This window comes from Streptomyces sp. R818, from assembly GCF_056172735.1.
Window position 1 is genome coordinate 1 of the sequence record NZ_JAOCNE010000012.1, and the last position, 57,671, is coordinate 57,671.

The following is a 57,671-nucleotide window of genomic DNA, read 5'->3' on the forward strand; positions in this document are numbered from 1 at the left end:
GCCCCCTCCTCCTGGGCTCGCCCACCGACCGCCACCCCACGCCATACAGGCCATCCGTGACGCCGAGGGCCCGGTCCTCGTCATCACCTCGGCCGCGAAGGTCTGGGAGGAGACCAAGGACGCCCGGGCCAAACTGGGCCCGGTCCTCCTGTACGACCCGACGCACCGGTGCGACACCCCGGCCCGCATGCACTGGAACCCCGCAGCGGGCTGCACGGACCGAGCCACGGCCACCACCCGCGCGGCAGCGCTGCTCGCCCCGACGAGGCCCCAGGCCCGGCTGGACTCCGCGCTCGCCGAAACCGCAGAAACGCTGCTGCGCAGCTACTTGCACGCGGCGGCCGTCGACGGCAAACCGTTCCGCCACGTCCACCGCTGGGCGCAGGGCAACCAGGTCCAAGACGCCGTACGCATCCTGCGGACGAACCCGAAGGCGGCAGGCGGCTCCGCCGGCGAACTGGAGGCCGCCCTCACCTCGCACCCGGAACGCCGCGACATGGCCCAGGAACTGACGGCCCGCGCCCTCTCCGCACTCTTCACGATCCACATCCGCGAGTCCTGCACCCCGAACCGAACTGATGCGCTGACCCTGGATTCTTTCGTGGACGAAGGGGGCACGCTTTATGTGGTGGGTGAACCCATCGAGGACCCCAAGGCGAACCCGGGCGCGATGCCCCTGCTGACGGCGCTCGCCTCAAGCGTGGTCGAGCACGGCCGCCGGATGGCCGACAGGTCACCCGCCGGTCGGCTCGACCCACCAATGACGCTCGTCCTGGACGACGTAGCGGCGGTGGCCCCCCTCCCCCAGCTGCCCGAGCTGCTCACCACCGGCCCGTCCCGCGGCCTGCCGACACTGGCCCTGCTCCGCTCCAGGAACAGGCCCGCAGCCGCTGGCCGAACGCGGAACTCCCAGCGCCCTAACTCCAGCACGCACGAACCCAAACCGCTCATAGAACCGCGCGGCCCGCCCGTTGTCCTCATGCACGTGCAACCGCACCCGGGCCACATCGTCCATCCCCAGCGCCCAAATTGCGCCTGAACGCAGAAAAGCCCCGTGCCGATGGCACGGGGCTTTCCCTTAACAAATAGTTCGGCGGCGTCCTACTCTCCCACAGGGTCCCCCCTGCAGTACCATCGGCGCTGTGAGGCTTAGCTTCCGGGTTCGGAATGTAACCGGGCGTTTCCCTCACGCTATGACCACCGAAACACTATGAAACTGTCAACCGGAGCCGTGACCATGGCTACGACGGTTGTTCGTGGTTTCAGAACCAACACAGTGGACGCGAGCAACTGAGGACAAGCCCTCGGCCTATTAGTACCAGTCACCTCCACCCGTTACCGGGCTTCCAGATCTGGCCTATCAACCCAGTCGTCTACTGGGAGCCTTAACCCCTCAAAGGGGGTGGGAGTCCTCATCTCGAAGCAGGCTTCCCGCTTAGATGCTTTCAGCGGTTATCCTTTCCGAACGTAGCCAACCAGCCATGCCCTTGGCAGGACAACTGGCACACCAGAGGTTCGTCCGTCCCGGTCCTCTCGTACTAGGGACAGCCCTTCTCAAGACTCCTACGCGCACAGCGGATAGGGACCGAACTGTCTCACGACGTTCTAAACCCAGCTCGCGTACCGCTTTAATGGGCGAACAGCCCAACCCTTGGGACCGACTCCAGCCCCAGGATGCGACGAGCCGACATCGAGGTGCCAAACCATCCCGTCGATATGGACTCTTGGGGAAGATCAGCCTGTTATCCCCGGGGTACCTTTTATCCGTTGAGCGACGGCGCTTCCACAAGCCACCGCCGGATCACTAGTCCCGACTTTCGTCCCTGCTCGACCCGTCGGTCTCACAGTCAAGCTCCCTTGTGCACTTACACTCAACACCTGATTACCAACCAGGCTGAGGGAACCTTTGGGCGCCTCCGTTACTCTTTAGGAGGCAACCGCCCCAGTTAAACTACCCATCAGACACTGTCCCTGATCCGGATCACGGACCCAGGTTAGACATCCAGCACGACCAGAGTGGTATTTCAACGACGACTCCCCCTGAACTGGCGTCCAGAGTTCACAGTCTCCCACCTATCCTACACAAGCCGAACCGAACACCAATATCAAACTGTAGTAAAGGTCCCGGGGTCTTTCCGTCCTGCTGCGCGAAACGAGCATCTTTACTCGTAGTGCAATTTCACCGGGCCTATGGTTGAGACAGTCGAGAAGTCGTTACGCCATTCGTGCAGGTCGGAACTTACCCGACAAGGAATTTCGCTACCTTAGGATGGTTATAGTTACCACCGCCGTTTACTGGCGCTTAAGTTCTCAGCTTCGCACACCCGAAAGTGCACTAACCGGTCCCCTTAACGTTCCAGCACCGGGCAGGCGTCAGTCCGTATACATCGCCTTACGGCTTCGCACGGACCTGTGTTTTTAGTAAACAGTCGCTTCTCGCTGGTCTCTGCGGCCACCCCCAGCTCAGAGTGCAAGACTCATCACCGGTGATGGCCCCCCTTCTCCCGAAGTTACGGGGGCATTTTGCCGAGTTCCTTAACCATAGTTCACCCGAACGCCTCGGTATTCTCTACCTGACCACCTGAGTCGGTTTAGGGTACGGGCCGCCATGAAACTCGCTAGAGGCTTTTCTCGACAGCATAGGATCATCCACTTCACCACAATCGGCTCGGCATCAGGTCTCAGCCTTGATGTGCGACGGATTTACCTACCGCACGGCCTACACCCTTACCCCGGGACAACCACCGCCCGGGCTGGACTACCTTCCTGCGTCACCCCATCACTCACCTACTACCAGATCGGGCCGGCGGCTCCACCACTTTCCTTTCCCCGAAGGGTCCGGAACGGCTTCACGGCCTTAGCATCACTGGATTCGATGTTTGACGCTTCACAGCGGGTACCGGAATATCAACCGGTTATCCATCGACTACGCCTGTCGGCCTCGCCTTAGGTCCCGACTTACCCTGGGCAGATCAGCTTGACCCAGGAACCCTTAGTCAATCGGCGCACACGTTTCTCACGTGTGTATCGCTACTCATGCCTGCATTCTCACTCGTGAACCGTCCACCACTAGCTTCCGCTGCGGCTTCACCCGGCACACGACGCTCCCCTACCCATCCATACACCCGTTGGGGCTGTTGCATGAATGACACGACTTCGGCGGTACGCTTGAGCCCCGCTACATTGTCGGCGCGGAATCACTAGACCAGTGAGCTATTACGCACTCTTTCAAGGGTGGCTGCTTCTAAGCCAACCTCCTGGTTGTCTGTGCGACTCCACATCCTTTCCCACTTAGCGTACGCTTAGGGGCCTTAGTCGATGCTCTGGGCTGTTTCCCTCTCGACCATGGAGCTTATCCCCCACAGTCTCACTGCCGCGCTCTCACTTACCGGCATTCGGAGTTTGGCTAAGGTCAGTAACCCGGTAGGGCCCATCGCCTATCCAGTGCTCTACCTCCGGCAAGAAACACACGACGCTGCACCTAAATGCATTTCGGGGAGAACCAGCTATCACGGAGTTTGATTGGCCTTTCACCCCTAACCACAGGTCATCCCCCAGGTTTTCAACCCTGGTGGGTTCGGTCCTCCACGAAGTCTTACCTCCGCTTCAACCTGCCCATGGCTAGATCACTCCGCTTCGGGTCTTGAGCGCGCTACTATGTCGCCCTATTCGGACTCGCTTTCGCTACGGCTTCCCCACACGGGTTAACCTCGCAACACACCGCAAACTCGCAGGCTCATTCTTCAAAAGGCACGCAGTCACGACGCAAGGAACAAGTTCCTTGCGCGACGCTCCCACGGCTTGTAGGCACACGGTTTCAGGTACTATTTCACTCCGCTCCCGCGGTACTTTTCACCATTCCCTCACGGTACTATCCGCTATCGGTCACCAGGGAATATTTAGGCTTAACGGGTGGTCCCGCCAGATTCACACGGGATTTCTCGGGCCCCGTGCTACTTGGGTGTCTCTCAAACGAGCCGCTGACGTTTCGACTACGGGGGTCTTACCCTCTACGCCGGACCTTTCGCATGTCCTTCGCCTACATCAACGGTTTCTGACTCGTCCTGTCGCCGGCAGACGACAGAAGAGAGATCCCACAACCCCCACGACGCAACCCCTGCCGGGTCTCACACGTCGTAGGTTTGGCCTCATCCAGTTTCGCTCGCCACTACTCCCGGAATCACGGTTGTTTTCTCTTCCTGCGGGTACTGAGATGTTTCACTTCCCCGCGTTCCCTCCACACTGCCTATGTGTTCAGCAGCGGGTGACAGCCCATGACGACTGCCGGGTTTCCCCATTCGGAAACCCCCGGATCAAAGCCTGGTTGACGACTCCCCGGGGACTATCGTGGCCTCCCACGTCCTTCATCGGTTCCTGGTGCCAAGGCATCCACCGTGCGCCCTTAAAAACTTGGCCACAGATGCTCGCGTCCACTGTGCAGTTCTCAAACAACGACCAACCACCCATCACCCCGAACCAGTAGATTCGAGTGCACTGGGGCCGGCACTGAAGGCAGCCGTACTCGGCCGTACCTTCAGATACCCAACAGCGTGCCCGACCCGGTCCCGTCCGGAGATCATGCTTTCCACGCCCCGAGGGGCAGTACTCACAGCCTCCGACCCGACAACCAGATCGAATAGTCAACGTTCCACCCATGAGCAACCAGCATCGAACGTGCGCCGATGTACTGGCCTCTGACCCGGACAAGTCCGAGTAAGAAGTGCTCCTTAGAAAGGAGGTGATCCAGCCGCACCTTCCGGTACGGCTACCTTGTTACGACTTCGTCCCAATCGCCAGTCCCACCTTCGACAGCTCCCTCCCACAAAGGGTTGGGCCACCGGCTTCGGGTGTTACCGACTTTCGTGACGTGACGGGCGGTGTGTACAAGGCCCGGGAACGTATTCACCGCAGCAATGCTGATCTGCGATTACTAGCAACTCCAACTTCATGGGGTCGAGTTGCAGACCCCAATCCGAACTGAGACCGACTTTTTGAGATTCGCTCCACCTTGCGGTATCGCAGCTCATTGTATCGGCCATTGTAGCACGTGTGCAGCCCAAGACATAAGGGGCATGATGACTTGACGTCGTCCCCACCTTCCTCCGAGTTGACCCCGGCGGTCTCCTGTGAGTCCCCATCACCCCGAAGGGCATGCTGGCAACACAGAACAAGGGTTGCGCTCGTTGCGGGACTTAACCCAACATCTCACGACACGAGCTGACGACAGCCATGCACCACCTGTACACCGACCACAAGGGGGACCCTGTCTCCAGGGTTTTCCGGTGTATGTCAAGCCTTGGTAAGGTTCTTCGCGTTGCGTCGAATTAAGCCACATGCTCCGCTGCTTGTGCGGGCCCCCGTCAATTCCTTTGAGTTTTAGCCTTGCGGCCGTACTCCCCAGGCGGGGAACTTAATGCGTTAGCTGCGGCACCGACGACGTGGAATGTCGCCAACACCTAGTTCCCACCGTTTACGGCGTGGACTACCAGGGTATCTAATCCTGTTCGCTCCCCACGCTTTCGCTCCTCAGCGTCAGTAATGGCCCAGAGATCCGCCTTCGCCACCGGTGTTCCTCCTGATATCTGCGCATTTCACCGCTACACCAGGAATTCCGATCTCCCCTACCACACTCTAGCCTGCCCGTATCGACTGCAGACCCGGGGTTAAGCCCCGGGCTTTCACAACCGACGTGACAAGCCGCCTACGAGCTCTTTACGCCCAATAATTCCGGACAACGCTTGCGCCCTACGTATTACCGCGGCTGCTGGCACGTAGTTAGCCGGCGCTTCTTCTGCAGGTACCGTCACTTTCGCTTCTTCCCTGCTGAAAGAGGTTTACAACCCGAAGGCCGTCATCCCTCACGCGGCGTCGCTGCATCAGGCTTTCGCCCATTGTGCAATATTCCCCACTGCTGCCTCCCGTAGGAGTCTGGGCCGTGTCTCAGTCCCAGTGTGGCCGGTCGCCCTCTCAGGCCGGCTACCCGTCGTCGCCTTGGTGAGCCATTACCTCACCAACAAGCTGATAGGCCGCGGGCTCATCCTTCACCGCCGGAGCTTTTAACCACCGTCCAGGAGGACGGAAGTGTTATCCGGTATTAGACCCCGTTTCCAGGGCTTGTCCCAGAGTGAAGGGCAGATTGCCCACGTGTTACTCACCCGTTCGCCACTAATCCCCACCGAAGTGGTTCATCGTTCGACTTGCATGTGTTAAGCACGCCGCCAGCGTTCGTCCTGAGCCAGGATCAAACTCTCCGTGAATGTTTCCGGGATATCCCGGTGACACCACGAGAGCGGACCGGGCGGGAGGAATAGTCCCGTCCGGTCACAGCGTCCTCGCTGTGTTTTGTTTCAAAGGAACCTCGCCCCAACCATCAGATGACGGCCGGAGACGGGGTAATCAACATATCTGGCGTTGACTTTTGGCACGCTGTTGAGTTCTCAAGGAACGGACGCTTCCTTTGTACTCACCCTCTCGGGCTTTCCTCCGGGCGCTTCCCTTCGGTCTTGCTGTTTTGCTATCTTGCGTTTCCGACTCTATCAGATCTTTCCGATCCGATTTCCTCGGGGTCTTGTTCGGTACTTCTTTCGCTTTCCGGCCTTTCGGCCTTCCTGCGGTGTCGACTCTATCAGATCCTTTCGGGCCTGATTCCCTGTCAACCGGGTTTGCCTTCCGGGCTGTTGGGCCGTTCCGACGTCCCAGACATTAGCTGATTCCCGCTCTCGTTCCTAATCGGGCCGAGGCGAATTGAATTCGGGCACGCCGAAAACAATCCCAGGGGGAGATCGTGCTGATGTGTGGGTGCCGCTTCGAGCGGCGGGAGGTGCTGTCGCAGAACCGTTACGGCTCCGTGGCAACCCGAAGAACCTTACGGATCCACCGGGGCAGTGTCAACCCCCGCACGCCGCAAAGGCGCTGAGTTCTCAGTCGAGGTCCGTGAGACGGCCGCCCGCGTCCGGCTGGGCCTCCTCGACGCGGCGCAGGAGGCGGATGAGGACCTCTCCCAGCAGGCCCCGCTCGACCGGCGTCAGGTCCTGGAGGAGGTCCTCCTCGAAGACGGAGGCGAGACGCATCGCCGCCAGCCACTTCTCCCGGCCCTGCGGGGTGAGCTCCACGATGACGCGGACCCGGTTGTTCTCGTCGCGGTCGCGGGTGACCAGGCCCTCCTGGACCATGCGGTCGATGCGGTGGGTCATCGCGGCGGGCGTCAGGCCGAGCCGTCTCGCGAGCTCCCCCGGGCCGAGGCGATAGGGCGAGCCGGAGAGGACGAGGGCCTTGAGGACCTCCCACTCCGTGTTGCTGATGCCGATCTCGGCGGTCTGGCGGCCGTACGCCACGTTCATCCGGCGGTTGAGTCTGCCGAGCGCCGAGACGATCGCCTCGACCTGCGGGTCGAGGTCCTGGAACTCGCGCTGGTAGGCGGCGATCTGCTCGTCGAGCGTCGGCTCGGCTGGCGGCCCGCCGGGGGTGTCGGCCATGCCCGGCAGTCTGGCACAGAAGTGGTTGGCGTTGAAGTCCTTCTCTGTGTATTGTTTAGCTTCTAACTTTAGCTTCGAAGTCTTGACTGCGAAAGGGCAGGTGAAAGTGACCAGGGCGATGGGCGCTGCGATGCGCCGGGTTCAGGTGGGAAGCGCGCTGAGCGCGTTCGGCATCGGCTTCACGGTTCCGTTCCTCTATGTCTACGTGGCGGAGGTCCGGGATCTTGGTGCTGGTGCGGCCGGCATCGTGCTGGCCGCCTTCGCCATGGCCGCTCTCGTCGTCCTGCCCTTCACCGGCCGCGCGATCGACCGGCGCGGCCCGCTCCCCGTCCTCCTCGTGGCGTCGGTCGTGGCGGCCGTGGGCGCGATCGGCCTCGGGCTCGCGAGCAGTGAGCCGGCCGCCATCGGCGCCGCCGCCGTGCTCGGTGCCGGCACCGCCGTCCTGCAGCCCGCGCTCGCGACGATGATCGTGTGGTGCTCCGCGCCGGAGACGCGGACGCGCTCGTTCGCCATGCAGTTCTTCCTGCAGAACCTGGGGCTCGGCATAGGCGGCCTCATCGGCGGCCAGATCGTGGACGAGAGCCGGCCGGACAGCTTCCTGCTGCTCTTCTCCATCGAGGCCGTGATGTTCCTGGTGCTCGCCGCGATCGTGCTGAGCGTGCGGATGCCGCACTCCCCGGCGTTCGGTGAGTCCATACCGAAGGACGGGGCCAAGGGCGGCCTGCGGGCGCTGCTCGGGCACCGGGCGATGGTGCAGCTGTGCGGTCTCGGGTTCGTGGTGTTCTTCGCCTGCTACGGACAGTTCGAGTCCGGCCTGAGCGCCTACGGCGTCGAGGCCGCCGGTATCTCGGCGTCGACGCTCGGGATCGCGCTGGCCGCCAACACGGCGATGATCGTCGTCGCGCAGTTCGCCGTACTGAAGTTCGTGGAGCGTCGCAAGCGCACGCGGGTGATCGCCGCCGTCGGGCTCATCTGGGCCGTCGCGTGGATCGCCGCCGGGTACGCGGGCCTCGGGCACGGCAGCCAGGCCATGGCGACCGCCGCGTTCATCTCCACGTACGCGCTGTTCGGGCTCGGTGAGGCGATGCTGTCGCCGACCGTGGCGCCGCTGGTCGCCGATCTCGCCCCGGCCGGGTCGGTCGGCTCGTACAACTCGGCGTTCGCGCTGGTCAAGCAGCTCGCGCTGGCCGTCGGTCCCGCGGTGGGCGGGCCCATGGGGGCCTCGCTGCACGGACCGTACATCGTGACGTTCCTGCTGTTCTCGCTCGGCATCACCGCCCTGGCCCTGCGGCTGGGGAAGCGGCTCACGCCGCTACAGGACCAGCCGTCGCTGGCCGGGAGCCGTGTGGTGGCGCAGGGTTCACCGGCGCACGCCACCGCGGAGGCCTGAGCGCCGGGCGGGCCCGCGTTCACTCCTGGGCCGAGTCCTTCGGCAGGACGAACTCGCACCACACCGCCTTGCCGCCGCCCGGCGTGCGGCGCGCGCCCCAGTTCGAGGCGATCGTGGCGACGATGGCGATGCCGCGGCCCGTCTCGTCGGCGGGTTCGGCGCGGCGGCGGCGCGGGAGGTGGTCGTCGCCGTCGGTCACCTCGATGATCAGGCGGCGGTCGGTGCGGCGCAGACGCAGGCGCATGGGCGGGGTGCCGTGCTGGAGCGAGTTCGCGACGAGTTCGCTGGCCGCCAGGACGCCCAGGTCGTGCAGGTCGGTGGGGAAGCGCCAGCTGGTCAGGACGCCGGAGGCGAAGGCGCGGGCGCGGGGCGCGGCCTCGACCCCACCGAGCAGTTCCAGGGCCGCGTTGCGGAAACGCTCGCCGTCGGCGCCCTTGCGGGCCGGGTGCTGGAGGACCAGGACCGCCACGTCGTCGTCGTGGTCGGCGGTGACGCCCGCCGCGCGGATCAGGCGGTCGCAGATCACCTGGGGCGTGCCGGTCGCGCCAGACAGGGCGCGTTCGAGTGCGGCGATCCCCTCGTCGATGTCCTCGTCCCTGCGCTCGACCAGGCCGTCGGTGTACAGGACCGCGGTCGATCCCGGACCGAGCGGCACGGAGCCCGAGGTGTGCAGCCAGCCGCCCGTGCCGAGCGGCGGCCCCGTCGGTTCCTCGGCGCGGTGGATCGTGCCGTTCTCGTCGCGTACGAGGATGGGGAGGTGGCCCGCGGACGCGTAGACGAGGCGGCCCTCGTTCGGGTCGTGGACGGCGTAGACGCAGGTGGCGATCTGTTGCGGGTCGATTTCGATGGCCAGACCGTCGAGCAGTTGCAGTACCTCGTGCGGAGGCAGGTCCAGGCGGGCGTAGGCGCGTACGGCCGTGCGGAGCTGGCCCATGACGGCGGCGGCGCGCACGCCCCGGCCCATCACGTCGCCGATGACCAGGGCCGTGCGGCCGCCGCCGAGGGTGATGACGTCGTACCAGTCGCCGCCGACCGCGGCCTCGGTGCCGCCGGGCTGGTAGGTGGCGGCGATGCGCAGGTCGTCGGGTTCCTCCAGCTCCTGCGGGAGCAGGGAGCGTTGCAGGGTGACGGCCGTGCGGCGCTGCTCGCGCTCGCTCGTGCGCAGCCGCTCGGCCGCCTCCGCGTGGTCGGTGACGTCGGCGGCGAAGACCAGGACGCCGGGTCCTTCGGCGGTCTCCAGCGGGGTGCAGGTGACGGTGTAGGAGCGGCCCGCGGCGGTTCTGCGGGACTTGACCGTGCGGGGTTTCGCGCTGCGCAGCACCTGGTCGAGCAGGGGCAGCAGGCTCAGCTCGTCGAGTTCGGGCAGGGCGTCGCGGGCGGGCTCGCCGGCGGGGCGGTCGCCGAAGGCGGCCACGTACGCGTCGTTGACGTACGCGATGCGGTGGTCGGGGCCGTGCACCAGGGCGACCAGGCCGGGGATGCGGTCGAGGACGTCGCGGACGGGCAGCTCGTCCACGCCGCCGCCGGTGCCGTCCTGTCCGGGGTCGTCGGGCAGGTGCTCGGCGCGGGCCGCGGGCACGGCGCTCTCGCCTCGCGGGGACAGGCCGTGTTCGGCCCGCGCTGCGGCGCGGCGCTGCGTTCCGGGGAGCCGGGCGCTCCAGCGCGTGAAGTTCACTGTGGGGCAAGCCTCGTGGGGTCGAGGGCGGGCGGCGGTGCCCGCCCGGGTACGTGGACCAGTCTGGCCGACCGTACTGACAAACGTCAGATGCCGGTCCGATGGCGGGAGTTGTGGTGTCGGCCGTCGGTCGTCGGTGCCGGTGGGCGTCGTGGGGGGAGGGGAGCTGACGACCGGGCAGGTCAAGAAGTGTTCTTCGGGCCTTCGTTCGACGGGGGAGGAGGGTCCTCAGGGGGGACGGTTCCGGCCGCGAGTTCGAACTCGGCGCGCGGCCGCTCCAGCGAGCCCAGCGAGACGATCTCCCGTTTGAACAGGCCGGAGAGGGTCCATTCGGTCAGGACGCGGGCCTTCCGGTTGACGGTGGGCACCCTGCTGAGGTGGTAGACGCGGTGCATGAACCAGGCAGGGTAGCCCTTCAGCTTGCGTCCGTAGACGTGTGCGACACCCTTGTGCAGCCCCAGTGAGGCGACGGATCCCGCGTACGCGTGTTCGTAGTCGGTCAGCGGCCGGCCGGCCAGGGACGCCGCGACGTTGTCGGCGAGCACCCTGGCCTGGCGCACCGCGTGCTGGGCGTTGGGCGCGCACACGGCGCCGGGTTCGGCCGAGGTGAGGTCGGGGACGGCCGCCGCGTCGCCCGCGCCCCAGGCGTGCGGCGCGCCGTCGACGGCCAGGGCGGCGGTGCACTTCAGCCGGCCCCGGTCGGTCAGCGGCAGGTCCGTGGCGGCGAGCAGCGGACTCGGTTTGACGCCGGCCGTCCACACGACCGTACGGGTGGGGAAGCGGGAGCCGTCGCTGAGGACCGCGGTGCGGTGCTCGCAGGATTCCAGGCGGGTGCCGAGGCGTACGTCGACGTTGCGGCCGCGCAGTTCGCGGATCGTGTACTGGCCCATCTCCGGGCCGACCTCCGGCAGGATCCGGTCGGACGCCTCCACGAGGATCCATTTCAGGTCCTCGGCCTTGACGTTGTGGTAGTACTTCGCCGCGTACCGGGCCATGTCCTCCAGTTCGCCGAGCGCCTCCACGCCCGCGTAGCCGCCGCCGACGAAGACGAAGGTGAGGGCGGCGTCGCGGACCGCCGGGTCGCGCGTGGAGGAGGCGATGTCGAGCTGCTCGATGACGTGGTTGCGCAGGCCGATGGCCTCCTCGACCGTCTTGAACCCGATGCCGTGCTCGGCGAGGCCGGGGACCGGGAGCGTACGGGAGACGGAGCCGGGGGCCAGGACCAGTTCGTCGTAGGTGAGCGTGGCCGCGCCCGTGCCCTCGTCCTTGCTGGCCAGCGTGGTGTAGGCGGCCGTGCGCTTGGTGTGGTCGACGGAGAGGACCTCGCCGACGATCACGTGGCAGTGCGCCAGGACACTGCGCAGCGACACGACGACGTGGCGCGGGGAGATGGAACCGGCGGCGGCCTCGGGCAGGAACGGCTGGTAGGTCATGTACGGGTCGGGCGTGACGACGACGATCTCCACGGCGCCGCTTCTGAGCTCCGCCTTGAGCTTCTTCTGGAGGCGAAGGGCGGTGTACATCCCGACGTAACCGCCGCCGACAACGAGAATGCGCGCAGGTTCCCTCACCCTCCCATGACGCACCGCCCTCAGGCGTTTGTCCACAGCCCCGGCAATTTGTGTGACAGGGCGGCTGCGCGCACACTCCGGGCGTGTCGCCGGGGTGCCGGACAGGTGCGCAGGTCAGCGCGTGGGGCGGGCGCGCACGCGCGGGGGACGATAGGGGCGGATTCGCCGCGTACCCCGTTCGAGGGACACTCCGTGCGGAACCTAACCCTTCTGAATTGACCCCCGCTCAACTATGTTCGTGTGCTGTCGGGGTGTCGGGGGGATGCGCTGTCCGGCCGCAGGGGCGGCCCGGAAGTCGCTGTTCTGTTCCCCACGTTCCGGCTGACAATGACGGGGAGTGTCTCCGGGGGGAGACGTCATTACCGGGGGAACACATATGCACATTCAGGAACAGCAATGGTCCTCAGCGTCCGCCGTCGCGCCCACGGGCGTCACCGGGGGCGCGGGCGGGCGAGGGGCGGGCGACGGTCCGCGCTCCACGCCGCTGCGGGTGGACGCCCAGCGCAACCTTGAGCACGTGCTGCGCGCTGCCCGCGAGGTCTTCGGCGAGCTGGGGTACGGGGCGCCCATGGAGGACGTGGCGCGCCGCGCCCGCGTCGGTGTGGGCACGGTCTACCGGCGCTTCCCCAGCAAGGACGTACTGGTGCGACGGATAGCCGAGGAGGAGACGTCCCGGCTGACGGACCAGGCGCGTACCGCGCTCGGTCAGGAGGACGAACCGTGGTCGGCGCTCTCGCGCTTCCTGCGGACCTCGGTCGCCTCGGGCGCGGGCCGGCTGCTCCCTCCGCAGGTGCTGCGGGTGGGCGTCGCCGACGAGCGGTCCGAGGGCGTACGGGACGAGACGCGCGTCCCCGAGCAGCGCAGCGGGGCGCCCGAACTGCGCCTCGTCGAGCAGCGGTCCAGTGTGCTCGACGCGGAGGTGAGCGCGGACGACACCGGGGCCGCGGCGCTGCTGGAGGTCGTCGGGCGGCTCGTGGACCGGGCCCGCGCGGCCGGTGAGCTGCGTCCCGACGTGACGGTGTCCGACGTTCTGCTGGTCATCGCCACGGCGGCGCCCTCGCTGCCGGACGCGGCGCAGCAGGCGGCGGCGTCGGCGCGGTTGCTCGACATCCTGCTCGAGGGGCTGCGGTCTCGGCCGTAGGGCATTTTCGGCCTTCCGGCCTTGTGTGCGGGTGGTGGCCGCGGGTGCGGGCGGGGAGTTCTCCCGTCGTTTCCGCGGCCAACTTCCGCTCGGGGTGCGTCGGTTCCGACCGATGCATGTACCCCGAATGAGTGAACGGTAGTGCTCAGGTACGGCGGATCTCCACGGATGAGTGGTTGCTGTGCAGGGGCCGGGCCCGTGAGCCCCCGGCGTGTCACTCTTTCCCGGTGTTCGGGTCGGAGTGTGCGGGCGGGGGCTTTGCGCGATGAGCGGTGACGGGCGGGGCGAAGAGGGCCCGGGGCAGCGGACGGGTCAGCGCGCGGGCCAGCGAGCGGGGCAGCGAGCAGGTCAGCGAGTGGGTGTGGCCGACGAGGCCGACGCCTCCGTGCCCGCTCAGCGCGGCGGTGGAGCGCCGGCCGACGCCTACCTCATCGAGCGAATGCGCGCCGGGGACGACAGCGCCTACGAGGAGCTGTACCGCCGTCACGCGGGCGCCGTGCGCCGGTACGCCCGTACGTGCTGCCGCGACGCCCACACCGCCGACGACCTCACCGCCGAGGTGTTCGCACGCATGCTCGGTGCCGTGCGCGGGGGCGGTGGGCCCGAGCACGCGGTGCGCGCCTATCTGCTCACCACCGTGCGCCGTGTCGCCGCGAACTGGACCAAGACCGCCCGGCGGGAGCAGCTCGTCGACGACTTCGCCGTGTTCGCCACACAGGCCGCCCGGTCCAGCGAGGTCTCCGACGACGACACCCTCGACCTCGGCGCCGACGTCCTCGCCATGCACGAGGCCGAGCAGTCCATGGCCATGCGGGCCTTCCGCTCGCTGCCCGAACGCTGGCAGGCCGTGCTCTGGCACACCGAGGTCGAGGACGAGTCGCCCAGCGAGGTCGCCCCCCTCTTCGGCCTCGACGCCAACGGCACGCGCGTCCTCGCCAAACGCGCCCGCGAAGGGCTCAAGGAGGCCTACCTCCAGGCGCACGTCTCCGCGACCCTCACCGAGTCCGAGGAGTGCGCCCGCTACGCCGACCGGCTCGGCGCCTACGCGCGCGGCAGCCTCCGTACGCGCGCCGAGCGCGGGCTGCGCAAGCACATGGAGGAGTGCGCCAAGTGCCGCCTCGCGGCCGGCCAGATCAAGGAGGTCGCCAGCGGTATCCCGGGCGTCGTGCCGGTCGCCGTCATCGGCTGGTTCGGCGCCGCCGGGTACGCGAAGGTGGCCGCGCTCATCGGTGGCGGCGGCGCGAGCGCGGCCGGCGCGGGTGCCGGGGCCGCCGCGGCGGCCGGTGGGTCGTCGTCCGGTGGTGGTGCGGCCGGCGGGGCCGCGGCCGAAGGGCTCGGCGGGCCCGCCAAGGCCGGGATCGCGGCGGGTGTCGTGGCCGCCGGGGTCGCGGTCGCCGTGGCCATCGCGCTCGCCGGTGATCCGCGGCCGAAGGAGGAGGCGAAGGCCGTGAAGCCGCCGGTTTCTCAGCCGGTGCCTCCGGCGGAGCCGTCCGTGGCTGATCCCGCGCCCACTCCTCCGCCGGCTCCGGCACCCTCTCCGCCGACTCCGGCTTCGGCTCCGCCGTCCCGTTCGGCACCGCCGTCGCCGTCAACGTCGCCGTCCTCCGAGCCGTCGGTCCCGTCCTCGCCCGACGCGCCGGTGCCGCCTGCGCCCACGTCGGCGCCCGCGTCCAAGGCTCCGGCCCCTGCGCCGACCACGCCCCGTCCCGCGCCCACCCCGCCCGCGCCGCCCGCCGTCTACCAGTGGAACGAGCTGAAGTACGGCCTCACCGGCGACGGCACCGCACCCGAGATGCGGCTCGGCGAGAGCAGCTGGGTGTGGCAGCGGTACGGCATGTCGATCGGCGGCAAGCGGTACGCGAACGGGGTCTCCGTGCACGCCCGGTCCTCCGTCACCATCGACCTCAACCGCGCGTGCACCGCGTACGACGCCTCCGCCGGTGTCGACGACATGACGCTCGGGCTCGGCGCCGTCCGGTTCTCCGTCTACGTGGACGGGGTGCGGGCCTGGGGTTCACCGGTCGTCCGGGGTCGTGCCGCGGCCGTGCCCGTGCATATCGGTCTCGCCGGGCACAAGACGATCCGGCTGGTCGCCGAGCCGCATACGGCGTTCGGGGCGGTGGGGCTCGCGAACTGGGCGGAGTCCCGGTTCACGTGCGGGTGAGCTCCGCCAGGATCTGGTCCTGGGTCAGCGTCGCGCCCGCCCTCTCCTCCGCCTCGTAGCGCTCCGCGCCCAGCTCCGCCCGGGCCCTGGACGCCAGTGCCTCGCGCTCGCCCCGCTCCGGCATCGGGCGGGGCGTGCCGCTGCGCAGCACGTCCGACGCCGCGAACAGGCGGACCGCGCCCGGCACGTCGCCGCTGCGGGACAGCAGTTCCGCGCCGATGTCGATCAGGCCCGCGATGACCGTCTCCGCGCAACGCTCCAGGGCCGCGTCCGTCAACACGTCGACGAGCAGCTCCAGCGCTGCCCCTGGGCCCTTCTCCGCCGCCGTGATACGCGTGTCGGCCAGGCCGAGCGCCGCCGTGAACTGGGGCGGCGGCGTGCCCGCCCGCGCCGCCGCGCGGGCCCGCTCGCACAGCTCACGCGCGCGGGGCAGCTCCCCGTCCGCCAGCGCCAGCAGCGCCCGCAGCAGAGCGACGAACGCCGTCGTGTCCATCGTCCCGTGCTGTTCCGCCTCCTCGCTCGCCACGTCGAGCGCCTTCACCGCCACGTCCCGGTCGCCCTCGCGGTACGCGATCTCCGCCAGCCGCGCCCGCAGGAACGGCGTCTCCGCGTACGCCCCCACCTCGTAGGCGAGGCGCAGCGCCTCCTCGTACTCGCCCTTCGCCTCCGCCAGGCGGCCGCGGCCGATCGCGGCCTCCCCCGCCGCGCTGCACACCTGCGCCCGCATCCAGCGGTCGCCCACCCGGCGGCTGATCTCGCGCAGCTCAAGCAGGTCGCCGTCGACCCCCTCCATGTTGCCCGGCATGTCCACGGCCGCGTGCGTACGGAACATCAGCGTCACGCCCAGCTCCCAGTCGCCCCCGTGGCGGCGGCAGTTCTCGACCGCCGCGTCCAGCGCGCCGCGCACGTCCGCCCATTTGGCGCTGCCCAGCAAGTACAGGGAGAACGGCCAGATCAGGCCCGGGAAGCGGGCGCCCTGCGGGTTCGGCGGCTCGAACGCCGACCGCACCCGTTCCACGTACTCCGCGTCCTCCTCGCTGGTCAGCGCCTCCTGGGGGCGGGAGTCCGCGATCAGGAACAGGGAGAGCAGGCGGAGGTTCAGCCTCGGCCAGTACAGCGCGTCGTCCGGGTCGTCCGGGGCCATGCGGTCCGGCATGATCCGCTCGATGGCCTCGACCCACGCGCTGCCCTCCGTGCGGTAGTTGCGCAGCCACCAGAACCAGCCCATGTCCAGCGCCACGGCGATCGCGCTTTCCTCGTCGAGCAGCGCGGAGTCGCTCGTGGCGCGCGCCAGTGCGACCCGGATGTTGTCCAGCTCCGTCTCCAACCGGTCGATCCACGGGAGTTGGTCGGCCGAGCGCAGCTTTGGTGCGGCCCGGGCTGCCAGGTCTCGTACGTGGGCCATGTGGCGGCGTTGGGCTGCCAGGCGGCGGGCTGGGGTTTCCGCTGCGCGTTCTGATGCGTATTCGTGGATCGTTTCCAGCATGCGGTAGCGCATGGTGGGAGGTGGGGTTGGGGTGAGCGTTGTGGGGGGTGGGGTTTCGGGGGTTGCCACTACGAGGCTTTTGTCCACCAGCGCGCCCATGGTGTCCGCGGCCGTGTTCCCCTCTGCGCACACCGCCTCCGCCGCCTCCAGGTCCCAGCTGCCCGCGAACACCGACAGCTCGCGCAGCGCCGTGCGCTCCCTCTCCTCCAGCAAGTCCCACGACCAGTCCACCACCGCCCGCAAGGTCTGCTGGCGCGGCAACACCGTGCGGCTTCCGCTCGTCAGAAGGCGGAACCTGTCGTCCAGGCGGTCCGCGATCTGGCGCGGCGTGAGCAGCCTCAACCGCGCCGCCGCCAGCTCGATGGCCAGCGGCAGTCCGTCCAGGCGGCGGCAGATCTCGGCCACCGCCTCCCGGTCGCCCGCCAGGTCGAAGGCCGGGCTCACCGCCCTCGCCCGCTCCGTGAACAGGCGGTGCGCCGGGTCCGGGGGCAGCGGTTCCACCGGGCGCACCGACTCGCCCGGTACGCCCAGGGGTTCGCGGCTCGTCGCCAGGATCGTCACGTTCGGGCAGTGCGTGAGGAGGGTCTCCGCCAGGCGCGCCGCCGCGTCGATCACGTGCTCGCAGTTGTCGAGCAGCAGGAGCAGGGTGCGGGTCGCGCAGTGCTCGATCAGGAGCGCCGTCGGGTCGTCCTGCGGGGGCGCCGACATCTCGCTCGTCATCAGGACCGTTTCGCGCAGGCGCAGCGCGCTGACCACCGCGCCCGGGACGGCCCTCGGGTCGTCGAGCGGGGCCAGCTCCACCAGCCAGGCGTTTTCCAGCGGGGCCGCGGTTTCCTCTGCCAAGCGGGTTTTGCCTGAGCCGCCCGGGCCCGTGAGGGTGACCAGGCGGGCGGCCTGTAGGTCTGCGCGGAGGGCGGTCAGTTCGGGTTCCCGGCCTACGAAGGAGGTCAGGCGGGGGCGGAGGTTGCCCGTCTGGGAGGTGGAGGTGGGGGTTGGTTTTGTGTTGGGTGGGGGTGGTGTCTCTGTCTCCGTCTCTGTCAGCAGCTCTGCGTGCTGTGCTTTCAGTTCTGGGGTGGGGTCCGCGCTCAGGCTTTCCGCCAGCGTGGTGCGGATCTGTTCGTAGGTTTGCAGGGCGTCCGCTGTTCGGCCCGCTGCGTGCAACGCCTTGATCAGGAGTACGTGCAAGGGCTCGTCGTACGGGTGTGCCGTCGTCAGTTCCCTCAGCTCCGGTACGAGGTCCGCTGCGCGGCCCAGGCGGAGGTCCGCCGTTACCCGCGCGCGGGTCGCTTCCAGGCGCTGGGCCTCCGGGCGGGTGGCCGCCGTGTGGTCGGGGAGGTCGGCTAGGGCGGGGCCGCGCCACAGGGCGAGTGCTTCGCGCAGGATGCGGGCGGCTGACGCCGGGTCGTCTCTCGTCAGGGCGTCCGTGCCCTCGCGGACCAGTCCCTCGAAGACGTACAGGTCGATGTCGGCGCGGGTCGCTGTGAGGCGGTAGCCGCCCGTTTCCGAGGTGATCGCGTCTCTGCCGAGGGCTCTGCGCAGGCGGCCTACGAGGGCCTGGAGGGCGGCCGGGGCGTCGGCGGGTGGGGTGTCGGCCCAGACGTCGTCGATGAGGGCGTTGGTGGGGGCCGGGTGGGGGGTGTGCAGGGCCAGGGAGGCGAGCAGGGCGCGGAGACGGGGGCCGCCCACGGGTATGGGTGCCCCTGCGTCGTCGTGGGCCTGGGTCGTGCCCAGGATCGAGAACTGCACGCAGGCATTGTCACTGGTTTGGGCGGGTGGGGCGGGGCGTTGCGGTGGGCGTTCCGTCGCGTGGTGGGGCGGGGCCGCGCCGGGGCGCCTCCTCGGCCGGATAGGCCTCATCCCCCTCGGTCCGCCATAGGCGAGTCATCCTGGACTGCATTCCAGCGGAGTCCTGCGGGGGCACCCCGACGCGTCCCCTCCGGCCGAATCGCGGGTGCGGACCGGTGCCCCGTCCTGAGGCGGCACCCCGGGCGCCATGCACCCCGCCTCGGACAACCTGCCACCCCGAGTGCCACGCACCCCGCCTCGGGCAACCTGCCGCTCCCCGCACCTCCCCGCCCCGCCCCGCCTTGGGCAACCTGCCGCTCCCCGCACCTTCCCACCCCGGGCGCCCGCGCCCGCCTTGGGCAATCTGCCGCCTGGGGCGGCAGGGTGGGCAAGGCGGCAGCCCAGCGCCGGGGCAGCGTGTGAAGAGGCTCTCGCGAGAATTCCGTGGGCTGTCGGGGTGCCGGGGCAGTGTTCGGGCCGGGCCGTGCGAGGGCTCGGCCGGGTTGATCGAGCGCCGGGGCAGCGTTCGGAACCGTCCGTGCGAGGGCTCGGCCGGGTGGCCCAGGCGCCGGGGCAGCGTTCGAACAGGCCCGCATCCGGACCCGGTGCCTAGCGGAGCGGGCCCGCTCCCAGAGCTCTGTCCGGGACGACACTGCCGGTAGGCACCGCACGGGCCCGCGCAGGCGTCCCCGTCCAGCACGTGCCCCGGCGCGACAGCAGGCGGCGCAGCCAGAGTTCCAGGGCGACGAGGTCCGCGAGGCCGTCCAGGGGCAACGGTTCGCCGTCCGCCGCCGCGCGGAGCGCCTTGCGGACCGTGCGGGCCTCGATCAATCCCGTTTGGGCCAGGAGCGGCGTGTCGAAGAGAGCTATCAGGCGGTCCGCCGATGCCCTCAGGCCCGTGCGCGCCGCCGCCGCCGAGGACGCGTGCGACGGCGCCCCCCAGCCCGGCGGCAGGTCCGCGACCCCGGCCCCCTCCAGAACCGTACGGAGGATGGACGCCCGGGCCCCGGGCTGGACACGCAGCGCCTCCGGAAGGAGCCTGCTCGCGCGTACCACCTGGTTGTCCAGGAACGGCGCGTGCAGGCGCTGGAAGCGGATCTCCGCGGCCTGTTCGAGGATGCGGAGGTCCGCGGCATGGCGGGCCAGGGCCGCCCGGGCCCGGAACTCGCCGGGGCGCTGGGCGTGGCCGGTGCCGGGTCGCGTCGTCCCCACTTGGAGGCGAACCGATACTTCAGCGAGCGCCTCACCGGTCAGCCAGCGCGCGGCGGGGCCCGGCCTGGCCCAGTTCAGCGCGGCCAGGGATGCCCCCACCGGGCCGCCCGGCTCGTCGAAGCTGCGGTGGAGGAGGCGGTCCGCTAGATGGGCGAGGCCGACTTTGTACGGCGTTCGGGCCAGCTTGCGCGCCGCGCCGTACACGCGCGCGGGCACCGCGAGAGAGCCGCCGTCCGCCTTGGTGAGCGCCGCCATGGGGCGGACCATGTGGCGGCGGCGACGGTCCATCAGGAGGTCGGTGAGGCGGGCCGGGTGCGCGTCCAGGACCTGGCGGGCTCCGTAGCCCGTGAAGTGGTCGGCGCTGCCGGAGGCCAGGCGTGCGCGGTGCCGGGCGGCCGTGACCAGGACCGCGCTCGGTTCGTCCGTCAGCGGGCCTTCCAGGTCCGCGTAGGGCAGCGCTTCCTCGCCCGCCGCCACTACGACGTGGTGCAGGCGCGGGTTCGCCGCGATCGCTCCCGCTCGTTCCAGTTCCGCCTCGCGCGTGGCCGTCGCCGTTGTCGAGGAGATGTCGTTGAAGGTGACCGCGAGGAGGCGTTCGCCCGCTCCTGTGCCGTGGCCCAGGACCGTGCCGGGCATGCCGGGCAGGCCCGCCGCCAGGAGCGCCAGCGTGCCGGACGCCGGGCCGCCCGAGAGGTCCGCCCCGATGCCGGGTACGGGCATCCCGCGCGCGGCACGGCGTTCGGCCGGGCCCATGCCCGGTACCGGGCCGGGGTCCAGGTCGGTGCCGGGTACGTGGCGGGGCGCCGACAGCCGGGCCCGTACCGCGTCCACCAGGGCGTCACGGACGCCTGCCACCGCCGTGTCCGGGTCCACGGGGGCCGCGCCCACCGCCAGGGACGCCACGGCCTCGTAGCCGGCGATCTCGCGGGCGCCGGCGCGCAGGATCAGCGCGTGGCCCGGCGGGATGCGGCGTACGCCCTCGTACGGTGTCGAGTCCTGCAGCGCCTCGGGGACGTCCGGGGTGGCCAGGAGCGCGGCAAGGTGGCCTACGTCCAGGTGCGCCTCGATGAGGTCGGCCAGGGGCAGCGCCGCGGTCGCGTAGGCCGTGCCGCCCGCCCAGGGCGTGTAGAAGACGGGCCGCGCGCCCGCCACGTCGCCGATGACCATGACGCGGCGGCCTACCTGGACGACGGCCGTGTAACTGCCGGGCCAGTTGGTGAGATGGCGCAGTGCGCCCCCGCGCGCCGTGAGCAGGCCGATGCGGAGTTGCTCGTCGGTCGCTCCGCAGACGCCGAGGACGGCGATGCGCGTCTGGTCGTCGACCTTCAGCGTGCGGACCTCGTCGGGGCGCCAGTCACCCACCGCCCAGAGCGGATCCGGGTCACCCCACAGGAGGTGCGAGCCGACCGGATGTACCGTTTCGCCGTCCGCTCCGTAGGCTCCCGCGGACTCGAAGGCAAGGGGCCCCGCGGTGGTACTGCTCCACCCCACCAACCACCGCATCGCCGCCTCCACACGCTGTGGACAACCCAAGGGCTCTACATGCTGCCACGAAGGAGGCGGGACAGAGGGGGCAAGTAGGGAGCGAGCCATGGTTCGCGCTCCCCCCAATGCGCCCCTTTCGAGCCGTGGTTGAACCGCCGCACCACCAAGGAGGGCAAGGAATACGGGGTCGAGTTTCGGCCAAATCGGCTGCCGGTGGCCGGAGGCAAACACCCCGCTTCGGCCACAGCGCGCAACGCACGGTCCGGGAGGCATCCATCGCCTCCCGGACCGGTCCGCCGCCCGCGGGGATGTAGGCGGCGGTGTCCCCCAGCCCACTGGATCCAGTACAGCGGGCCGACCCACGCAGTTCTCATCGAAGCGCTCCGCATGTGCACAAGTAAGAGCGCACACGCAGGCGCACGGCGCCACAGCCGGAGCACACGGTCACAGGGCGTGGCGTGCGCCGTCCTCCGGCCCGAACAAGAATCCCGCCATCCGGATCTGCGCCACTTAACGCTTGGGATTCGGCGAACTACGCTGGGTGTACGAATGCCGCGCGGTTATGCCAGTCCACAGGGCCGGCGAGGTGTTGCGGCGGCAGCCGTCTGTGTCGAGGGGTGGCGCATGTCCAGGGAGCTACGCGGACCGAACGAGAAGCTCGGCGCCGTCCTCGCCCTCGCGGGAATCAGCAACGCGGGACTGGCGCGACGCGTCAACGACCTAGGTGCGCAGCGCGGGTTGACCCTTCGCTACGACAAGACCTCCGTGGCGCGATGGGTGTCGAAGGGCATGGTGCCGCAGGGCGCCGCCCCGCACCTCATCGCCGCCGCCATAGGGCAGAAGCTCGGCCGGCCCGTGCCGCTGCACGAGATCGGCCTCGCCGACGCCGACCCCGCGCCCGAGGTCGGCCTCGCCTTCCCGCGCGACGTCCGCGCGGCGGTGAAGGCCGCCACCGAGCTGTACCGGCTCGACCTCGCCGGGCGCAGAGCGGGCAGCGGCGGCATCTGGCAGTCCCTGGCCGGATCCTTCGCGGTGAGCGCTTACGCGACGCCCGCCTCCCGATGGCTGATAACCCCGGCCGACTCGTCGGTCGCGCGCGAGGCGCATCTCAGTGAGGAGGGCTCACCGCAGAAGGTGGGCCACAGTGACGTGGTGAAGCTGCGGGAGGCCGCGCAGGACGCGCGGCGCTGGGACTCCAAGTACGGCGGCGGGGACTGGCGTTCGTCGATGGTTCCCGAGTGCCTGCGGGTCGAGGCGGCACCGCTGCTGCTCGGTTCCTACTCCGATGACGTGGGGCGCTCCCTGTTCGGCGCCTCGGCCGAACTGACGCGGCTCGCCGGGTGGATGGCCTTCGACACCGGGCAACAGGAGGCGGCGCAGCGGTACTACATCCAGGCGCTGCGGCTCGCGCGGGCCGCGGCGGACGTGCCGCTCGGCGGTTACGTGCTCGCCTCCATGTCGCTTCAAGCCACGTATCGCGGGTTCGGGGACGAGGGCGTCGACCTCGCGCAGGCCGCCGTCGAGCGCAACCGGGGGCTGGCCACCGCCCGCACCATGAGCTTCTTCCGGCTCGTCGAGGCACGCGCGCACGCACGCGCAGGGGACGCGCAGGCGGCAGGCGCCGCCTTACGGGCCGCCGAAGGGTGGCTCGAGCGCTCGCGCGAGGGCGACAGCGACCCCTCCTGGCTGGGCTTCTACTCCTACGACCGGTTCGCCGCCGACGCCGCCGAGTGCTACCGGGACCTGAAGGCGCCGCGCCAGGTGCGCAGGTTCACCGAGCAGGCGCTGTCGCGGCCCACCGAGGAGTTCGTGCGCTCGCACGGACTGCGCCTCGTGGTCTCCGCCGTCGCCGAGCTGGAGTCGGGGAACCTGGACGCCGCCTGCGAGCAGGGCACCCGCGCCCTGGAGGTCGCGGGCCGGATCTCCTCCGCGCGGACCACCGAGTACGTGAAGGACCTGCTGCACCGCCTCGAACCGTACGGCGACGAGCCCCGGGTGGTCGAGCTGCGGGAGCGGGCCCGTCCGCTGCTCATGGCACCGGCGTGATCCGGACGCTCGCAGGGCTCCGGGCCCCAGGTCCCGCATGGATTGTCAGTGCTGTCGGGCAAGATGCAGGACATGGAGGTGAGGCCCGGTGAGCGCGGTCGCGTATGACGGGGATGTGCTGGTGGTCGGTGGCGGCATCGTCGGGCTCGCCACGGCCTATGCCGTCTCCCGCGCCGCTCCGGGCACGCGCGTCGTCGTCCTGGAGAAGGAGGCGGGCCCGGCCCGGCACCAGACGGGGCGCAACAGCGGTGTGATCCACAGCGGGATCTACTACCGACCGGACTCGCTGAAGGCCCGCTTCGCGGTGCGCGGAGCCGCCGAGATGGTCAAGTTCTGCGCGGAGTACGGGATCGCGCACGCGGTCACCGGAAAGCTCATCGTCGCCACCGGGCGGGACGAGCTGCCGCGCCTGCACGCCCTGGCCCAGCGCGGCCGGGAGAACGGGATCGCGGTACGGGAGCTGGGCCCCGCCCAGATCCAGGAGTACGAGCCGGAGGTGCGCGGCCTCGCCGCCATCCACGTCGCCAGCACCGGGATCGCCGACTACCGCGCGGTCGCGCGCCACCTCGCCGAGGCGTCCGGCGCCGAGATCCGGTACGGGGCGGACATCGTCCGGATCGACCGGCGGCCCTCGCTGGGCGTCGCCGTGCGGACCGCCGCCGGGGACGTCGTGCGCGGCCAGGTCCTGGTGAACTGCGCGGGGCTCCAGTGCGACCAGGTCGCCCGGCTGACCGGGGACGATCCCGGGATGCGCATCGTGCCCTTCCGCGGGGAGTACTTCGACCTGGCCAGACCCGAGCTGGTGCGCGGCCTCGTCTACCCGGTGCCCGACCCGGCGTTCCCCTTCCTCGGGGTCCATCTGACGCGCGGCATCGAGGGCTCCGTCCACGTCGGGCCGAACGCGGTACCGGCGCTGGCCCGCGAGGGCTACGACTGGACCACCGTCCGCCCCCGCGAGCTGGCGGGGACGCTCGCCTGGCCCGGCTCGTGGCGGATCGCGCGGCGCCACTGGCGGTACGGGGCGGGCGAGCTGCGGCGCTCGGCGTCCAAGCGGGCCTTCACCGACGCGGTGCGGCGCCTCGTGCCCGCCGTCACCCCTGAGGACCTGGTGGCCTCGCCCGCCGGGGTGCGCGCGCAGGCGGTCCTGCGGGACGGCACGCTCGTCGACGACTTCCTGATACGCGAAGGCGCCCGCACGGTCCATGTGCTGAACGCACCGTCGCCCGCCGCGACCGCGTCCCTGCCCATCGGCAGAGAGGTGGCCCGGCGAGCGCTCGCCGCACTGAGCGCCGCCTAGGTCCGGTCACGGACGTGCCCCCAGGCGGGGCCGGCCGCCGAAGACTCCGACCAAGCCTGGGGCCGGTCACAGGGGCGGTCCGGCCCCAGGCGCCGGTCGCAGGGCGGACCGGCCCCAAGCGCCGGTCACAGAGGTGGACCGGGCGGAGCCGCCGGGGCATCGAGCGCACCTGGCGCCGGTCGTGGCGGGTGCACCGGGTGGGCCCCCGAGGACACCGACCACACCTGGGGCCGGCCGCAGGGGCGAACCGCACGGGGCCTCCGAGCGCGCCGACCACGTAAAATCGCCCCACTGTGTCTGAGTCCGAGAACCCCCAGAACCCCGCCCCGCCCGCGCGCCCGAACGAGCCGCGGTTTCCGGACGGGCCCAAGCCCGACCCCGCCGGGTCGCACTTCGAGCGGCGCATCCGCAGCTTTCAGCCGCGCCGCAGCCGGGTCACCACCGCGCAGGCCGACGCGTTGCAGCGGCTGTGGCCGAAGTGGGGCCTCGACATCGACGGACAGCGGGTGCTCGACCTGGCGGAGATGTTCCCGGGCGTCGACCGCGTCGTCCTGGAGATCGGCTTCGGCATGGGTGAGGCGACCGCGCAGATGGCCGCCGACGACCCGACGACCGGCATCCTCGCCGTGGACGTCCACACCCCGGGCCAGGGCAACCTCCTCGGCCTCGCCGACCGCGGCGGCATGACCAACGTACGGGTGGCCAACGGCGACGCGATCATCCTGCTGCGCGCGATGCTGCCCGACGCGAGCCTCGACGGGCTGCGCGTCTTCTTCCCCGACCCGTGGCCGAAGAAGCGGCACAACAAGCGGCGCCTCATCCAGCCCGAGTTCCTCACCCAGGTCGCGGCCCCGCTCAAGCCCGGCGCCCTCGTGCACTGCGCGACGGACTGGGAGGAGTACGCAGAGCAGATGCTGGACGTGCTCACCGCCCACCCCGACTACGAGAACACGCAGGCGGACGGCGGGTACGCGCCGCGGCCCGGCTTCCGGCCGCTGACCCGGTTCGAGGGTCAGGGCCTGAAGAAGGGGCATGTGGTGCACGACCTGCTGTTCAGGCGGCGCTGAACACAGGCCCCGTCGCGGCGCCGCGCATCCCTCGTTAGGGTCAATGAGTGGCCTCGTACCCCAGCAGTCCGCCGCACCAGGACCACGCCCACGGCCCCCGGCCGCACGGCGCGGTCCCGCATCCGCGCTGGTGGGAACGGAAAGGTGTACGGGCCACGGCACTGGCCACGCTGCTCGCGGTCTCCGGCGCCGTCATCGCGGCGCTCGTCCGCGAGCAGACCGGCACCGAAGGGTTCCTGGTCGGGCTCGGTCTGGCCCTGGTCCCCGTACCGCTGCTGATAGCCGCGTTCCGCTGGCTGGACCGGGTGCAGCCCGGGCCCTGGCGGAACCTGGTCTTCTCCTTCGCCTGGGGGGCCTGCGCGGCGGCCCTGATAGCGATCGTGGCGAACAGTTTCGCGACCCGGTGGATAGAGACCGCCACCGCCGACCCGACCGGCGCCGACACCCTCGGCGCCACCGTCATAGCGCCCATAGTCGAGGAGAGCGCCAAGGCCGCCGCCGTGCTGCTCGTCTTCCTCTTCCGCAGACGGGACTTCACCGGCGTCGTCGACGGCGTCGTCATCGCCGGGGTCACCGCGACCGGCTTCGCCTTCACCGAGAACATCCTCTACCTGGGCAACGCCTTCGGCACCGACCAGCTCACCGGCACGGGCCCCGGCCTCAGCTCCGTCACGGCGGCGACCTTCTTCGTCCGCGTCGTGATGTCACCCTTCGCGCATCCGCTCTTCACCGTGCTGACCGGCATCGGCTTCGGGATCGCCGCCGTCCTCGCACCCGAGCGCGGCAAGGTCCGCCGCATCCTGCTGCCGCTCGCCGGACTGCTCGTCGCCATGGCCATGCACGCCTTCTGGAACGGCTCGTCGTCCTTCGGCGAGTACGGCTTCTTCGCTGTGTACGCGGCTTTCATGGTTCCGGTCTTCGGCCTGGTCACCTGGCTCGCGATCTACCTGCGCCACCGCGAACTGCGCACCATGCGGACCGAACTCGTGCTCTACGTGGGCGCGGGGTGGCTGGCCCCGCCCGAGCCCTTCGCCCTCGGCTCGCTCAAGGCGCGCCGCCTGGCCAGGGAGTTCGCCGCGCACTACGGCGGCAAGGAGGCGGAGCGCGCGGTCACCGAGTACGAGGCGTACGCGACCTCGCTCGCGCTCCTGCGCCACCGCGCCCGCAAGGGCGGGGCCGGCGCCGACTTCGCCGTACGGGAGCGGGAGCTGCTCGACGCGCTGTGGGAGCGGCGCGGCTACGCGCGCGCGGCACTGGCGTACGCCTCCCAGGTCGCCGCCCCCATGTGGCGCCCGCCGGTGTACGCGGCCCCGATGGCATCCGGCGCCGCGTATCCCCCGTACCGCCACTGAGGTCCGTACCGCCACTGAGGCATCCGGGGCGGAGGCCGACGTCTCAGGCCGACGCGTCCGTGAGGCGGGCAATCTCCTCGTCCGTGAGGGTCAGGTCCGCCACCGCGAGCAGCGCGGGCAGCTGCTCGACCGTGCGCGCGGACGCGATCGGCGCGGCCACGGTGGGCCGCGCGGCGAGCCAGGCCAGGGCGACGGTGGCGATCTCGGCGCCGTGCTCCTGCGCGATCTCGTCGAGGGCGGTGAGGACCTTCTGGCCGCGCTCGGTCTCCAGGTGCTTGGCGGCGCCGCCCGCGCGCTGGCTGTCCACCTGGACGCCGGGCCGGTACTTGCCGGTCAGGAAGCCGGAGGCGAGCGCGTAGTACGGGACGGCGGCGAGCCCGGCGCGCGAAGCGATGTCCTGGCGGCGGCCCTCGTAGGTGTCGCGGGAGACGAGGTTGTAGTGCGGCTGGATGGCGACGTAGCGGGCGACGCCCTCGCGGTCGGAGAAGTCGAGGGACTCCTGGAGGCGGTCCGGCGAGATGTTCGAGACGGCGATCTCGCGCACCTTGCCCGCCGTCACCAGCTCGTCGAGCGCGCCGATGATCTCCTCGACGGGGATCGACTCGTCGTCGTCGAAGTGCGTGTAGTACAGGTCGATGTGGTCGGTGCCGAGGCGGCCGAGGGAGGCGTCGGCGGCGGCCTTGATGTTGGCGGCGTGCAGGCCCTTGAAGTCGGGGTGGCGGGCGACCTTGGTGGCGATGACGACGTCGTCGCGGTTGCCCCGCGCCCTGAGCCACTTGCCGATGATCGTCTCCGACTCGCCGCCGTGGTTGCCCTCGATCCAGGCGGAGTACGAGTCGGCCGTGTCGATGAAGTTGCCGCCGCCGGCGGTGTAGGCGTCGAGCACCTCGAAGGAGGTGGCCTCGTCGGCGGTCCAGCCGAACACGTTGCCGCCGAGGGCGAGCGGGAAGACCTCCAGGTCGGAGGCGCCGAGCTTGCGCAGGGGAGAAGAAGTCATGCCGTCATTCAACGCCCCTGCGGAAGCGGGTGTTCCGTCAGGCGCGCATCAGAGTGCCAGACCCTTGCCGCGCAGCCAGGCCGCCGGGTCGACGCCGGTCGCGTCCCCGCCGGGGTGGACCTCCAGGTGGAGGTGGTCGCCGGTGACGTTGCCGGTGGCGCCGACGCGGCCGATGACGTCGCCGGTGGAGACCTTCTGGCCGACGCTGACGTTGAGCGAGGACTGGTGGCAGAACCACAGCTCGGTGCCGTCGTCGAGGGTGAGGATCGTGCGGTAGCCGTACGCGCCCGCCCAGCCGGCCTCGGTGATGGTGCCGCCGTGGATGGCGTAGATCGGCGTGCCGGTGGGGGCGGCGAAGTCCAGGCCCGTGTGGTAGCCGGAGGACCAGAGCGAGCCGGGCTGTCCGAAGGTGCCGGTCAGCGTGTAGGAGGCGACGGGGAGCTTGTAGCTCTTGGCCAGCTTGGCGAGGCGCTCGGCCTCGGCCTTCTTCTTGGCCTCCTCCTCCGCCTTCTTCTTCTCGGCGGCGGCCTTGGCCTCGGCCTTCTCCCGCTTCGCTGCGGCTTCCTCGGCGGCCTTCTTCGCGGCGGCCTCCTCGGCGGCGGCCTGCGCCTTGGCGTCGGCGGCGTCCTGCTGCGTCTCGGCCTGCTGCATGATGCGGGCGCGCAGCGCCTCGCCGGCGTCCGACTGCCCGCCGCTCATGGCGGTGAGGGGCGCGGCCTCCGCGGCTTCGGCAGGGGCGTCGTCGGCCATCAGCGCGCTCACGCCGGGCAGCGACTTCGCCTCCGGCAGGGCGTCCGTGACCGCCGAGAGGTCGGGCATGGATATCTGGACGGCGGGCTTGCCGCCCTGCGCGGTGGCGATGCCGCCCGCGCCGACGGCGGCGATCACGCCGACGCCGAGGACCGTGGAGCTGCGCGCGAGGCCGCCGCGCTGCCGGGCCACGCGGTGCTTGCCGCGGACGGGGCGGACGGACTCCTCGGTGGGGTTCCACTCCTCGAAGCTCGTGCGCGGGGCGGCGTAGTCGCCGTCGGCCGGCTGGGCGGGGTACCCGGAGAGTTCGGGGGCAGGACGGTTCGACGCCACGGGGGCGCTCTCCTTTCCTTCCTTCTCGCCTACCGGGTTAGCTGACGGGTTCGGAGCAGGAAGGTCTCCTACGAGCACGGTCCGGCGCCCGGAAAGCGTCGGAACGATGCCTGATTCACCCCAAGTTGGTGGTTCCCCGGCTCCCTTGCGGGATTAGGCGCGTGCGCACGGAGCCGTCGCTTGTGACGGCTGGGACGACCGCGCTGCGTTATCGAACGTTAATAGACAGCGGACAGTAATTCCAAGCCGTTCTAGCCCCGTTAAACCTGACAGTTTCTGACGTAGTGTCAATTGTTATGCGCAGCGACGCCGTTCGGTCACCCCTGGTGATGTCGATCAAGAACAGCGGTCAGGGACGGCGTACGGCGAGCAGCGCCATGTCGTCGCTGGCGCCGCCCCCGGTGTGCAGGCGCACCTCGTCGGCGAGCGTCACGAGGAGCTCGTCGGGCCCCGGGAAGACGCGTCCGGCGAGCCGGGCCGCCGGATCGTAGAAGACCCCCTTCGTGTCGCGCGCCTCGGAGAGCCCGTCCGTGTAGAGCAGCAGCGTCGCCGCGGGCGGGAACTCCGCCTCGGTCGCCCGGTCCGGCCAGGAGCCGAGCTCGCCGAGGCCGAGCGGGAGCGCCGCCTCGGCGGGGCTGATCACCCGGACCTGCCCGTCGCCGTGCAGCACGATCGGCTCGGGGTGGCCGCGGTTGAGGACGCGCAGGAGGTCGCCGCCGTGCGGGATCTCCGCGAGCACGGCGGTGGTGAACCCCTCGAAGTCGTCGATGCCGCGCCGCCGCGACCCCTCCCGGGCCAGCGCCCGCTCCAGGCGCTGGGCGACCGCCTCCAGGCTGTCCTCCTGCTCGGCGGCCTCCCGGAACGCCCCGATGACGACGGCGACGGCGGCGACCGCGCCCATGCCCTTGCCGCGGACGTCGCCCACGACTATCCGTACGCCGTGCGGGGTGTCCTGCACCGCGTACAGATCGCCGCCGATGAACGCGTCGGCCTGCGCCGCCTCGTACCGCGCCGCGATGGCGAGGCCGCCGATCCGTCCGGCCGGCCGCGGCAGCACCGCGGACTGGGCCGCCGCCGCGATCTGCCGCGCGGACGCCAGCTCCTCGTCGCTGCGCCGCTTGATCCGGTTGAGGAAACAGGCCAGGACGCAGACGGTGGCGACGGTCGCCATCTCCGTCCAGACGCCGCTGTGGAACGCCGTGTATCGGAGGTGTACGGCGACGATGGCGCCGATCGAGGCGACCCCGGCCGCGATGGTGCTGCCCAGCGAAAAGAACGGCGCGGCGACCAGCGGCGCCGCGCTGAAGAGGGGCGAGCCCGCGAACCCGGACGGCGTGCAGTACTCGTAGACCGCGCCGCCGATGATCAGCAGCAGGGGCAGGATGCGCAGGAAGAAGGGCGTGCCGGGGGCGTCCGCCGGATGCCTGTGCCGCCCTCCTCGCTGCCCCACCACGTGTCTCCTGCCGTCCGCGCCCGCTGTCCGGCGTCTCACCAAAGGGTTCCCGGGGAGGGGGCCGGGGGGCGACCGGTACTGCTCCGTCCGGGTCAGCCGCGGAATCGGGGCGGGACGCGCCGGGAAACGGAACGAGGCCGGAATCTCGGAAGATTCCGGCCTCGGCCTTCAGTAGCGGGGACAGGATTTGAACCTGCGACCTCTGGGTTATGAGCCCAGCGAGCTACCGAGCTGCTCCACCCCGCGTCGGTGAACACCACACTACGCCATCAGGGACGACGAATGCCAATCGCACCCGTGTCCGGCGCCTCGGGAGTGGCGTTAAGAGGACATGACCTCAACTCGACGAGTCCTCACCGCTGCCCTCCTCGCCGTCGGTGCCACGGCGATCGTGGCCCCTGCGGCGCAGGCCGACACCACGCCCCAGGCGGCGGGCAACATGATCTCCCCGACCGCGATGCTGGACGCGGTCACCACCATGGCCATCCCGGCCGAGCACCGCCGCGAGGTGCCGCGCACCGCCGAGCAGCTCCAGGGCATCCACCAGCTGAACAAGCTGAACGAGCTGCACCAGATCACGGACCTGGTGGCGCCGGTCACCGGCCTGCTCAGCGCGTAGCGGCACCCGCACCAGATATCCGGAAACGCCTGAGGGGCGGTTGCCTGACGCAGCCGCCCCTCAGGTGTGTCCGCGCCACAACAAAGTTGGGCCGCCCAAGTGGGCGGCCCAACGCGTGCGGCGTGCGGATCAGCCGTTGCCGTTTCCGTTGCTGGAGAGGATCGGAATGTCCTCCAGGATGTGCGACAGCGCCTCGTCGCCCTTGCGCTGCGACGAGTTCTCGACGCACTGCTGGTTCTGCGGGGACGTCAGGATGTCCTGGACACCGACGTTGACCAGACCCACGACGTTCTGGATGTCCGCCTTGGCGGGCAGACCGATGCAGGGCTTGTTGAGGGAACCCTGGATGAGCGCCATCTGCGGGCTCATGTTGCCGTACGTCGCCGAGTTTCCGTACGACTGCGACGCGTGGTTACCGCTGAACGCGGTGGTGCCGTTGTCGTCGCCGTTCGCCAGCGCCTGGGGGGCCGCCGCCGCGGAGATGCCGACGAGAGACGCGGTGACGGCTGCGGCCGCCACGGCCTTTTTCAACATGAGAGATTCCCCTTCAGTTGTTTCAGAGAGCATCCGTACCAACTACGCGCGAGCCGGTTTGGTTGTCCGCATTCACTCGGATGGCGGTACGTATGCCGTACGAACAGCCAGACTCTCGGCACAACGGGTGAACCTGCGAAACCATCCGGAGCCCGGGGAGTTGTTCCTTTCGCAGTAACCGGTGCCTGTCAGAAAAGGAACTGAAAAAAATGCTCAAGAAGGCAATGGCCGCAGCCGCGGTCGCCGTGTCCGTGGTCGGCATGTCCGTGGCGGCTGCGCCCTCGGCGCTCGCGAACGGCGACGACAACGGCACCGCCGCGGCCAGCGGCAACGGCGCCCAGCAGGCATTCGGCAACTCCTCGACCGACGGCGACATGAGCCCGCAGCTCAGCCTGGTCCAGGGTTCGCTGAACAAGCCCTGTGTCGGCCTGCCGGTCAAGGCGGACGTCCAGAATGTCGTGGGCCTGGTCAACGTCGGCGTCCAGGACATCCTGACGTCTCCGCAGAACCAGCAGTGTGTCGAGAACTCGACGCAGAGGAAGGGCGACGAGCCGCTGTCGCACATCCTGGACGACATCCCGGTCCTCTCCTCGAACGGCACGCAGAACCACTGAGTCTCTGCGCACCCTGCCCGGGCCGTCCGCGTCGTATCGCACGCGGGCGGTTCGGGCCTTTTTTACCGGGCGCCGTTCCGCTTCGTCGCCCGGTCGGCACAGTTTCCTCAGCCGGTGCCGGCTCGTTTGCTTCGCGGAGTCCCAGAAACTTCCTCGGTAAAAGGAGAAAAGCATGTCCTTGAAGAAGAGCGTCACGATCGTCGCCGGTGCCGTCATGGCCTTCGGTATCGCCGCCCCGGCGTTCGCCGACGCCGGTGCGCAGGGTGCGGCCGTGAACTCCCCGGGTGTCATCTCGGGCAACAACGTGCAGGCCCCCATCCACATCCCGGTCAACGTCTGCGGCAACACCGTCGACGTCATCGGTCTGCTGAACCCCGCTTTCGGCAACCCCTGCGCCAACGACTGACGCTCGACCGCGCGGTGTGTGACCCGGCCGACCCCGGTGCCTTCCGGCACCGGGGTCGGCTTCGAATTGAAGCGGGAGAGGAAGAACAGTGAGGCAGGCACTGAGAATCGGGGCCGTGACGGTCGTCGCGGCGACCGGCATTCTGTCCGTGCCGGCGACGGGCGCTCTCGCCCAGTCGGGCGATCAGGGACGAGCGAGCGGTTCTCCCGGTGTGCTGTCGGGCAATTCGGTGCAGATTCCGATCACCATCGGCGCCAACGCGTGCGGCAATGCGGCCGACGCGGTGGGCGGACTGAACCCGGCGACGGGTGACGCGTGCGGGAACGGTGCGCGCCCGGGCCTGCCGTCCCCGCCCGGCCAGGAACGAAGCCAGGAACGCAGCCAGGAGCAGAGCCAAGGTCAGGGGCAGGGCCAGGGCCAGGAGCGGCAGCGGCCGGACGAGCCGCCCCGCGAGCCGCAGGAGGCTCCGGGCGCGCCGCCGTCGCGGCCCAGGTCGGTGCCGGGGGCACAGGACGTACGCGAGGAGCCAGGGACGGCGGTCCGTGCGGAGGCGGACGGGGAGCGGCTCGCCGAGTCGGGGTCCATGGAGGGCCTGACGGCCGCCGCGGGCGCCGGGGCCGGGCTCGTGCTCGCCGGTGCTGTCCTCTACCGCAGGACCCGGAGCGGTGCGCTGCGGCGGTGAGGCCGGGCCGGGAAGAGCAGCCTGAGCGCTCTTCCCGGCCCACAGAGGAGGCCGTGGTGAAAGCTGCCTACCAACGGCGTGACGCCGACGGCTGGGAGGAAGGCAGCGCGGCCCTTCTCATGACAGCCGACAGTCGACCACCGAACCGGGGCCTTGGATGCACCGGTTCACCCGTTTGCCAGGCACTTCACCCCAATGGGGCCGGAAGCGGCATATGCGCGACCCTGCCCCGACTGCCGCGCCAGGTACCGCTCGACCCCGGTGACCAGGGCGGGCGCGGTGTACGTCGCCCCGTGCACGAACCGCATCGCGGGGCCGTAGTCCGGGGTCGTGACGAGGCCCGCGAGGAAGAGCCCCGGGTAGGCGGAGGCGAAGCCGCGGCCGACGCGCGGGGTGTGGGCGAGGCTCGGGGCCAGCATGTGGCGGACCCGGGGCGCGAGGACCGTCATCCGGGCGCAGGTCGCCCGGAACCCGGTCGCCGCGATGACGTGGTCGGTCTCGAACTCCTCCAGGCCCTGCGTCGTACCGACGGTGCGCAGCCGCAGCCGCCCCGCCGACGGCAGCGCGTCCACGATGGTGCGGCCCATGCGGAGGTCGACGGCGGCCGCGTGGACGCGGTCCCTGACCCACCAGGCGCCCGCCGGGCCGAGGGCGGACTCGGCGATGGCGGCCCGGGTGCGCTCCGGCAGCCGTCGGAAGGCGCCGGGCCGCTCCGAGTAGAACCAGTTGCGCCAGCCGCTGCCGAGGCCGCTGTGCGGGGCGCGCAGGCTCTGGTGCCAGGGGCGCGTCCAGGGCGGCGGGACCGTGTTCCAGTCGAGCCCGGCGGCGCGCGCGACGATCCGTACGCGGGTCCCCTGCTCGGCGAGGAGCGCGGCGAGCTCCAGGGCGGCCTGGCCCGCGCCGACCACGGTCACGTCCGCGTCGCGGAACCGGCCGAGGTCGCTGTGGTGGCTGCTGTGCGACACGTGCTGGTCCGACAGCTTCCGCAGCGCTTCCGGGAGGTGTGTGTACGGGAGCAGTCCGGTGGCCAGGGCGACCGCGCGGGCGCGCAGGACCTCGCCGTCCCGGGCGCGCACGTCGAAGCCGTCGGGCGCCGCGTCGACGCTCTCGATCATCCGCTCGTCCAGGTGCGACACGGCCTCGCGCGCGAACCACAGGCCGTAGTCGGCGAACGTCCGTACGGGGAGCGGGCGGCCGTGCTCGGCGGGGACCCCGACGCGGGCGCAGTACGCGTCGAGCCCGAACCGGCCGCCCGGCGCGGAGAGGTGGGACGCCCAGGGCTCCGACTTGAGGAACATGCCGCGGGGCATGTGGTCGCGCCAGGACGCCATCGGGCGGCCGAGGACCCGGGTGTCGAGTCCGCGCGCCTGCGCGTGCGCGGCGATGGACAGGCCGTAGGGTCCCGCGCCCACAACCAGCAGATCGTGCATCAGCAGCTCGCCTTTCGTTCAGCCGTCGCGGCCGGGACGGCGGCCGCCTGTTCGGTCGGGTCGCCCGACGCCTGGGCGGGCACCGCGACCGGGGCGGGCCGCGCCCGGCGCAGCAGCCGCCCCGCCACGTGCCGGGACCAGGCGGCGGCCATGGCGCGGCCGGGCGCGGGGTCGTCCTGGGCGTGCCAGGCGAACTCCGGGGCGGCGGACGGGCGCAGCAACGCGCGCAGCGCGGCCAGCGGCGCGTAGTTCTCGACGACGAAGGTGCGGCCCGGCAGGGCGCGTCCCTCAGGCAGCGGCTGGTGGGTGAGGTCGAGGTACTGGGCGCGTACGACGTCCAGGCCCGCGCCGTCCGCGAAGAGCCGGAACTGCGCTCCCGGCCGGGGGTTGAAGTCCAGCAGGTGGTGGCTGCCGGTCGTGGCGTCCACCCTGAAGTCGATGTCGAAGATGCCCCGGTAGCCGAGGGCGTCGACGAGCGCCTCGACGGCGGTGCGCAGCTCCGGGGCCGGGGCCCAGCGGCCGACGGCGGTGAGGCCCGCGCCGCGCGGCCAGGCCCGCCGCTTGGTCCCGGCGCCGCCGCCGTGCAGGGCGCCGTCGCGGTCCGCGTAGCCGTGGAAGAACCAGTCGCCGCCCGGCCGTGCGGGCAGGTACTCCTGGAGCAGGAGTTCGGCGCCGGTGGCGGCGCCCTTCTCGTAGAGGCTCATCGCCTCCTCGGGGGAGCGGAGGAGGCAGGTGCTGCGCAGCCCCGCGTCGCGCGGGAGGAGCCAGGGGTGGCTCCACTTCGCGACCACGGGGGTGCCCAGCTCCTCGGCCGCCGTGCAGGCGTCGTGGGCGTCGCGCGGCAGCAGGGTGCGGGGGTGGTCGATGCCGACGGCGCGGCAGAGTTCGGGCAGGCGCGCCTTGTCCGCGACGTACTCGGCCAGGTGTTCGGGCTGCTCGGGCAGGAGGTACGACGCGGTCAGCGGTTCGCGCAGCCGGCTCACCGCGATGGCCCCCGCGTCGTCCACCGGGATGAGGACCGCGGGCCTGCCGACGCGGGCCGCCGTCCGGCGCAGCTCGGCGGCGATCTCGTGCAGCGGCGCCCCCGGGCGCGGCGCCGGGTGCGTCCGGGTGACGTAGCGCGAGCGGGTCACCGGGGAGCCGTCCGGCGCGGCCGCCACGTGGACCTCCACCCCGCAGCGCCCCAGGGAGCGGACCGCCCCCAGCGTCCCGTGGTGGAAGGGGTTGGGGTCGATCCGCAGCAGCACGACCGGGACACAGGGATCGAGCATGTGCCGATTCCTTTCGAAGGAACTAACCCGTGAGGGTGAGGAGGGCGGCCATCGGCTGTTCCACGATTGGCGCCGCGACCGTTCGTGTGACTGAGTGTCAGGAATGGTGCGAGCGCGGGACGAGGAGCAGAGATGGTCTTAGAACGCCGGAGCGGGAAACGCGGACGCCTGACACTGGTCGCGGTGGGGGCCTTGGTCTCGGCGGTGGTCGCGGGCGGCTCCGTGTCCATCGAGCACGCGGACGCGACACCGCGCGCCGAACGGATCCCGGCCGCCGCGAACGTGCCCGACCCGACGCCGGCCGGCACTCCGACCGACCCGGCCGTCCCGACAGGCCCGACAGCCCCGGCCGTCCCGGCACCGTCCGCCACTCCGCCGGTCGCGTCCCCGAGTCCGCTCCCGGAGGTGGAGGCGGCCAGGTTCCCCTCGTTCGGGGCCTACCTGGACTTCGGGCCGCGCGGGGTGGCGCGGATGACGCGGCTGTCGGACTGGCTCGGCGGCGCCGATCTGCGCGTAGGGCACACCTATCTTCCCGGTGACCGGTGGAGCAACATCGAGGGCGCCCCGACGTTCCTCGACAGTTGGGCCAAGTGGCGTCGTGGCCGCGATGACCGGCTCTTCGTACTGAACGTACCGATGATGGAGCGCAACGAGGGCCGGGTGCCGGACGCCGAGGTGCGCACCCTCCTCCACAAGGGCGCGGCCGGCGACTTCGACGAGCACTTCCGCACCCTGGCGAAGCGCCTGGTCGCCCTGAAGGTGCCGGACACCGTCCTCGTCCTCGGCTGGGAGATGAACGGGATCACCTACACGCACCGGTGCGGACCCGACCCCGAGGCGTGGAAGACGTACTGGAAGCGGATCGTGACGGCGATGCGGTCGGTGGAGGGGCAGAGGTTCCGCTTCGACTTCGCGCCGAACCGGGGCCGGGACGCCGTGCCCTGGACCGACTGCTACCCCGGTGACGACGTGGTCGACATCATCGGCATGGACGCCTACGACCAGCCCGAGGGGCTCACCTTCGACCAGCAGGTGTCCGAGCCGTACGGGCTGCAGAAGCACGTCGACTTCGCCAAGGAGCACGGCAAGCCGGTCTCGTACCCGGAGTGGGGGCTGTTCCGCAACGGGGACAACCCGGAGTACATGCGGCGCATGCTCGCCTGGATGGACGAGCACAAGGCGCTCTACAACACGCTCACCGACTACTGCCCGCACGGTGTGTGGCAGTGCCGGCAGAACCCGCGGGCGGCGAAGGTCTACCGGGCCGTGCTGACCGGACGCGACAAGGCGGACACGCCCGTGCTGCCGACCCCGCCCGCGCAGCCGACGCCACCGACCGCGCCCACACAGCCCGCTCAGCCGACGCGGCCTCCGAGGTGCTCCACCGTCGAGCTCGGGGCGTGGGTGGAGCGCTGGATCGGCGGCAAGGTGTGCGTGCGGCTCAGGGACTGGGTGCACCGCGCCTGAGGCGGCGCGCTCAGGGGTGCGGTGCACCGCGCCTGACGCGGCGCGCGCTCTAGCCGGGACCCGCACCGCGCTCCTTCCACGCCGTGCGGGCCCGCTTCGCCCAGGAGCGGGCCCGTACGTCGGCGAGGACCGCGCCGAGCAGCGGCGCGGTGGTGTGCCGGGCGAGGAGGTAGCGCTGGTTGACGCGCTGCTCGGGGCCCCAGTGCAGCTTGTAGGGCTCGGTGCCGCGCAACAGGCTCAGGACGCTGTCCCGCGAGCCGCCCTGCAGATGTTCCGCGCAGGAGCGGAGCAGCATCGTGGCGACGTCGACCTTGCGCTCCCTGAGCCGCGGGTGGGCGCCGTAGAGGTAGCCGCCCGCGAGGCGCGGGGAGAGGAACGTCAGGTCGGCGGCGACCACCGAGCCGTCCAGGGCGAACTCGGTGACGACGGCGTCGCCCGTGCACGCCATCTCGGCGACCGCGCGCGTGAGGTGCTCGGCGAAGCGCGGCTTGACGTGCTCGGTCGTCACTTTGCGGCCCTGCCACTGCAGTTGATGCAGGTCGAGCAGGCGCCGCACCGAGGGGCCGACCTCGGCGGCGGGCACGACGCGGCGCTCGATGCCGAGCGCGTCCAGCTTGCGGAGCTTGGCGCGGGCGCGCTGGGCGCGGGGCCGCGGCAGCCGTCCCACCAGCTCGTCCATGGGCAGCGCGGGCAGCTCCAGGCAGGGCGAGTCGTCGAGGCGGCGGCGCGGGCCCGGCCAGCGGGCGTGCAGGGCCTCCACCGCGGAGCCCGGCCGCACCTCGCGGAAGTCGATGGCCGCGGTCCCGGCGAGGCGCCACAGGCCGGCGCGGAGCGCGTCGACCGCCCGCGACGGCGAGGCCGCCGGGGCGTCCTCGACGAGGACGTCGCTGAAGTCGGAGATGGCCGTGCCGAGCGGCGTCAGCGTGGGGAAGGGCAGCGGGCGCAGCATGAGCGGCGCCGCCGCCACGAGGCGCCCCTCCTGGCGTACGAGCACGACGCGCAGCCGCCCCGGGCGGCCGTAGGAGAGCCACCAGGAGTGCAGCCAGGCGTGGCTCTGGAACGGGGTCGCGGTCGCGCACGCGCGGTGCAGGCGGTTCCACTCCTCGCGCAGCCGCCCGAACTCGGCGGTGTCCGTGCAGACGGTGAAGGACGGGGCGGGCGGGGCGGTGTCCGGGCGCGCCAGGACGGCCGCACCGGATGTGAGGCTCACCATCAGGCACCACCCCGCTGGGCGGCGGCGGGCGCGGGCACGGTCGGCGTCGTGTGCGCGGCCTCCCTGCGGGGGCGGAGCAGCAGCGCCAGGCCGCCGAGCAGGCCGCCCGCGCAGGCGCCGACCAGGGTCGTCAGGCCCGCGGAGGGCGAGGAGGGCTCCGTGGGCCGCACCGCGCGCGTGAAGCGCAGAAGCTCCACGTGGGTGTCCTTCTTCACGTGGGCGGCGTTGGCGGTCAGCGCGCGGGCGACGGCGTTGGCCATCTCCATCGCGGTGTCCGGCTTCTCCGACGAGGCGGAGATCGCGACCATGGGCGCGTCCGGCGACGTCTCCGCGCGGATGCTCGCACGCAGCGTCTCGACCGGGACGCCCGCCGCGACCTGCGCGTCGCTCAACACGGCGACCTGCGTGGCCACCCGGCTGTAGGCCTGGGCGAAGCCCGCCGCCGACGTGGGGTCGGTCTGCGAGGTCGGTACGGCGATCACGTAACTGGTCGCCGTGTACTCGGGGGTGCTCGCCGCGCCGTACACCCCGCCGGCGAGCGCGCCGAGCAGGAGGGCCGCGGGCAGGGGCCACCAGTGCGGCACGCGCCTCGCGCGGGTGCCGATGCGGGTGGCCGACGGTCGGGGGGCGGTGGCCCTCTCCTGGGCGGCTTCGGTCATCGCGTACTCACTCCTGGGGGTTCCGGGCGCCCATGGCCGCCGCGTACACCTCTAGGTGGCGTGCGGCGCTGCGGGCGATGTCGTAGTGCAGGGCGGCCCGCGACGGCGGCCGGTCGCGGGCTTCTCGTGCTGTGCCGCGTTCTCGAAGGTCTCGGATCTCGCGCGCGAAGGGGGCGGCCCGGCACGGGACGCGGACCGCGCCGCCGGTCAGCTCCGCGGGCAGGTCGTCGACGGCCGGGCAGGCGACGTACAGGACGGGAAGACCGGCGGCGAGCGCCTCCACGACCGCGAGGCCGAAGGCTTCGTCGACGGACGGGGAGGCGAGCACGTCCATGGCCGAGAGCAGCGCGGGCAGGTCCACGGCGTGCGCGCCCTCGGCCGTGTGCGGGCGCTCACCGGCGAGGACGACCCGGTCGGCGACGCCCGCCTCCTGTGCCGCCCGGCGCAGGGCGGCCTCCTCCGGGCCGGTGCCGACCAACAGGAGGCGTACGTCCGCCGGGAGGTCGCGCAGGGCGGCGGTCAGGACGTCGAACCGCTTGCCGGGGACCAGGCGGCCCACGCCACCCACGACGAAGGCGTCGGCGGGCAGGCCGAGGGACTTGCGCGCCCTGGCGCGGGCCGCCTCGTCGAAGGCGAACCGGTGCACGTCCACGCCGTTGGGGACGGTGTGGACGCGGTGCGGGGCGACGCCCCAGCCGCGCAGCCGCTCGGCCACGGCCGGGGAGACCGCGATGGTGGCGCGGCCGAGCCGCTCCCCCGCCAGGTACAGGGCACGCACCCCGCGCGTGAGCGGACGGCCCTCGATCTGCGCGTCGCCGAGCGAGTGCTCGGTGGCGACGACGGTCCGGACACCGGCGAGCCGCGCCGCGAGGCGCCCGTACAGGCAGGCCCGGTACAGGTGTGTGTGGACGATGTCGTAGTGGCCGCCGCGGATGGTGCGCGCGAGGCGGGGCAGCGCGCCGGCGTCCCTGTTGCCCGCCATGCCGAGGTGCGTGACGTGCACGCCGTCGCGGACCAGTCCCTCGGCGACCTGCCCGGGGTTGGTCAGGGTCACGACGTCGTGGCCCGGCGGCAGATGGCGCAGCAGCAGGCGCAGTTGCTGTTCGGCGCCGCCCGCGCCGAGGCCCGTGATGACGTGGAGGACCTTCACCGCGCGTCCTCCCCGGGCTGCCAGTCCCGTCTTCGCACCCGGTGCAGGCGGCGCTTCAGTTCGAGCCGCAAGGGCGTGTCCCGCTGGCCGACGAAGACGCGCGGCATGGCGTGCACGCCGGTCAGCGGGCCCGGGGAGATGGCGCAGCCGTAGCGGTAGCCCGCGTCGCGCACGGCCCGCACGGTCCGCTGGTCCACAGAGCCGTACGGGTAGCAGAAGCCCTGCGCCTCGCGGCCGGTCAGCTCCTCGACGCGCGCCTTGCTGTCCTCGACCTCGGCGCGCAGTTCGTGCTCGCTCACGCGCGTGAGGTCGACGTGCATCAGGCCGTGCGAGCCGATCTCCATGCCCGCGGCGGCGGCCGTGCGGATGCCCCGAGCGGTGAGGAGCGGCTTGCGGGGGCCCTCGACGTCCCAGGCGTTGTCGCCGCCGACCCTGCCGGGCAGGACGAAGACGGTCGCCGTGCAGCCGTGGTGGCGCAGGATCGGCAGGGCGTTGTCGACGAAGTCGCCGTAGCCGTCGTCGAAGGTGAGGGCGACCAGGCCGCGACCGGCTCCACGCGCACGTGCGTGGAGGAGTTCGGCGACGCTGACGCCGCGCAGGCCGCGGGCGCGCAGCCAGCCGAGCTGCTGGCCGAGGCGTTCGGGCGTGACGGTCACGTTGTAGGGGTCGTCGGGGCAGTCGTCCACGGAGTGGTACATCGCCACCCACGGGGACGCCCCCGACAGCCGGCCCCGTGCGGCGGGGCCGGGGAACTCCTGGACCGCTGTTTCAGCTGACATTGCGGAGCTTTCTGGTCGCGATGCGGACGGCGGGCAGAAAGGCCCGGACGTTCAGGGCCCACAGGGAGAGGAGGAAGACGGCCGCGATGGCCGGTGCGGCCACGCCGAGTGCGGCCAGGGGGTGCGTGAACGGCAGCGCCGCCGCGAGCCCCGCGCCCGTGGCGGCCACGGCGGCGAGCAGCGTCTTGCCGAGTTCGGGAAGGACCACGGCGAGGCGGACGGGGACGCTGCGCCGGTCCATGCCCGCGAGGAGCAGGACGGCGGTGAAGGTGATGCCGAGCGCGTTGGCGGCGGCGATGCCGCCGACGCCCCAGAACGCGACGGCCCAGGTGCCGAGCCCCGCGGTGAGCACCATGCCCGCGGCCATCGTGACGACCGGGTACCAGGTGGGGCGGCCGGCGGAGAAGTAGGAGCGGACCAGGGCGCCGACGAGGCAGTGTCCGAGGAGCCCGAGCGAGTAGACCCGCATGATCGAGGCGGTGGCGGCGGTGTCCCGGCCGGTGAAGGCGCCGCGCTGGAAGAGCAGTTCGATGATCTGCGGGGCGCAGGCGAAGACGAGGGCCGCGCCGGACAGGACGATGCAGGCGGCGAGCGCGACGTCGCGCTCCACGCGGTCGCGGGCCCGCTCGGTGTCGCCGCGTGCCAGCGCCTTGGCCACGACCGGGAACGTGACGGTGCACAGCATCAGGGACAGCACCATCGGCAACTGCGCGACCTTCTGCGCGTAGTTCAGGTGCGAGATCGCGCCGGACGGCAGGGAGGAGGCGAGGAAGCGCTCGACGAAGACCTGCGACTGGCGGCAGAGCGCGAAGAGCAGGACGGTCGCGATCAGCGCCATGTTCATGGACTGCCGCTTGGCCGCCTTGGCGTCCGCCGCGCGGTCGGCGGGGGCCGCACCCTTGAGCCTGCGGCGCAGCACCGGCGCCTGCACGAGCACCATCAGACAGCCGCCGACGGCCACGCCCGCGGCGGCGGCGCGCACCCCCCACCGGTCGGCGAGGAGCAGCAGCGTGGCGATGATCCCGGTGTTGTACGCGACGTAGATCGCGGCCGGTGCGAGGTAGCTGCTGTGGGCGCGCAGGGCCGCGCTGCAGTATCCGGTGAGCCCGAAGGTCAGCAGGCAGGTCGCGGTGAGCCGGGTGCAGTCGACGGCGAGCTGCGGGTCGGGCAGGCCGGGTGCGAGCAGGGTGACGAGCTGGGGCGCGCCGATCATCAGCAGCACGGCGGAGGCCAGGAAGGCGAGGGTCAGCCGGGGCAGCGAGCCCGCGACCAGGGCCCGTACCGGGTCGTGGGCCAGGTCCGGCGCGGCCGAGCGGGCGGCGATCGCGGCGCTGAAGGCGGGGACGAGCATGAACGCGAGCCCGTCCTCGATGAGCAGTGTCGTCGCCACCTCGGGCACGGTCCAGGCCACCAGGAAGGCGTCCGTCTCGCTGCCCGCGCCGAAGAGGTGGGCGAGCGCCTGGTCCCGGCCGAGGCCGAGGAGGGACCCCGCGGCGGAGAGCACGGCGGTGAGCAGGGCGGCGCGGGCCAGGAAGCTGTTGGACGCGCCTTCGTGGCCCGGCTTGCGGACGGGCGCCTGCTGGGCCGGTACGGCGGAGGGCCGTACGGTCTCGTCCCCGTCGACGGGCGGGCTGGCCGTCATCGCCCGGCCTCCGGCTCGCCGTCGAGCGCGGCGGGGGCCAGCGCCCACCAGGCGACCAGGCCGAACACCACGGCAGTAAGTACGGTCGAGGGCCCGCCGATGTCCGCGTACGCGAAGTCGATGAGCTGCCAGGTCAGCAGCCCGCAGGCGAGCAGCGCGCAGTCGAGGCCGCGCCGCGTCCGGTGGGCTGCTCCGAGCCGCCTTGCGCCGCGTACGAGGAGCGCGGCCCAGGCGCCCACGAAGGCGACCAGGCCGAGCAGCCCCTGTTCGCTGAGGATCAGCAGGTACATGTTGTGCGGGGAGAGGAGCGGCTGCCGGTGGAAGGCGGCGCCCGCGCCCGCGACATCGCTCCCGGCGGACAGCGCGATCGAGGCGTGGCTGTCGCGGTAGGCGGGGAAGTTCTTCAGCCCGACGCCGGTCGCGGGGTGCTCGCGCCACATGTCGGCCGCCGCCGCCCACATCGTGTACCGGTCCGTCACCGACTGGTCCGGGGTGGCGGTGACCTGCGTGATGCTGCTCAGCCGCTCCTGGAGCATCGACGTGCCCACACCGAACCCGCCGACCAGGACGACGGCCGCCGCGGCGCCCACCAGGAGCAGCCGCACCGCGCGCCGCAGCCCGGCGAGCACGATCTGCAGCAGGACGGCGACCGCCGTGGCGATCCAGGCGCCCCGGCTGAAGGACAGCGCGAGCGGCACGAGCAGCCCGAGCGCGCAGGCCAGGGCGGTGAGCCGGACGCGCCGCGCGCCGTCGCCGAGGGCGAGCGCCACGGCGCAGATGAGCCCGTACGAGACGACCGTGGACATGCCCATCACATCGGTGGCCCCGAACGTGCCGACGGCCCGCACGTCCTCCCCGGCGTACGAGGCGCCGGTCCCGGTCAGGTACTGGTAGACGCCGATCGACCCCTGGTAGAGGCCGAGCGCGACCAGGGCCCAACCGACCAGGCGGACGTCGCGGCGGTCCCGGACGAGCAGCAGGACGGCGGCCGGGACGAGCACGAAGATCTGGCAGTACCGCACCATCCCTTGCAGCGAGTCCGACGCCGAGCCCGCGCCGAGAGCGGCCACGGAGACCGCGAGCACGGGCAGACCGAGGACCACGTACGCGGTCCGGGTGAGCGGCCGCTGACCGCCGCGCACCGCCCGCACGGCGCAGACGACGACCACGAGCCCGGACACCGCGTCGGCCGGGGTGAGGCCGCCCCCGTCCTGGCCGCCGGACCCGAGCGGCAGGGCCAGCAGGGCGATCAGGGCCAGGAGAGGGAGGACGGGGCCCGCCCGGCGCACGGCCCGTGGCAGCGGCGCCGCCGCCCAGGGGGTGCGCGCGCCGGTGAAGGCGGGTACTGCGGTCACTGCGTCAACTTCCCGTAGGGCGGAAGAACTCGGTCGCCGTGCGCGCCAAGATGGTGAGGTCGCCCCAGAGCGACCAGCTGTCGATGTAGGCGTTGTCGTAGCGGCAGCGGTCCTCGATGGAGGTGTCGCCGCGCAGGCCGTTGATCTGGGCGAGCCCGGTGATGCCGGTCGGGACGCGGTGGCGGTCGCCGTAGCCGGGGTAGGTCTCGCTGAACTTCATGACGAAGTACGGGCGTTCCGGGCGGGGTCCGACGAGGCTCATGTCGCCTCGGAAGACGTTCCACAGCTGGAGCAGTTCGTCGAGCGAGGTGCGGCGCAGGAACCGGCAGAACCACGGCATGTGGTGCTCCCCCGCGACGCTCCAGCGCGTCGCCGACTCCAGCGGGTCGGCCGGGCGGTGCGTACGGAACTTCAGGAGCGTGAAGGGCCGCCCGTCCTTGCCGACACGTTCCTGCCGGAACACGACGCCGGGCCCCTCGCTGACCCGCAGCCAGACCGCGCACACCGCGAGGACGGGCGCGACGAGGACGAGCAGGACCGCGGAGACGGCCAGGTCCAGGGCGCGCTTGCCGGGGTGCAGGCGGTGGGCGGCCCCGGTCAGCGGGCGGCAGCGGAAGCCGGCCAGGTGCGTCTCGGCGCCGCGGTGCTCGGGCACGTAGAGCGACGGGTCGGGGTCCAGTTCCCAGAACTCGCAGCGCAGTTCGGCGAGGGGGTGCAGCCAGGGCCGGTGCTCCGGCGCTCCGGCGCTGCCGAGCAGGATCGCGCGCCGCACCCCGTTCTGGATCACCGCGCGCCGTACGTCGGCGGCGCTCGTCAGCACCGGCACGGGCGGTTCCCCGGTGTCGGGGCGCCGGTCGGCGGTGTCGCCGCTGACGATGCCGACGAGGCGGATGCCGCTCGGCCGGTGGCGCTGGAGGGCCGCGGCGACCCGGGCCGCCGTCGCCTCGGGCCCGACGAGGAGCGTCGCGCAGGGCCTGCGGACCAGGGCCGTCCGGTGGCGCCGCAGGATCAGCGCGCGGGCCACGACGGTGAGCGCGCCCTGCGCGGCGCAGCCGGTCAGCACCGCGCGCGGCGGGATCTCCGTCAGGCCGGGCAGGCTCGCGGCGACCGCCGTGAGGACGCACCAGGCGAGCACCACGCGCGCGACGAGGGCCGGGCAGTCGTCGAGGAGGTGCCGCCCGTCCGGTCGCCGGTAGAGCCCCCCGGCCCGGTGCAGGGCGAGGACGAGGGCGACGAAAGCGGCCACGAGCAGCGGCTGGCGCTGCGGCGAGCTGAGCGCGACCGTGCCGAGCAGGGCCGCCGTGGCGTCGGCCGCCAGCAGCAGGGTGCGCGGCGAGTGGTCCCGGGCGGCGCCGCCGACCAGGGTGAGCTGATCGCTCTCGGTCGTCCGCCGGGGGATGACCACGGCGGCGGAGGCAACGGTCTGGTCCTGGGTCACGTCGTGATCGGCTCTCTGTCTGCGGTGGTCGCCGGGCCCGGGACCGCGGACGCGGTGCCTCCCGGGCCCAGAAGTTCGCCGTACACCTCCGCGACCGCCGCGGCGGCGCGCCGTACGTCGTGGTGCGCGTGCACGTGGCGGTAGCCGTCGCGGCCGCGCACGCGCAGCCCCTCGGGGTCGCGCAGCAGGCGGACGAGGGAGCGGCCGAGCGCCGCCGGGTCCCTCGGCTCCACCACGCACGCGGCGGTGAAGTGCGGCGGCAGGCTCTCGCGGGCCCCGGCGACGTCGGTGACGAGCACCGGGCTTCCGCAGGCCATGGCTTCGAGGGGGGCGAGCGCCATCCCCTCCCACCGCGAGGGCATGACGACGAGGTCCGCCGCGCGGTACCAGGGCGTCGGGTCGTCGACGGCCCCCGCGAAGGTGACCGAGCCGGGCGCCACGTCCCGCAGCCGCTCCGCGTCAGGACCGTCGCCGACGAGGACGAGCCGTGCCTTCGGCACCGCGCGCACCACCTCCCGCCACGCCTGGAGCAGCACGTCCTGCCCCTTCTGACGGCACAGCCTGCCGACGCAGACGACGAGCGGCCCGTCGCCGTACGGGGTCGAGCCCGCATCCGCCGGACGGAACCGCTCCAGATCGACCCCGTTCGGGACGAGCCGCCACTGCGCCTTGATGCCGAGGCTCTGCCCCGCGCGCTGCTCGGCCCGCGAGACACAGACGATGCGTGAGGCCCAGCGGGCGCCGAACCGCTCCCAGTGGAGAGCGGCCCGCGCGCTCGCCCCGCGCACGGCCTCGAAGGACCAGGCGTGCGGCTGGAACACGGTGGGGACGCGGCCCCGTACGACGAGCCGGGTGATCAGGCCCGCCTTGGCGCTGTGGGCGTGGACGACGTCGGGCCGCGCCGCCGCCACCACGCGGGCGAGCCGGCGCCCTTCGCCGAGAAGCCCCTTGGCCGGGGACCGCACGGACTGCCACGGCAGGACGTCGCAGTCCGTGGCGGCGAGCAGGCGTGGCAGGTCACCGGTGGCGGGGCAGGCCACCGAGACCCGCATCCCGGCCGCCAGTTGCCCGCGCACGAGGTCGGCCACCACGCGCGCGACTCCGCCGTCGACCGGCTGCGTCACATGCAGAACGTGCGGCGGCAAGGGTGCAGACGTCACAGGCATCGCCTTATTCCTTGGCAGAGGAGCGTCCTTGGGCTGGGATCGGGCGGGGCGGTTCAGGAGCGGGTGACGTCCACGGCGCCGAAGAACACCCCGGTCCAGGCCGCGTCCTTCCGGGAGACGAGGCGGACGTCCAGCGCCTTGGCGCCCCGGGTGACGGCGCGGCCCAGCGGGAACACGTCGGAGTCGTAGCCGAGGGTGTTGCCGTGCGCGGGGACGCGCTGGGCGGGCCGCCCGCCGGGCTCGCTGATGGTCGAGTTGAGGACGTCCCGGGCGGGGTTGTTCCGGTCGGTCAGCGCCACCGGCCTGTTCCGGCCGGTCGCGACGGTCAGCGAGTCGCCGGCCTTGCCGCGGTCGCCGTTGTAGGCGACGAGCCCGAGGTAGCCGCCCGTGCCGGTGGCCGGCGCCGTCCGCACCCGGAAGGACCGGCTGGGGTGCTTCTTGTCGAAGAGGTCGAAGCCGTCCCGCACGAACACGTGCCGCAGCGGCGCGGACTCCTTCTCGTACGCGGCCACGAGCGTCCAGCCGCCCCAGGCCCCGGCGTCCGAACGCCCCTTCGCGATGTTGATCTGCGCGACGGTGTAGAGGCCCGATCCGGCGTTCCGTACCAGGTCGGTGACGTCGGCGGAGGCCTGGAACGCGTCCGCGCCGCCCGCCGCCCGGTGCCCGATCCGCCGGTCGGCCAGGACCTCCTTGTACTGCCCGCCCGGCTCGGCCACGAGCACCCGCCCGTTGTCGCGCGGCGGCTTCTGCTCCCCGACGCGCAGGTTCCCGCCCCAGTACAGCCGGGCCCAGGTGACCCGGGCGCCGCCGGGGACGCGGACCTCGGCCCGGGACGAGTTGTAGGTGTTCGGGTCGCGGTCGACGTCCGTGTACTCCATGGCGAACTGGCCGTTGTGCGCGGCCGCGCCCGCACGCGCCCCGGTGCAGCCGGTCTTCGGCCCGGCGGCCTTCACCGCCGCCGCGTCGCCGCAGGTGATGGAGGCGTTGGCGGCGCGCACGATCCCGCCGTGCAGGACGGCCTCGTAGCGCGTGGTGAGCGGGGCCCGGGGCACCTCGCCCACCGGCGCCGTCGCGGTCGCGGTCGCCTGGCAGGGCAGGGCCACGGCCGCGAGGGACAGCAGGCCCACGACCGTCCGACGCGGGAACGAGCCTTTGAGAATTCGCACGAGATTTCGCACGGCCGACTTCCCTTTCAGGGAGCACATAAGAAAGTCATATTTATCCGTCAAGCCGTACGGGAACGGGGCCCTCGAACGAGGGCAGTCACGGCGCGACGGGAATGCGGATTTCACTTGATACACGATGTGTGTTGGAGTTGTGAAATTACTGCCCGACTCACGGGGACGCTCCGTGACGCACTTCAATGCCCTAACGCTTATTCACCCGTTCGGAGCCGCAACCCCGACCATCGTCGCTCCGTTGCACCACAAGCCGGGCACCTGCCCCGGCCGAACAGAACGACCCCCAAGGAGCATGTTCATGTCGCGTACCGCCAAGGCAGTCGTCTTCTCCGCGGTGGCCGCCGCCGCCATGGCCGGCAGCGCCGGAATCGCCACCGCCGACGCCGGCGCCCAGGGTGCCGCCAGCAACTCCCCGGGTGTCATCTCGGGCAACGCCGTCCAGGTCCCGATCCACATCCCGGTCAACCTGTGCGGCAACACCGTCGACGTCATCGGCCTGCTGAACCCGGCGTTCGGCAACAGCTGCGTCAACGACTGACGACCAGTCGGCGCTTTCGCGACGGCCGCTCCCCGTTCGGGGGGCGGCCGTCGCCGTTTGGCCCGTATGAGGGCGGTTCGGTTGCAGGGCGGTGTGGGGCGTCCCACGGTGATCTCAAGCGACACCTTCCTCGAAAGGCGAAAACATGTCCGCTCTGCCCGTACGGCGTCTCGCGACCACCGCTCTCTGCGCGTCCCTCCTGATCGGTGCCGCGGCGCCCGCGTTCGCGGCGGACACCGTCGTCGCGCCCGCCCGCTCCGCCTTCGTCACCTCCGGCCTGGCCGCCGCCGACCCGGCGCCCCCGGCGGGTGGCCTGCTCAGCATCCTCGCGCCGGTCACCGGCCTGCTCGGCGGCCTGCTCGGCGGCCAGCCCGCGCCCCAGGCGGCCGAACCCGCCGCGCCCGCGCCGCAGGCGGCGGAGCCCGCGCCCCTCGCCGCCGAGCCCGCGCCGCTCGCCGAGGAGCCGGCCGAGCAGAACGCCCAACTGAAGCCGCTGGACGCGGAGAAGCAGGCCGACGCGATCGAGAAGGCCCTCCCGAAGGACGCGACCAAGGACCAGTCGGAGGCCATGGCCGAGCTGCGCGACGCGATCAACGCCTACGTGAAGGCGGCTGTGGGCGGCGACACCGCCGACGCCTCCTCCGACCTGCGGACGGCCGTCTCCGGGCTGGTCGAGTCCATCACCTCGCAGTGGCTCGGCGGCGCCCAGAAGCCCTGATCCGCGTTTCCGCCGGCGGAGCCGCTCGTTGAAGCGGGTGAAGATCCAGTTCCGTCGAAAGAAGGAAAAAGATGAAGGCTCTGAAGGCCGCCGCTGTCGTGGCCGGCTCCCTGGTGATCGCCGGTGCCGCCGCTCCCGCGTTCGCCGCGGACACGTCGGACCTCCCTCCCATGAGCCTGAACGGCGGCCTGAGCGACGCGCTGACGCAGATCTCCAACACGCCGTCGCTCAGCTCACCGGTGGACACCAACCTGCTCGACCCGAAGCACAAGAAGGGCTTGGTCGGCACCCTCACCGGCGCCGCCAAGGGCCCGAAGGCGGGCAGCGCTCACGGCGCCCCGTCCGGGCTGCTCGGCGGTCTCCCGCTCGGTAAGTGACGGGCGGCGCGAAAAACACCGGACACATCACACTTCGAAAGCCGGTTCGAGAATTCCCTTTCTCGAACCGGCTTTCGCTTTCGACCGTACGAGTGAGATATTGGCCGGGGCCCGAAAGCGAATGGCTAGGGTTGCCCGGTGACTTCTACGCCGACTGATGCCGCCCCGTTCCGCGCGGCAGATCTGGGAACCGTGGCCGTGCTCGCCTGGAGCGGTGAAAGCGCCGAGGGCGAGGGCGACACGCCTTTCCTCCTCGCCTATTCCACGGGTGATTCCCCGGCGGGACCCGAGGCCGCCGAGACGGCCCTGCGCGCGCTCCTCGACAACAACGGGCTGACCGTGGGCGACACCGTCCACAGCGGTGTGCGCCGGCCGAGCTTCCCCGTGACCCTGCTCGTCGAGGCGGGCCAGGCCGTCCTCTCCATCCCGCCGCTGAAGGCCCAGTGCCCGGCGCCGCCCGAGTGGCTCGCGGCCGCGGAGGAGAAGGGCGTCGCCTACTTCGTCTGCACCACGCGCCCCTGGCCCGCCGCCGTGCCCGGCCAGGCCGTCTCCGAGGAGGAGCTGACGGCGTTCGCCGGTGCCGAGGAGACCCTCACGGCCGCCGCGCACTGCCTGCTCCCCGTCCGCCGGATCCGTGCCTAGCGCCGGGTCGCCCCACGCCGAGGAGGCCGAGTGAGCACCCACGTCCAGCGGGCCGCCGCGCCCGTACCGTCCCAGGCCGGGCCCGGTGGCGGCAGCGGCCCGTCGCCCGCGCCGGGCCGCAGGCGGAGTCCGGCCCTCGCGCTGGTCCTCGTCCTCACCGGGGCCGCGGGCCTGCTGGCGTCCTGGGTCATCACGCTCGACAAGTTCAAGCTGCTGGAGGACCCGGCCTTCCAGCCCGGGTGCAGCCTGAACCCGGTGGTGTCCTGCGGCAACATCATGAAGAGCGAGCAGGCCGCGGTCTTCGGCTTCCCCAACCCGATGCTCGGGCTCGCCGCCTACGCGGTCGTGCTCTGCGTCGGCACGGGCCTGCTGACCGGCGCCCGCTTCCCCCGCTGGTACTGGCTGACGCTGAACGCGGGCTGTGCCTTCGGGGTCTCCTTCGTGACCTGGCTGCAGTTCGAGTCGCTGTACCGGATCAACTCGCTGTGCCTGTGGTGCTGTCTGGCCTGGGCCGCGACGATCACCCTGTTCTGGTCGGTGACCGCCTCCAACGTCCGCGAGGGCCGGCTCCCGGCCCCGTCCTGGGCCCGCGCCTTCTGCGCCGAGTTCCCGTGGGTGCTGCCCGTCGTGCACATCGGCGCCGTGGGGATGCTGGTCCTCACGCGCTGGTGGGACTTCTGGACGAGCTGACGGGCGGGCCGACGATGAACCCCGAGACGTACCTCACCCGGCGCAGCGCGGCCCTGATCCTGCTCGGCACCGCGGCCGCCGCCACCGCCGTACCGCGGCTCCTCTCGCCGTCCGCCGCGTCAACGCGCCCCGAGGCCGACTCGTCCGACTCGTCCGACTCATCCGACTCGTTCGACGAGGTGTATCTGGGCCGCCGGCTCTCCGGCGTACGGCTGCCCGGTGCGGACGGCGCGGACGGCGCGGACGGCGCCTGGCAGGTCACCGTCGACGGCCGCCCGCTGCACCTCATGCGGCGCGCCGACGGCTCGTACCTGTCGATGGTCGACCACTACGACGCGTACGACGGCCCGCTGGCCGCCGCGCGCGGCGCGGTCGCGGAGCTCGGCGGCCAGGCCCTGCGCCCGCACACCGGGGAGGCGTGATCCGATGACGCACCTCCGCCAGAACCAGCGCACGCTGGACAAGGGCCAAAAGAAGCGTTTCGTGGACGCGGTGCTCACGCTCAAGCGCAGCGGCCGCTACGACGACTTCGTGGGCACGCACATCGACTTCTACCGGGGCGACGGCGACGGCGGTCTGCGCGTGGCGCACATGACCCCGTCCTTCTTCCCCTGGCACCGCAAGTTCCTGCTCGAGTTCGAGACGGCGCTGCAGAAGGTGGATTCCGGGGTGACGGTGCCGTACTGGGACTGGACCGTGGACCGTACGCCGGGCGCCTCCCTGTGGGGCGCCGACTTCCTCGGCGGCAACGGCCGCCGCTCGGACCACCAGGTCACCACCGGCCCCTTCGCCCACAAGCACGGCCGCTGGGACATCAAGGTGGCCGTGACCGACGGCGACTTCCTCATGCGCGACTTCGGCCGCCCGAAGGACCCGGTGGACCTGCCGGGGAAGGCGGAGCTGGAGGGCGCGATGCGGGAGCCCGTGTACGACGCTCGCCCGTGGAACTCGCTCGCCTCCTCCGGGTTCCGCAACAAGTTCGAGGGCTGGCCCACCCGGCGCGGCGACCGCACCTGGTACAACCACAACCGGGTGCACCGCTGGGTCAGCGGCCACATGCTGGGCGCCGGTTCCGTGAACGACCCGGTGTTCTGGCTGCACCACGCCTTCGTCGACCTGTGCTGGGTGCGGTGGCGCGCGCGTCATCCGGAGGCCGATCCGTACCTGCCCGGCGAGCACCACCGGCACGTCCTCGCCGTCGGCGACACCATGCCGCCGTGGGACACGCCGCTGCGGGACATGGTGGAGCACCGGTCCCGGTACGCGGACGAGTGAGCGGGCCCGTGGGGCCATGCGGGCGGTACGGCGAACGGCCCCCGGCACCGCCGTGCCGAGGGCCGTCGGGACCGCTTCGGGCTCAGTCGCCGTAGCCGCCGTTCTCGCCGTCGCCGTTGCCACCGTCGTCGTGGCCGCCGCCGTGGTGGCCGCCGTGGTGGTGGCCGTGGTCGTCGTCCTGGCCGTCGTCGGCGCAGCTGTTGCCGAACGCCGGGTTCAGCAGGCCGATCACGTCCACGGTGTTGCCGCAGACGTTGAGCGGGATGTTGACCGGGACCTGGAGCAGGTTGCCCGAGAGGACACCGGGCGAGTTGGCGGTGGCGCCCGCGGCGTCCGCGTCGGCCATGGCCAGACCGGCTCCGCTGAGCACGACGGCGCCCGTGCCGACAGCGACAGCCGCGGCCTTCGCGATGCGAGACATCACGTTCTCCTTCTGCTTGGCAGGTGCGGCCGCGTGGTCGCAGCCGTCACCTGTTCAACGGCGCGGCGCGACACCGGTAACGGCCCAAACCGGGATACATCCTGCAAAGGAGAAGAAATGTGCGCCCTCCGACACGGGCGCGCGACACGGCGCAGGCGCGCCCGACGAGAGGACGCGCCCGACGGAAGGAACCGCATGAAGGTGGTCTGCGTGGGCGGAGGACCCGCGTCCCTGTACCTGTCCATCCTCCTCAAGGCCCAGGACCCGGCCCGCGACGTCAGCGTCCACGAGAAGAACCCGGCGGGTTCGACGTACGGCTGGGGCGTCACCTACTGGCCCGACATGCTCGACGCCCTCAGGGCGCACGACGCGCCGTCGGCCCGCGCGATCGCCGAGCGCTCGGCGCGCTGGCGGGACGGCGTCGCGCACGTCCGCGACCTCGTCACCGTCCACCGCGGCGACGAGGGCTTCGCCGTCGGCCGCCACGAACTCCTCCGCATCCTGACCGAACGCGCCACCGACCTGGGCGTCTCCGTCCACCACGGCAGCACGGTCGCCCCCGGCGACCCGCTGCTCGACGCCGACCTCGTCGTGGCCGGGGACGGCGCCCGCAGCGCCCTGCGCGACCAGCACGCGGACCACTTCGGCACCCGGATCGCGGCGGGCCGCAACCGGTTCATCTGGCTCGGCACCACCAAGGTCTTCCGCTCCTTCACCTTCGCCTTCGTCGAGACCGCGCACGGCTGGCTCTGGTCGTACGGGTACGGCTTCGACGGCGAGCACAGCACCTGCATCGTCGAGTGCGCCCCGGACACGTGGTCCGGGCTCGGCCTCGACGCCATGGAGCGCGGCGAGGCGCTGCGCCTTCTGGAGGGACTGCTCGCCGCGCCGCTGGAGGGGCATCCGCTCATCGGCCGTACGGACGTGGCGGGACCGGCGCAGTGGCAGACCTTCCCCACCGTCACCAACCGCGTCTGGTCCCGCGACAACCTCGTCCTCATCGGCGACGCCGCCCACACCACCCACTACTCCATCGGCGCGGGCACCACCCTGGCGATGCAGGACGCCATGTCCCTGGCGGCCGCCCTGCGCACCCCGGGCGACCTCCCCGCCGCCCTGCGGAGCTACGAGCGCGAGCGCAAGCGCGCCCTGCTCCCGCAGCAGAGCGCGGCCCGGCACAGCGCCGGCTGGTACGAGAACCTGCCGCGCTACGTGGGCCTGGCACCGCACCAGATGTTCGCCCTGCTCGGCCAGCGCCACTCGCCGCTGCTCCCGTACGTGCCGCCGCAGTTGTACTACCGCGTCGACCGGGCGATCGAGCGGACGCAGGCGCTGCGCTCGCTGAAGCGCTGGCTGGGGCCGCGGCTCGCGCGCGTGCTGCAGAAGGACTGAGAAGGACCGCCGACCGGGAGCTCCCTGATGACATATCCACGTATGGACCAATTCAAGAGGCTAGGTACCTGAAACCGGTGTGATAGTCGAGTCATCCCCTTTTCCCCATCTCTCAGGGAGATTCGATGCGACTCCGCGTATTCGCCGCCGCAGCTGTCCTGGCCGGCACCACGGTTCTGGGCTCCGCCGCCATGGCCTCCGCGCACGGGAGCGACGGCCCCGACGGCGCCACTGCCGTGGGCAACGCCCAGAACAGCCCGGGTGTGCTGTCCGGGAACAACATCCAGGTTCCCCTGAACCTGCAGGCCAACGTCTGCGGCGTCGGCGTCGACGTCCTCGCGCTGCTCAACCCGGCGTCGGCCGAGTGCGCGAACGACTGAGCTAGGCAGACAGCGGAATCGCCCCCGCCCGCGGCTCGTGCCGCAGGCGGGGGCGATTCACATGCGTAGACCCTGTGGGACTCGAACCCACAACCAATGGATTAAAAGTCCACTGCTCTGCCAATTGAGCTAAGGGTCCACCCGCCGGCCGTGGCCGACGCACCCCTGAGCATAGCCGGACGACGCCCGGACTCCGATCGGGTATCCGCAACCCGGGGTGTCCCGGCCTCAGCGCAGGAACCAGTGGCGGGCCGACGCCAGCCACCACACCCCGGCGAACCCGAGCACGACGAGGACGGCGACCGGCGCGTAATTGAAGGTCTCCCAGGTCACGGGCGACACCTGCGGCAGCATGAAGAGCACGGTGATCACCCCGACCCAGACCACCGCCACCACGCCCACCACGGTCGACCAGCGGCCCAGGTGCCACGGGCCCCGCTCGAAGGAGGCCCCCTTGCGCAGCCGCAGCAGGGTCGGGACGGCGTAAGCGATGTAGAGCCCGATGACGGCGATCGAGGTCACCGCCGTGTACGCCGTCCGGTTGATGAGGTAGGGCAGGCCGAGGACGAGGGCACCGGCCGCCGCGAGCCAGACCGCCGCCACCGGGGTCCGTGTGCGGGGGCTGACCGTGTGCCAGAGCCGGGAGAACGGGAGCGCCCCGTCGCGCGAGAACGCGTAGATCATGCGGCTGTTGGCGGTGACCGAGGCCATCCCGCAGAACAGCTGGGCGCCGATCACGACGAGCAGGAGCAGCTTGCCCGCCGTCGCGCCGAGGGCGTCGAGCAGGATCTGCGCCGGCGGCGCGCCGGTCGCCGACTCGCGGGCGCCGTCGTAGGACTGGATGGCGAACGTGAAGCCGAGCAGCAGCACGAACCCGGCGATCCACGACGTCCAGATGGACCGCACGATCCCCTTGGGCCCGGCCGTGGAGGCGTCGTGCGTCTCCTCGGTCATATGGGCCGAGGCGTCGTAGCCGGTGAAGGTGTACTGGGCCATGAGCAGCCCGATGAGCACGACGTACGCGCTGCTGCCCCACCCGGTGTTGTTGACGAACTCGCCGAAGACGAACGAGGCCGACTGATGCCGGTCGGGCACGAAGGCGAGGGCGGCGACGATCACCACGACCCCGCCCACGTGCCACCACACACTCACGCTGTTGAGGACGGCGACAATGCGGACGCCGAAGGTGTTGAGGAGCCCGTGCAGCAGCAGAATGGCGCCGAACAGCAGCATGGTCCGCCCCGGGGTCACCTCGAACCCGAACTGCAGGTTCAGATACGCCCCGAGGAAGGACGCCGCGCCGAAGTCGATACCGGCGGTCACGGCGACCTGCCCGAGCACGTTGAACCAGCCGGTGAACCAGGCCCAGGCGGCGGCGGACCGCGCGGGGGCGAGCTGCCGCGCCCAGAAGTAGAGCCCGGCCGAGGTCGGGTACGCCGAGCAGATCTCGGCCATCGACAGCCCGACGAACAGCGTCATGAGCCCGACGGCGACCCAGCCCCACGTGATGAGGACCGGGCCGCCGGTGTCCATGCCGAACTGGTACATCGTCAGGCAGCCGGACAGGACCGAGATGATCGTGAAGGAGACGGCGTAGTTGGAGAACGCCGACATGCGCCGGGCCAGCACTTGCGTGTACCCGAGCTGAGCGAGCCGCTCCTCGTCCGTACCGGGCGCGCTGGACGCAGTCCCCCGGCCGGCGAGGCCATCCGCTTCTCTTGTCATGCCCCCAGCGATTCCCTCGCCGGGGGCGCGCCATGCGGCTAGAAGACGCCCTTGTAGACGTTCCACCCACTGGCGATCTTCACCCGGGGGCTGAAGGAGCCGCCCGCGATGCCGTCGTAGCGGTAGAGGTTGCCGGAGGTGTCCCGGGCGACGATGTCACCGCGCGAGTCCCCCGTGAGGTCACCGGCGCCCACGATCACGTTGTACGAGTTGCCCCAGTTCTGGAACATCTGGGCCCGCGGCTTCCACGCACCGTCCCCCGCACCCTCGTACCGGAACAGCGTCCCGTCCTTGCGGCGCGCGAAGACGTCCCCGATACCGTCGCCGTCCACGTCCCCGGCGGGGATGATCGTGTAGCCGCCCCATCCGGGCCCGATCAGCTTGCGGGTCCCGAGCGTTCCGTCGGTCCTGCCCGGGTACATGTACAGGTCACCGGTCGAGATCCTGCGCGCGAGCAGATCCGGCAGGCCGTCCCCCGTGAGGTCACCGGGGGAGACGAGGCTGTCGTAGTTGTTCCAGCCGGGGCCGATCTTGGTGTACGGGGTGGTCGGCTTGAGGGCGCCGCCCTGGGTGCGGTAGGAGCGCAGCTCGCCGGTGGTGGTTCTGACCAGGGTCTCGTTGTCGCCGTCGGAGTCCGCGTCCCCGAACGGCACCGCGACCGTCGCTGTCGGCCAGCCGCTCGCCGCGGTCTTCCCGGAGAAGGTGCCGCTGCCGGTGCCGTGCTGGTAGGTGAAGGCGCCGGAGGAGTTCATGGTGAGGAGGTCACCGTGGCCGTCCCGGCCGACCATGTCGCGCGACGCGGGGCCGGCGGCTCCGGAGACCGCCACGGTGCCGGTCGAGGTGAGGGCGGCGCCGACTCCGTCAGCGGGTTCGGCGGTCAATGTCCAGGAGTACGCGCCGTTGGTGACGAGCGTGCCCGCGGCCGTCGTACCGTTCCACGCGGCAGTGATCACGCCACGCGTCTCACCACCGGTGAGCGTACGGACCGTCACTCCGGTCGCCTTGTTCTTCAGCGTGAGCGACCAGGAGGCGGCGGGCCTGGACAGACTCCAGGACGCCTTCCACGATTCCGACGCTTTGAAGGACGCCGGGGTGACAGCCGTGGTCTGAGCCAGCGGCGAAGGAGTCACTCCACTGGGGACGACGTGGACGATGTTCTCGCGGTCGACGTAGGCGATGCCGCCGCCGAAGCGGTCCACGGCCCAGGTCCGGTGGCGCGTGCCACTGC

The 57,671-nt window shown here is 71.5% G+C and carries 44 protein-coding genes, 2 tRNA genes, 3 rRNA genes, 1 pseudogene and 1 riboswitch (1 of these 51 running past the window's edge); of the genes and pseudogenes, 22 read left to right on the forward strand and 28 right to left on the reverse strand.

The annotated features are described in order from the left end of the window. Positions 1-921 (forward strand): annotated as a pseudogene (locus N5I75_RS26400) (type IV secretory system conjugative DNA transfer family protein); the annotation flags it as partial. A gap of 167 nt (positions 922-1,088) precedes the next feature. On the opposite strand, the gene rrf reads toward N5I75_RS26400, so the two are convergent. From rrf to N5I75_RS26420, 4 genes are all read right to left on the reverse strand, one after another. Then, a 5S ribosomal RNA gene (gene rrf, locus N5I75_RS26405) occupies positions 1,089-1,205 on the reverse strand. A gap of 87 nt (positions 1,206-1,292) precedes the next feature. Further along, positions 1,293-4,416 (reverse strand): 23S ribosomal RNA (locus N5I75_RS26410). A gap of 315 nt (positions 4,417-4,731) precedes the next feature. Beyond that, a 16S ribosomal RNA gene (locus tag N5I75_RS26415) occupies positions 4,732-6,257 on the reverse strand. Together the 16S, 23S and 5S rRNA genes form the textbook arrangement of a ribosomal RNA operon. A 663-nt stretch (positions 6,258-6,920) precedes the next feature. Beyond that, on the reverse strand, positions 6,921-7,475 hold the full coding sequence (locus N5I75_RS26420; RefSeq protein ID WP_476681315.1) for a MarR family winged helix-turn-helix transcriptional regulator: 555 nt from the start codon (positions 7,473-7,475) through the stop codon (positions 6,921-6,923). 118 nt (positions 7,476-7,593) lie between these two features. Here N5I75_RS26420 and N5I75_RS26425 point away from each other — a divergent pair, with 118 nt between their 5' ends. Continuing rightward, a complete protein-coding gene (locus tag N5I75_RS26425) occupies positions 7,594-8,865 on the forward strand; it encodes an MFS transporter (protein ID WP_476681317.1) in 1,272 nt (423 codons plus the stop codon). Positions 8,866-8,884: 19 nt separating this feature from the next. Here the strand turns inward: N5I75_RS26425 and N5I75_RS26430 are convergent, their stop codons facing one another. Together N5I75_RS26430 and N5I75_RS26435 are read right to left on the reverse strand one after the other, a co-directional pair. After that, positions 8,885-10,540 (reverse strand): ATP-binding SpoIIE family protein phosphatase, encoded by a 1,656-nt coding sequence (locus N5I75_RS26430; RefSeq protein ID WP_476681319.1) that lies wholly within the window; start codon positions 10,538-10,540, stop codon positions 8,885-8,887. A gap of 182 nt (positions 10,541-10,722) precedes the next feature. After that, entirely contained in the window at positions 10,723-12,111 is a 1,389-nt protein-coding gene (locus tag N5I75_RS26435; protein ID WP_476681321.1) for an NAD(P)/FAD-dependent oxidoreductase, read from the reverse strand. A gap of 376 nt (positions 12,112-12,487) precedes the next feature. Between N5I75_RS26435 and N5I75_RS26440 the strand changes: the two genes are divergently transcribed. Next, on the forward strand, positions 12,488-13,252 hold the full coding sequence (locus N5I75_RS26440; RefSeq protein ID WP_476681323.1) for a TetR/AcrR family transcriptional regulator: 765 nt from the start codon (positions 12,488-12,490) through the stop codon (positions 13,250-13,252). 265 nt (positions 13,253-13,517) lie between these two features. Next, positions 13,518-15,416, forward strand: a complete 1,899-nt coding sequence (locus tag N5I75_RS26445) for a sigma-70 family RNA polymerase sigma factor (protein WP_476681325.1) — start codon at positions 13,518-13,520, stop codon at positions 15,414-15,416. On the opposite strand, the gene N5I75_RS26450 is transcribed toward N5I75_RS26445, so the two are convergent. Both N5I75_RS26450 and N5I75_RS26455 read right to left on the reverse strand, forming a co-directional pair. Next, complete coding sequence (locus N5I75_RS26450) at positions 15,403-18,648, reverse strand: ATP-binding protein (RefSeq protein WP_476681327.1); 3,246 nt, start codon at positions 18,646-18,648, stop codon at positions 15,403-15,405. The two genes, N5I75_RS26445 and N5I75_RS26450, sit on opposite strands and share 14 nt — an antisense overlap. A 648-nt stretch (positions 18,649-19,296) precedes the next feature. Next, positions 19,297-21,402 (reverse strand): asparagine synthase-related protein, encoded by a 2,106-nt coding sequence (locus N5I75_RS26455; RefSeq protein WP_476681329.1) that lies wholly within the window; start codon positions 21,400-21,402, stop codon positions 19,297-19,299. A gap of 606 nt (positions 21,403-22,008) precedes the next feature. Between N5I75_RS26455 and N5I75_RS26460 the strand changes: the two genes are divergently transcribed. The 4 genes from N5I75_RS26460 to N5I75_RS26475 all read left to right on the forward strand — a co-directional run bounded on the left by N5I75_RS26460 (position 22,009) and on the right by N5I75_RS26475 (position 27,146). Next, positions 22,009-23,430 (forward strand): MFS transporter, encoded by a 1,422-nt coding sequence (locus N5I75_RS26460; RefSeq protein WP_476681331.1) that lies wholly within the window; start codon positions 22,009-22,011, stop codon positions 23,428-23,430. Between the two features lie 88 nt (positions 23,431-23,518). Beyond that, positions 23,519-24,727, forward strand: coding sequence for an L-2-hydroxyglutarate oxidase (gene lhgO, locus N5I75_RS26465; RefSeq protein ID WP_476681333.1), 1,209 nt, complete (start codon positions 23,519-23,521; stop codon positions 24,725-24,727). A gap of 293 nt (positions 24,728-25,020) precedes the next feature. After that, complete coding sequence (trmB, locus tag N5I75_RS26470) at positions 25,021-25,794, forward strand: tRNA (guanosine(46)-N7)-methyltransferase TrmB (protein ID WP_476681335.1); 774 nt, start codon at positions 25,021-25,023, stop codon at positions 25,792-25,794. A 47-nt stretch (positions 25,795-25,841) separates the two neighbouring features. After that, on the forward strand, positions 25,842-27,146 hold the full coding sequence (locus tag N5I75_RS26475) for a PrsW family intramembrane metalloprotease (protein WP_476681337.1): 1,305 nt from the start codon (positions 25,842-25,844) through the stop codon (positions 27,144-27,146). Positions 27,147-27,189: 43 nt separating this feature from the next. On the opposite strand, the gene N5I75_RS26480 is transcribed toward N5I75_RS26475, so the two are convergent. The 4 genes from N5I75_RS26480 to N5I75_RS26495 all read right to left on the reverse strand — a co-directional run bounded on the left by N5I75_RS26480 (position 27,190) and on the right by N5I75_RS26495 (position 30,925). Further along, on the reverse strand, positions 27,190-28,143 hold the full coding sequence (locus N5I75_RS26480) for an aldo/keto reductase (protein WP_476681339.1): 954 nt from the start codon (positions 28,141-28,143) through the stop codon (positions 27,190-27,192). Between the two features lie 48 nt (positions 28,144-28,191). Then, positions 28,192-29,226 (reverse strand): M23 family metallopeptidase, encoded by a 1,035-nt coding sequence (locus tag N5I75_RS26485; RefSeq protein ID WP_476681341.1) that lies wholly within the window; start codon positions 29,224-29,226, stop codon positions 28,192-28,194. A gap of 11 nt (positions 29,227-29,237) precedes the next feature. After that, a riboswitch (cyclic di-AMP (ydaO/yuaA leader) is annotated at positions 29,238-29,396 on the reverse strand. Positions 29,397-29,575: 179 nt separating this feature from the next. Further along, positions 29,576-30,676: a PP2C family protein-serine/threonine phosphatase gene (locus N5I75_RS26490; protein ID WP_476681343.1), complete on the reverse strand. Its 1,101-nt coding sequence runs from the start codon at positions 30,674-30,676 to the stop codon at positions 29,576-29,578. 175 nt (positions 30,677-30,851) lie between these two features. Beyond that, positions 30,852-30,925, reverse strand: a tRNA-Met gene (locus N5I75_RS26495). 85 nt (positions 30,926-31,010) lie between these two features. Here N5I75_RS26495 and N5I75_RS26500 point away from each other — a divergent pair. After that, on the forward strand, positions 31,011-31,298 hold the full coding sequence (locus N5I75_RS26500; RefSeq protein WP_476681345.1) for a hypothetical protein: 288 nt from the start codon (positions 31,011-31,013) through the stop codon (positions 31,296-31,298). 129 nt (positions 31,299-31,427) lie between these two features. Here N5I75_RS26500 and N5I75_RS26505 read toward each other — a convergent pair whose 3' ends face one another. After that, the gene (locus tag N5I75_RS26505) at positions 31,428-31,832 is read right to left on the reverse strand and encodes a rodlin (protein WP_476681347.1); all 405 of its coding nucleotides are present in this window, start codon (positions 31,830-31,832) and stop codon (positions 31,428-31,430) included. A gap of 209 nt (positions 31,833-32,041) precedes the next feature. Between N5I75_RS26505 and N5I75_RS26510 the strand changes: the two genes are divergently transcribed. The 3 genes from N5I75_RS26510 (at position 32,042) to N5I75_RS26520 (ending at position 33,534) form a co-directional block, all read left to right on the forward strand. After that, a complete protein-coding gene (locus N5I75_RS26510) occupies positions 32,042-32,446 on the forward strand; it encodes a rodlin (protein WP_476681349.1) in 405 nt (134 codons plus the stop codon). Between the two features lie 172 nt (positions 32,447-32,618). Continuing rightward, positions 32,619-32,852, forward strand: a complete 234-nt coding sequence (locus N5I75_RS26515; protein WP_476681351.1) for a chaplin — start codon at positions 32,619-32,621, stop codon at positions 32,850-32,852. 115 nt (positions 32,853-32,967) lie between these two features. Beyond that, complete coding sequence (locus N5I75_RS26520; protein WP_476681353.1) at positions 32,968-33,534, forward strand: chaplin; 567 nt, start codon at positions 32,968-32,970, stop codon at positions 33,532-33,534. 167 nt (positions 33,535-33,701) lie between these two features. Here the strand turns inward: N5I75_RS26520 and N5I75_RS26525 are convergent, their stop codons facing one another. Together N5I75_RS26525 and N5I75_RS26530 are read right to left on the reverse strand one after the other, a co-directional pair. Then, on the reverse strand, positions 33,702-34,964 hold the full coding sequence (locus tag N5I75_RS26525; RefSeq protein WP_476681355.1) for an NAD(P)-binding domain-containing protein: 1,263 nt from the start codon (positions 34,962-34,964) through the stop codon (positions 33,702-33,704). Next, positions 34,964-36,235 (reverse strand): carboxylate--amine ligase, encoded by a 1,272-nt coding sequence (locus N5I75_RS26530; RefSeq protein WP_476681357.1) that lies wholly within the window; start codon positions 36,233-36,235, stop codon positions 34,964-34,966. The genes N5I75_RS26525 and N5I75_RS26530 overlap by 1 nt, the downstream gene beginning before the upstream one ends. A gap of 132 nt (positions 36,236-36,367) precedes the next feature. Here N5I75_RS26530 and N5I75_RS26535 point away from each other — a divergent pair, with 132 nt between their 5' ends. Continuing rightward, complete coding sequence (locus N5I75_RS26535; RefSeq protein ID WP_476681359.1) at positions 36,368-37,702, forward strand: glycoside hydrolase family 26 protein; 1,335 nt, start codon at positions 36,368-36,370, stop codon at positions 37,700-37,702. A gap of 49 nt (positions 37,703-37,751) precedes the next feature. Here the strand turns inward: N5I75_RS26535 and N5I75_RS26540 are convergent, their stop codons facing one another. Genes N5I75_RS26540 through N5I75_RS26580 form a run of 9 tightly spaced genes read right to left on the reverse strand, consistent with a single transcriptional unit; the run spans position 37,752 to position 48,270 of the window. After that, positions 37,752-38,915, reverse strand: coding sequence for a GNAT family N-acetyltransferase (locus N5I75_RS26540; RefSeq protein WP_476681361.1), 1,164 nt, complete (start codon positions 38,913-38,915; stop codon positions 37,752-37,754). Further along, the gene (locus N5I75_RS26545) at positions 38,915-39,574 is read right to left on the reverse strand and encodes a YveK family protein (RefSeq protein ID WP_476681363.1); all 660 of its coding nucleotides are present in this window, start codon (positions 39,572-39,574) and stop codon (positions 38,915-38,917) included. Before N5I75_RS26545 ends, N5I75_RS26540 begins: the two co-directional genes overlap by 1 nt. 7 nt (positions 39,575-39,581) lie before the next feature. Further along, positions 39,582-40,724 (reverse strand): glycosyltransferase, encoded by a 1,143-nt coding sequence (locus N5I75_RS26550; protein WP_476681365.1) that lies wholly within the window; start codon positions 40,722-40,724, stop codon positions 39,582-39,584. Further along, on the reverse strand, positions 40,721-41,503 hold the full coding sequence (locus N5I75_RS26555) for a polysaccharide deacetylase family protein (RefSeq protein ID WP_476681367.1): 783 nt from the start codon (positions 41,501-41,503) through the stop codon (positions 40,721-40,723). The genes N5I75_RS26550 and N5I75_RS26555 overlap by 4 nt, the downstream gene beginning before the upstream one ends. Further along, complete coding sequence (gene murJ, locus N5I75_RS26560) at positions 41,493-43,145, reverse strand: murein biosynthesis integral membrane protein MurJ (RefSeq protein WP_476681369.1); 1,653 nt, start codon at positions 43,143-43,145, stop codon at positions 41,493-41,495. The genes N5I75_RS26555 and murJ overlap by 11 nt, the downstream gene beginning before the upstream one ends. Continuing rightward, positions 43,142-44,500, reverse strand: coding sequence for an O-antigen ligase family protein (locus N5I75_RS26565; RefSeq protein ID WP_476681371.1), 1,359 nt, complete (start codon positions 44,498-44,500; stop codon positions 43,142-43,144). The genes murJ and N5I75_RS26565 overlap by 4 nt, the downstream gene beginning before the upstream one ends. Positions 44,501-44,504: 4 nt before the next feature. After that, positions 44,505-45,938 carry an exopolysaccharide biosynthesis polyprenyl glycosylphosphotransferase gene (locus N5I75_RS26570; RefSeq protein ID WP_476681373.1) on the reverse strand — a complete coding sequence of 478 codons (1,434 nt, stop codon included), beginning with the start codon at positions 45,936-45,938 and terminating at the stop codon, positions 44,505-44,507. Further along, positions 45,935-47,104, reverse strand: coding sequence for a glycosyltransferase family 4 protein (locus N5I75_RS26575; protein ID WP_476681375.1), 1,170 nt, complete (start codon positions 47,102-47,104; stop codon positions 45,935-45,937). The genes N5I75_RS26570 and N5I75_RS26575 overlap by 4 nt, the downstream gene beginning before the upstream one ends. A 53-nt stretch (positions 47,105-47,157) precedes the next feature. Beyond that, positions 47,158-48,270, reverse strand: a complete 1,113-nt coding sequence (locus tag N5I75_RS26580) for a DUF3344 domain-containing protein (RefSeq protein WP_476682309.1) — start codon at positions 48,268-48,270, stop codon at positions 47,158-47,160. Between the two features lie 313 nt (positions 48,271-48,583). On the opposite strand from N5I75_RS26580, the gene N5I75_RS26585 reads away from it, so the two are divergent. The 7 genes from N5I75_RS26585 to N5I75_RS26615 all read left to right on the forward strand — a co-directional run bounded on the left by N5I75_RS26585 (position 48,584) and on the right by N5I75_RS26615 (position 52,525). Beyond that, positions 48,584-48,823, forward strand: coding sequence for a chaplin (locus N5I75_RS26585; protein ID WP_476681377.1), 240 nt, complete (start codon positions 48,584-48,586; stop codon positions 48,821-48,823). Between the two features lie 145 nt (positions 48,824-48,968). Then, positions 48,969-49,541, forward strand: coding sequence for a hypothetical protein (locus N5I75_RS26590; RefSeq protein WP_476681378.1), 573 nt, complete (start codon positions 48,969-48,971; stop codon positions 49,539-49,541). Positions 49,542-49,612: 71 nt separating this feature from the next. Next, the gene (locus tag N5I75_RS26595) at positions 49,613-49,918 is read left to right on the forward strand and encodes a hypothetical protein (protein ID WP_476681379.1); all 306 of its coding nucleotides are present in this window, start codon (positions 49,613-49,615) and stop codon (positions 49,916-49,918) included. A gap of 138 nt (positions 49,919-50,056) precedes the next feature. Next, positions 50,057-50,560, forward strand: coding sequence for a DUF5949 family protein (locus tag N5I75_RS26600; protein WP_476681381.1), 504 nt, complete (start codon positions 50,057-50,059; stop codon positions 50,558-50,560). A 141-nt stretch (positions 50,561-50,701) separates the two neighbouring features. Next, a complete protein-coding gene (locus N5I75_RS26605; protein WP_476682311.1) occupies positions 50,702-51,250 on the forward strand; it encodes a vitamin K epoxide reductase family protein in 549 nt (182 codons plus the stop codon). Continuing rightward, the gene (locus tag N5I75_RS26610; protein ID WP_476681383.1) at positions 51,229-51,672 is read left to right on the forward strand and encodes a tyrosinase family oxidase copper chaperone; all 444 of its coding nucleotides are present in this window, start codon (positions 51,229-51,231) and stop codon (positions 51,670-51,672) included. Before N5I75_RS26605 ends, N5I75_RS26610 begins: the two co-directional genes overlap by 22 nt. Before the next feature lie 4 nt (positions 51,673-51,676). After that, complete coding sequence (locus N5I75_RS26615; protein ID WP_476681385.1) at positions 51,677-52,525, forward strand: tyrosinase family protein; 849 nt, start codon at positions 51,677-51,679, stop codon at positions 52,523-52,525. Between the two features lie 82 nt (positions 52,526-52,607). On the opposite strand, the gene N5I75_RS26620 is transcribed toward N5I75_RS26615, so the two are convergent. Then, positions 52,608-52,946, reverse strand: coding sequence for a chaplin (locus N5I75_RS26620; protein WP_476681387.1), 339 nt, complete (start codon positions 52,944-52,946; stop codon positions 52,608-52,610). Positions 52,947-53,141: 195 nt separating this feature from the next. Between N5I75_RS26620 and N5I75_RS26625 the strand changes: the two genes are divergently transcribed. Together N5I75_RS26625 and N5I75_RS26630 are read left to right on the forward strand one after the other, a co-directional pair. Continuing rightward, positions 53,142-54,338, forward strand: a complete 1,197-nt coding sequence (locus tag N5I75_RS26625) for an FAD-dependent monooxygenase (RefSeq protein WP_476681389.1) — start codon at positions 53,142-53,144, stop codon at positions 54,336-54,338. Between the two features lie 125 nt (positions 54,339-54,463). Then, the gene (locus N5I75_RS26630) at positions 54,464-54,718 is read left to right on the forward strand and encodes a chaplin (protein ID WP_476681391.1); all 255 of its coding nucleotides are present in this window, start codon (positions 54,464-54,466) and stop codon (positions 54,716-54,718) included. A 66-nt stretch (positions 54,719-54,784) separates the two neighbouring features. Here the strand turns inward: N5I75_RS26630 and N5I75_RS26635 are convergent. From N5I75_RS26635 to N5I75_RS26645, 3 genes are all read right to left on the reverse strand, one after another. Continuing rightward, positions 54,785-54,857, reverse strand: a tRNA-Lys gene (locus tag N5I75_RS26635). Positions 54,858-54,946: 89 nt separating this feature from the next. Further along, positions 54,947-56,443 (reverse strand): amino acid permease, encoded by a 1,497-nt coding sequence (locus N5I75_RS26640; RefSeq protein WP_476681393.1) that lies wholly within the window; start codon positions 56,441-56,443, stop codon positions 54,947-54,949. Between the two features lie 38 nt (positions 56,444-56,481). Then, a protein-coding gene (locus tag N5I75_RS26645; RefSeq protein WP_476681395.1) for an FG-GAP-like repeat-containing protein crosses the window boundary here: on the reverse strand, positions 56,482-57,671 show its end. Its footprint extends 1,963 nt past the window's final position; the window shows 1,190 of its 3,153 coding nt (coding positions 1,964-3,153); its start codon lies off the right edge, out of view; its stop codon occupies positions 56,482-56,484.

Excerpts from the sequence above, each read along its gene's own strand:
- N5I75_RS26420 (WP_476681315.1), bottom strand. The coding sequence starts at position 7,475 with ATGGCCGACACCCCCGGCGGGCCGCCAGCCGAGCCGACGCTCGACGAG.
- N5I75_RS26425 (WP_476681317.1), top strand. The coding sequence starts at position 7,594 with ATGGGCGCTGCGATGCGCCGGGTTCAGGTGGGAAGCGCGCTGAGCGCG.
- N5I75_RS26440 (WP_476681323.1), top strand. The coding sequence starts at position 12,488 with ATGCACATTCAGGAACAGCAATGGTCCTCAGCGTCCGCCGTCGCGCCC.
- N5I75_RS26445 (WP_476681325.1), top strand. The coding sequence starts at position 13,518 with ATGAGCGGTGACGGGCGGGGCGAAGAGGGCCCGGGGCAGCGGACGGGT.
- N5I75_RS26455 (WP_476681329.1), bottom strand. The coding sequence starts at position 21,402 with ATGCGGTGGTTGGTGGGGTGGAGCAGTACCACCGCGGGGCCCCTTGCC.
- N5I75_RS26460 (WP_476681331.1), top strand. The coding sequence starts at position 22,009 with ATGTCCAGGGAGCTACGCGGACCGAACGAGAAGCTCGGCGCCGTCCTC.
- N5I75_RS26480 (WP_476681339.1), bottom strand. The coding sequence starts at position 28,143 with ATGACTTCTTCTCCCCTGCGCAAGCTCGGCGCCTCCGACCTGGAGGTC.
- N5I75_RS26500 (WP_476681345.1), top strand. The coding sequence starts at position 31,011 with ATGACCTCAACTCGACGAGTCCTCACCGCTGCCCTCCTCGCCGTCGGT.
- N5I75_RS26505 (WP_476681347.1), bottom strand. The coding sequence starts at position 31,832 with ATGTTGAAAAAGGCCGTGGCGGCCGCAGCCGTCACCGCGTCTCTCGTC.
- N5I75_RS26510 (WP_476681349.1), top strand. The coding sequence starts at position 32,042 with ATGCTCAAGAAGGCAATGGCCGCAGCCGCGGTCGCCGTGTCCGTGGTC.
- N5I75_RS26515 (WP_476681351.1), top strand. The coding sequence starts at position 32,619 with ATGTCCTTGAAGAAGAGCGTCACGATCGTCGCCGGTGCCGTCATGGCC.
- N5I75_RS26525 (WP_476681355.1), bottom strand. The coding sequence starts at position 34,964 with ATGCACGATCTGCTGGTTGTGGGCGCGGGACCCTACGGCCTGTCCATC.
- N5I75_RS26530 (WP_476681357.1), bottom strand. The coding sequence starts at position 36,235 with ATGCTCGATCCCTGTGTCCCGGTCGTGCTGCTGCGGATCGACCCCAAC.
- N5I75_RS26535 (WP_476681359.1), top strand. The coding sequence starts at position 36,368 with ATGGTCTTAGAACGCCGGAGCGGGAAACGCGGACGCCTGACACTGGTC.
- N5I75_RS26540 (WP_476681361.1), bottom strand. The coding sequence starts at position 38,915 with ATGGTGAGCCTCACATCCGGTGCGGCCGTCCTGGCGCGCCCGGACACC.
- N5I75_RS26545 (WP_476681363.1), bottom strand. The coding sequence starts at position 39,574 with ATGACCGAAGCCGCCCAGGAGAGGGCCACCGCCCCCCGACCGTCGGCC.
- N5I75_RS26555 (WP_476681367.1), bottom strand. The coding sequence starts at position 41,503 with ATGTCAGCTGAAACAGCGGTCCAGGAGTTCCCCGGCCCCGCCGCACGG.
- murJ (WP_476681369.1), bottom strand. The coding sequence starts at position 43,145 with ATGACGGCCAGCCCGCCCGTCGACGGGGACGAGACCGTACGGCCCTCC.
- N5I75_RS26575 (WP_476681375.1), bottom strand. The coding sequence starts at position 47,104 with ATGCCTGTGACGTCTGCACCCTTGCCGCCGCACGTTCTGCATGTGACG.
- N5I75_RS26585 (WP_476681377.1), top strand. The coding sequence starts at position 48,584 with ATGTCGCGTACCGCCAAGGCAGTCGTCTTCTCCGCGGTGGCCGCCGCC.
- N5I75_RS26590 (WP_476681378.1), top strand. The coding sequence starts at position 48,969 with ATGTCCGCTCTGCCCGTACGGCGTCTCGCGACCACCGCTCTCTGCGCG.
- N5I75_RS26595 (WP_476681379.1), top strand. The coding sequence starts at position 49,613 with ATGAAGGCTCTGAAGGCCGCCGCTGTCGTGGCCGGCTCCCTGGTGATC.
- N5I75_RS26615 (WP_476681385.1), top strand. The coding sequence starts at position 51,677 with ATGACGCACCTCCGCCAGAACCAGCGCACGCTGGACAAGGGCCAAAAG.
- N5I75_RS26620 (WP_476681387.1), bottom strand. The coding sequence starts at position 52,946 with ATGTCTCGCATCGCGAAGGCCGCGGCTGTCGCTGTCGGCACGGGCGCC.
- N5I75_RS26625 (WP_476681389.1), top strand. The coding sequence starts at position 53,142 with ATGAAGGTGGTCTGCGTGGGCGGAGGACCCGCGTCCCTGTACCTGTCC.
- N5I75_RS26630 (WP_476681391.1), top strand. The coding sequence starts at position 54,464 with ATGCGACTCCGCGTATTCGCCGCCGCAGCTGTCCTGGCCGGCACCACG.
- N5I75_RS26640 (WP_476681393.1), bottom strand. The coding sequence starts at position 56,443 with ATGACAAGAGAAGCGGATGGCCTCGCCGGCCGGGGGACTGCGTCCAGC.